This is a genomic window from Ruminococcus sp. AF17-12 (assembly GCF_003479245.1).
GTDB classification, from domain to species: Bacteria; Bacillota; Clostridia; order Lachnospirales; family Lachnospiraceae; genus Blautia_A; species Blautia_A fusiformis.
This window is the reverse complement of the sequence record NZ_QUGY01000019.1, coordinates 425-57991: the sequence shown is the minus strand read 5'-3', so window position 1 is coordinate 57991 and position 57567 is coordinate 425. Positions and strand designations below refer to the sequence as shown.

Annotated in this window: 54 protein-coding genes, 1 tRNA gene, 1 pseudogene and 1 riboswitch; of the genes and pseudogenes, 9 read left to right on the top strand and 47 right to left on the bottom strand. The window is 46.9% G+C overall.

All coding sequences use genetic code 11. The features are described 5' to 3' along the window. Together DWW77_RS16340 and DWW77_RS16335 are read left to right on the top strand one after the other, a co-directional pair. Positions 1-150 (top strand): helix-turn-helix domain-containing protein (locus DWW77_RS16340; RefSeq protein ID WP_118609142.1); only part of this gene is annotated, 150 nt, incomplete at its 5' end. A 259-nt stretch (positions 151-409) separates the two neighbouring features. Then, positions 410-766, top strand: a complete 357-nt coding sequence (locus tag DWW77_RS16335; RefSeq protein WP_116704857.1) for a helix-turn-helix domain-containing protein — start codon at positions 410-412, stop codon at positions 764-766. 288 nt (positions 767-1054) lie between these two features. Here DWW77_RS16335 and DWW77_RS16330 read toward each other — a convergent pair whose 3' ends face one another. The 24 genes from DWW77_RS16330 to DWW77_RS16210 all read right to left on the bottom strand — a co-directional run bounded on the left by DWW77_RS16330 (position 1055) and on the right by DWW77_RS16210 (position 26815). Beyond that, positions 1055-1591 carry a DUF2812 domain-containing protein gene (locus DWW77_RS16330; protein ID WP_118609141.1) on the bottom strand — a complete coding sequence of 179 codons (537 nt, stop codon included), beginning with the start codon at positions 1589-1591 and terminating at the stop codon, positions 1055-1057. After that, a complete protein-coding gene (locus tag DWW77_RS16325; RefSeq protein WP_117628469.1) occupies positions 1588-1905 on the bottom strand; it encodes a PadR family transcriptional regulator in 318 nt (105 codons plus the stop codon). Before DWW77_RS16325 ends, DWW77_RS16330 begins: the two co-directional genes overlap by 4 nt. Before the next feature lie 324 nt (positions 1906-2229). Beyond that, positions 2230-4206, bottom strand: coding sequence for a lysozyme family protein (locus tag DWW77_RS16315; RefSeq protein ID WP_118609140.1), 1977 nt, complete (start codon positions 4204-4206; stop codon positions 2230-2232). 31 nt (positions 4207-4237) lie between these two features. Beyond that, entirely contained in the window at positions 4238-6574 is a 2337-nt protein-coding gene (locus tag DWW77_RS16310; RefSeq protein WP_118609139.1) for a VirB4-like conjugal transfer ATPase, CD1110 family, read from the bottom strand. Further along, the gene (locus DWW77_RS16305) at positions 6561-6983 is read right to left on the bottom strand and encodes a PrgI family protein (protein WP_330380317.1); all 423 of its coding nucleotides are present in this window, start codon (positions 6981-6983) and stop codon (positions 6561-6563) included. Before DWW77_RS16305 ends, DWW77_RS16310 begins: the two co-directional genes overlap by 14 nt. A gap of 20 nt (positions 6984-7003) precedes the next feature. Continuing rightward, entirely contained in the window at positions 7004-7435 is a 432-nt protein-coding gene (locus DWW77_RS16300) for a DUF4313 domain-containing protein (RefSeq protein WP_055153545.1), read from the bottom strand. 13 nt (positions 7436-7448) lie between these two features. Continuing rightward, positions 7449-8288 (bottom strand): VirB6/TrbL-like conjugal transfer protein, CD1112 family, encoded by an 840-nt coding sequence (locus DWW77_RS16295; RefSeq protein WP_019162185.1) that lies wholly within the window; start codon positions 8286-8288, stop codon positions 7449-7451. A 75-nt stretch (positions 8289-8363) separates the two neighbouring features. After that, positions 8364-8723 (bottom strand): glutamyl-tRNA amidotransferase, encoded by a 360-nt coding sequence (locus tag DWW77_RS16290; protein ID WP_118609138.1) that lies wholly within the window; start codon positions 8721-8723, stop codon positions 8364-8366. A 14-nt stretch (positions 8724-8737) separates the two neighbouring features. Then, positions 8738-10504 carry a VirD4-like conjugal transfer protein, CD1115 family gene (locus DWW77_RS16285; protein ID WP_353616954.1) on the bottom strand — a complete coding sequence of 589 codons (1767 nt, stop codon included), beginning with the start codon at positions 10502-10504 and terminating at the stop codon, positions 8738-8740. Next, complete coding sequence (locus tag DWW77_RS16280) at positions 10495-10746, bottom strand: DUF4314 domain-containing protein (RefSeq protein ID WP_015513377.1); 252 nt, start codon at positions 10744-10746, stop codon at positions 10495-10497. The genes DWW77_RS16285 and DWW77_RS16280 overlap by 10 nt, the downstream gene beginning before the upstream one ends. A gap of 30 nt (positions 10747-10776) precedes the next feature. Then, complete coding sequence (locus DWW77_RS16275; protein WP_055149034.1) at positions 10777-11094, bottom strand: hypothetical protein; 318 nt, start codon at positions 11092-11094, stop codon at positions 10777-10779. Positions 11095-11189: 95 nt separating this feature from the next. Continuing rightward, positions 11190-12128 carry an ArdC-like ssDNA-binding domain-containing protein gene (locus DWW77_RS16270; RefSeq protein ID WP_055155776.1) on the bottom strand — a complete coding sequence of 313 codons (939 nt, stop codon included), beginning with the start codon at positions 12126-12128 and terminating at the stop codon, positions 11190-11192. Positions 12129-12131: 3 nt separating this feature from the next. Then, entirely contained in the window at positions 12132-12971 is an 840-nt protein-coding gene (locus DWW77_RS16265; RefSeq protein WP_118609136.1) for a PcfB family protein, read from the bottom strand. A 5-nt stretch (positions 12972-12976) separates the two neighbouring features. Beyond that, complete coding sequence (locus tag DWW77_RS16260) at positions 12977-14263, bottom strand: relaxase/mobilization nuclease domain-containing protein (protein WP_118609135.1); 1287 nt, start codon at positions 14261-14263, stop codon at positions 12977-12979. A gap of 3 nt (positions 14264-14266) precedes the next feature. Next, a complete protein-coding gene (locus DWW77_RS16255) occupies positions 14267-14575 on the bottom strand; it encodes a plasmid mobilization protein (protein WP_015533354.1) in 309 nt (102 codons plus the stop codon). 126 nt (positions 14576-14701) lie between these two features. Beyond that, entirely contained in the window at positions 14702-15079 is a 378-nt protein-coding gene (locus DWW77_RS16250; RefSeq protein WP_055155772.1) for a DUF3789 domain-containing protein, read from the bottom strand. A gap of 142 nt (positions 15080-15221) precedes the next feature. Beyond that, positions 15222-15545, bottom strand: a complete 324-nt coding sequence (locus DWW77_RS16245) for a DUF7768 domain-containing protein (RefSeq protein WP_019162195.1) — start codon at positions 15543-15545, stop codon at positions 15222-15224. A 149-nt stretch (positions 15546-15694) separates the two neighbouring features. Then, positions 15695-16516 (bottom strand): DNA-methyltransferase, encoded by an 822-nt coding sequence (locus DWW77_RS16240; RefSeq protein ID WP_117889129.1) that lies wholly within the window; start codon positions 16514-16516, stop codon positions 15695-15697. A 57-nt stretch (positions 16517-16573) separates the two neighbouring features. Then, positions 16574-17353 (bottom strand): hypothetical protein, encoded by a 780-nt coding sequence (locus DWW77_RS16235; protein ID WP_286188035.1) that lies wholly within the window; start codon positions 17351-17353, stop codon positions 16574-16576. Continuing rightward, a complete protein-coding gene (locus tag DWW77_RS16230) occupies positions 17353-18318 on the bottom strand; it encodes a DUF3991 domain-containing protein (protein WP_118609134.1) in 966 nt (321 codons plus the stop codon). The genes DWW77_RS16235 and DWW77_RS16230 overlap by 1 nt, the downstream gene beginning before the upstream one ends. Then, complete coding sequence (gene metK, locus DWW77_RS16225) at positions 18318-19478, bottom strand: methionine adenosyltransferase (RefSeq protein WP_055267995.1); 1161 nt, start codon at positions 19476-19478, stop codon at positions 18318-18320. Before metK ends, DWW77_RS16230 begins: the two co-directional genes overlap by 1 nt. 445 nt (positions 19479-19923) lie before the next feature. Next, a complete protein-coding gene (locus DWW77_RS16220; protein ID WP_118609133.1) occupies positions 19924-20721 on the bottom strand; it encodes a class B sortase in 798 nt (265 codons plus the stop codon). Next, positions 20718-21296, bottom strand: a complete 579-nt coding sequence (locus tag DWW77_RS16215) for a gamma-glutamylcyclotransferase family protein (protein ID WP_502696236.1) — start codon at positions 21294-21296, stop codon at positions 20718-20720. Before DWW77_RS16215 ends, DWW77_RS16220 begins: the two co-directional genes overlap by 4 nt. After that, positions 21212-26815 (bottom strand): SpaA isopeptide-forming pilin-related protein, encoded by a 5604-nt coding sequence (locus DWW77_RS16210; RefSeq protein WP_353616952.1) that lies wholly within the window; start codon positions 26813-26815, stop codon positions 21212-21214. The genes DWW77_RS16215 and DWW77_RS16210 overlap by 85 nt, the downstream gene beginning before the upstream one ends. Before the next feature lie 101 nt (positions 26816-26916). On the opposite strand from DWW77_RS16210, the gene DWW77_RS18400 reads away from it, so the two are divergent. The 4 genes from DWW77_RS18400 (at position 26917) to DWW77_RS16190 (ending at position 29888) form a co-directional block, all read left to right on the top strand. Then, the gene (locus tag DWW77_RS18400) at positions 26917-27471 is read left to right on the top strand and encodes a S24 family peptidase (protein ID WP_286188034.1); all 555 of its coding nucleotides are present in this window, start codon (positions 26917-26919) and stop codon (positions 27469-27471) included. Between the two features lie 40 nt (positions 27472-27511). Then, positions 27512-27712 (top strand): helix-turn-helix transcriptional regulator, encoded by a 201-nt coding sequence (locus tag DWW77_RS16200; RefSeq protein WP_118609131.1) that lies wholly within the window; start codon positions 27512-27514, stop codon positions 27710-27712. Positions 27713-27861: 149 nt separating this feature from the next. Further along, entirely contained in the window at positions 27862-28707 is an 846-nt protein-coding gene (locus DWW77_RS16195; protein WP_118609130.1) for a MerR family transcriptional regulator, read from the top strand. 542 nt (positions 28708-29249) lie between these two features. Next, entirely contained in the window at positions 29250-29888 is a 639-nt protein-coding gene (locus DWW77_RS16190) for a DUF1847 domain-containing protein (protein ID WP_118609129.1), read from the top strand. A gap of 124 nt (positions 29889-30012) precedes the next feature. Here the strand turns inward: DWW77_RS16190 and DWW77_RS18590 are convergent. From DWW77_RS18590 to DWW77_RS16065, 22 genes and pseudogenes are all read right to left on the bottom strand, one after another. After that, positions 30013-30957: pseudogene (locus tag DWW77_RS18590) on the bottom strand (tyrosine-type recombinase/integrase). Positions 30958-31249: 292 nt separating this feature from the next. Further along, entirely contained in the window at positions 31250-31702 is a 453-nt protein-coding gene (locus DWW77_RS16175) for a VOC family protein (RefSeq protein ID WP_015517515.1), read from the bottom strand. A 223-nt stretch (positions 31703-31925) separates the two neighbouring features. Next, entirely contained in the window at positions 31926-33965 is a 2040-nt protein-coding gene (gene lysS / locus DWW77_RS16165; RefSeq protein WP_118609127.1) for a lysine--tRNA ligase, read from the bottom strand. A gap of 64 nt (positions 33966-34029) precedes the next feature. After that, positions 34030-34515, bottom strand: coding sequence for a transcription elongation factor GreA (greA, locus tag DWW77_RS16160; RefSeq protein WP_015526720.1), 486 nt, complete (start codon positions 34513-34515; stop codon positions 34030-34032). A gap of 269 nt (positions 34516-34784) precedes the next feature. Then, positions 34785-35735 carry a glycosyltransferase family 2 protein gene (locus tag DWW77_RS16155; RefSeq protein ID WP_015526721.1) on the bottom strand — a complete coding sequence of 317 codons (951 nt, stop codon included), beginning with the start codon at positions 35733-35735 and terminating at the stop codon, positions 34785-34787. Positions 35736-35849: 114 nt separating this feature from the next. Continuing rightward, positions 35850-36824, bottom strand: a complete 975-nt coding sequence (gene dusB / locus DWW77_RS16150) for a tRNA dihydrouridine synthase DusB (protein ID WP_173776065.1) — start codon at positions 36822-36824, stop codon at positions 35850-35852. A 3-nt stretch (positions 36825-36827) separates the two neighbouring features. Beyond that, entirely contained in the window at positions 36828-37196 is a 369-nt protein-coding gene (locus tag DWW77_RS16145) for a DUF6145 family protein (RefSeq protein ID WP_015526724.1), read from the bottom strand. A gap of 131 nt (positions 37197-37327) precedes the next feature. Next, entirely contained in the window at positions 37328-38134 is an 807-nt protein-coding gene (locus DWW77_RS16140) for a biotin--[acetyl-CoA-carboxylase] ligase (RefSeq protein ID WP_118609126.1), read from the bottom strand. Beyond that, positions 38134-39132 (bottom strand): ornithine carbamoyltransferase, encoded by a 999-nt coding sequence (argF, locus tag DWW77_RS16135; RefSeq protein ID WP_015526726.1) that lies wholly within the window; start codon positions 39130-39132, stop codon positions 38134-38136. Before argF ends, DWW77_RS16140 begins: the two co-directional genes overlap by 1 nt. 26 nt (positions 39133-39158) lie before the next feature. Further along, complete coding sequence (locus tag DWW77_RS16130; RefSeq protein WP_015526727.1) at positions 39159-40100, bottom strand: SPFH domain-containing protein; 942 nt, start codon at positions 40098-40100, stop codon at positions 39159-39161. A gap of 3 nt (positions 40101-40103) precedes the next feature. Then, positions 40104-40544 (bottom strand): NfeD family protein, encoded by a 441-nt coding sequence (locus DWW77_RS16125; protein WP_021652591.1) that lies wholly within the window; start codon positions 40542-40544, stop codon positions 40104-40106. Positions 40545-40559: 15 nt separating this feature from the next. Then, positions 40560-41336, bottom strand: coding sequence for a TrmH family RNA methyltransferase (locus tag DWW77_RS16120; RefSeq protein WP_118609125.1), 777 nt, complete (start codon positions 41334-41336; stop codon positions 40560-40562). A 36-nt stretch (positions 41337-41372) separates the two neighbouring features. Further along, positions 41373-42032: a potassium channel family protein gene (locus DWW77_RS16115; protein WP_114002749.1), complete on the bottom strand. Its 660-nt coding sequence runs from the start codon at positions 42030-42032 to the stop codon at positions 41373-41375. A 13-nt stretch (positions 42033-42045) separates the two neighbouring features. Beyond that, positions 42046-43440, bottom strand: coding sequence for a TrkH family potassium uptake protein (locus tag DWW77_RS16110; RefSeq protein ID WP_243148714.1), 1395 nt, complete (start codon positions 43438-43440; stop codon positions 42046-42048). Between the two features lie 8 nt (positions 43441-43448). Beyond that, positions 43449-44438, bottom strand: coding sequence for a 6-phosphofructokinase (gene pfkA / locus DWW77_RS16105; RefSeq protein WP_059086454.1), 990 nt, complete (start codon positions 44436-44438; stop codon positions 43449-43451). Positions 44439-44506: 68 nt separating this feature from the next. After that, a complete protein-coding gene (locus DWW77_RS16100) occupies positions 44507-47974 on the bottom strand; it encodes a DNA polymerase III subunit alpha (protein WP_118609123.1) in 3468 nt (1155 codons plus the stop codon). A 105-nt stretch (positions 47975-48079) separates the two neighbouring features. Beyond that, positions 48080-48922, bottom strand: a complete 843-nt coding sequence (locus tag DWW77_RS16095) for a CvfB family protein (RefSeq protein ID WP_021652585.1) — start codon at positions 48920-48922, stop codon at positions 48080-48082. A gap of 178 nt (positions 48923-49100) precedes the next feature. Next, positions 49101-50735, bottom strand: coding sequence for a Na+/H+ antiporter NhaC family protein (locus tag DWW77_RS16090; RefSeq protein WP_118609122.1), 1635 nt, complete (start codon positions 50733-50735; stop codon positions 49101-49103). 137 nt (positions 50736-50872) lie between these two features. Then, positions 50873-51043, bottom strand: a riboswitch (Lysine riboswitch). A gap of 193 nt (positions 51044-51236) precedes the next feature. Then, positions 51237-51479: a helix-turn-helix domain-containing protein gene (locus DWW77_RS16080; RefSeq protein ID WP_015526736.1), complete on the bottom strand. Its 243-nt coding sequence runs from the start codon at positions 51477-51479 to the stop codon at positions 51237-51239. A gap of 204 nt (positions 51480-51683) precedes the next feature. Continuing rightward, complete coding sequence (locus DWW77_RS16075; RefSeq protein ID WP_059086456.1) at positions 51684-52385, bottom strand: L-ribulose-5-phosphate 4-epimerase; 702 nt, start codon at positions 52383-52385, stop codon at positions 51684-51686. Between the two features lie 64 nt (positions 52386-52449). Beyond that, positions 52450-53157 carry an acyl-[acyl-carrier-protein] thioesterase gene (locus DWW77_RS16070; protein WP_118609120.1) on the bottom strand — a complete coding sequence of 236 codons (708 nt, stop codon included), beginning with the start codon at positions 53155-53157 and terminating at the stop codon, positions 52450-52452. A 145-nt stretch (positions 53158-53302) separates the two neighbouring features. Beyond that, positions 53303-53374: transfer RNA gene (locus DWW77_RS16065), tRNA-Gln, on the bottom strand. Between the two features lie 275 nt (positions 53375-53649). Here DWW77_RS16065 and DWW77_RS16060 point away from each other — a divergent pair. Together DWW77_RS16060 and DWW77_RS16055 are read left to right on the top strand one after the other, a co-directional pair. After that, positions 53650-55110 (top strand): nicotinate phosphoribosyltransferase, encoded by a 1461-nt coding sequence (locus DWW77_RS16060; RefSeq protein WP_118609119.1) that lies wholly within the window; start codon positions 53650-53652, stop codon positions 55108-55110. A 72-nt stretch (positions 55111-55182) separates the two neighbouring features. Continuing rightward, entirely contained in the window at positions 55183-55746 is a 564-nt protein-coding gene (locus DWW77_RS16055; protein ID WP_092071858.1) for a M15 family metallopeptidase, read from the top strand. 75 nt (positions 55747-55821) lie between these two features. On the opposite strand, the gene DWW77_RS16050 is transcribed toward DWW77_RS16055, so the two are convergent. Continuing rightward, positions 55822-56370, bottom strand: a complete 549-nt coding sequence (locus DWW77_RS16050) for a stage V sporulation T C-terminal domain-containing protein (protein ID WP_044962160.1) — start codon at positions 56368-56370, stop codon at positions 55822-55824. A gap of 384 nt (positions 56371-56754) precedes the next feature. On the opposite strand from DWW77_RS16050, the gene trhA reads away from it, so the two are divergent. Then, positions 56755-57420: a PAQR family membrane homeostasis protein TrhA gene (gene trhA, locus DWW77_RS16045; RefSeq protein ID WP_015526742.1), complete on the top strand. Its 666-nt coding sequence runs from the start codon at positions 56755-56757 to the stop codon at positions 57418-57420. Positions 57421-57567: the final 147 nt, after the last annotated feature.

Below are 57567 nucleotides of genomic sequence, written 5' to 3'. Positions count from 1 at the left end.
GCAGAATATCTGCTGGCATATACAGAGCTGACAGTCGGGCAAGTTGCCCAAACAGTAGGCTATTCCACTTCAAGCCGATTTGCAGAATTATTCCGTAAAAGCACGGGATTGTTGCCATTAGAGTACAGAAAAAACGCACAACGAAAGTAAAATGAGCGCCAGAGGGAACTTTGGCGCTCGTAATTTTTTTCAGCCACATCTTCGCCACATTTGATTAGGTTGAAAACATCTACGGAATGCGCCATCAAATATCTCCCTGCACTTTGCGTTTGTCACTAAGATAGTGTAAGTTCATCTGAACAAGAGTTTTTTATCCACATAATCAGCATAATCGTACCTCTTAGCAAGCATAATAAGGTCATTCCTTTGTGCAAACCAGAACGATACAATATTATTGAGGTGAACGATTATGCCGATTGATGATTTAACTGCTTTAGGGCAGAAAATGCGGGAAGCCCGAAAGAATAAAGAACTGACACAACAAGAACTTTCTGATCTAAGCCATGTTTCTGTAAAGCAAATCGCCAATATCGAAAAGGGGAAAATGAATCCTTCCTATTTGATTTTGAGAGCATTGGCAAAGGTCCTACACATCTCTTTAGATACGCTTATAAATCCAGATATTTCTCTGGAGGATGAGGGTGTCAATCAGATGAAAATGCTTTATTCCAGCTGTCCGCCAGAAATGCGTGACACCCTGTTGCATCACACCCAGGAAACGGTGAAGGAACTGACAGAGTTGTCCGAGAAATTTGAAACGAATTGAGCCAGTGAGTGAAATTTAACGATTCTCTCACTGGTTCTTTTCATTTCATATAAATTTAATCAAATAAAAAAGTTAACTTATACATATCAAATTTAGGTTACAAAAGGGACAAAGCTGATTTTTTACATCTACTGTCCCTTTTACATTTCCGTTATTATCTATTCATACTATATATCGTAAATAATTCCAGGTGGTAACAAAAATTTAAAATTCTTTTAAAGTCAGAAAAGAAGTTCCCTACTCATTTAGACAATGAACTCTTTACGTTGATGAGTTGTCAACTGTATACTATTTTTTTACTTTTTTCCAAAATACAAAATATTTTACAGCAAACTGTAGAAAAGTAATAACATATACAACTAACATTACCCTAAAAAATACTGGTATCCAGCCTGGTTCACTGGGATCTGTTACAATAGTATCAATCAGGATACAAAGAATCATCAATATTAACGGAATTACTCTTCCACGAAAAATCCGATTCATCATATCCAGACGGGAGATGTCGTCACAGAATATTTCCTCTTTCTGTTGCATCTTGTCTGCTGGTTTCCTGAAATAATTGTATCCATCAAATTCTGTCAGGTATTCCCATCCGCAATCTTCAAACATTCGTATATATTCACTCTGATGTTTGATTCCTTCTTTATTGTAATCTAGCTGGTAAATTACCTTCTCAGGCTCACATCTCTCAAATGTATATAGTCCAGGAAATGTTACGCTCTTGAATTTCCAACCTTCCAAGTACCTTTTGCTCAGGTAATTTTCTTCTTTTTCGTACTCCATAATACTAAACCAGCGAATTTCTTTTTTGAGTTTCTTCATTGCGTTACCTCCTGTGCATTACGATACAATCTGCGGATTCTTTTTAGCTCAAGCTCCAGAACTTCCGTACCGAGTTCTGTGATCTCATAAATTTTCCTTTTATCTTCTTCCCTGATAAAATGGATTAGGCCATCTTTTTCCATTTTTGAAAGACTTCCATACATGGTTCCAGGACCAAGTACCACTTCATTTTCTGTCAGTTCTCTTACTTTTTGTACAATCCCGTATCCATGATTTGGAGTACGAAGACATAACAATATGTAAAAACTTGTCTCCGTCATGGGAACGTAAACCTTTTTTATATGTGCATCCATAAACCTTTCCTTTCAGTGCGATATATCGTACTTCGATACTTACGTTATATCGCACTGTGATATATTTGTCAATACAGTAATACAGTTATCATAAAAAAACCAGAAAATCAGTGTGTCCATTACTGATCTCTGGTTTTTTATTTACAGATAATATATCACATGCTCTCTAATAGTGTCCTACAGAAGCATAAACTGATACAGCGTATTTTTATGGTTCTTTAAATAATCTTTGCATAAGAATCCATACCTGCATCAACTTTCATTATCAACTTACACATATCAAATTTCTTTTCATAGGTTATAACTTATATTCTATTTTAATTTTCAAAGTATACCATATCCCATGATCGTTCCGTTATTGATATCATAGCTTCTCTGGTTCACGGCATTGCTGGAGTTTCCCTCTACGGTGTATACGGTACTGCCCTCGGTTTTCTCCACGATTCCTACATGGTCTGAGGTTCCATCACCGTTCCAGTCAAAAAAGATTAGGGTTCCAGGTGCTGGCGAGTATCCTCGGCTTTTCCATTTTCCTTTGCTCTGGAACCATGCGATCCCATCATCGCACAGGGAGAACTTCGGCATCTTTCCGCTCTCAATCAGACCTGCCTGGTCCCCACACCAGCTGGCAAAGCAGGCACACCATGCTACATGGCTGTCAAATCCATACCACGACCAGAACTTCTGGCCTCCCTGGTTTCCAAGCTGGGTAAGTGCCACCGATACGATCTGGCCGTTGCCTCCAAACAGGCCGGCAAACAATCCGCCGCTGGAATAATACCGCAGGACGTGAGGGACATATTCTGGATCCCCATAGGCACTCCAGCCATGTGAAGCCGCCTGTTCATTAGAAAACTGCAAAGCGTTTTCTGCACTGTAGCCCCCATATTTTCGTATTGCCCACGTTATGTATCCGTTGCCGTAGTTATACCCTTGCAGGGACAGCTTCAGCTTGTCCATATCCTGTGGGCTGGTGCATCCGGCTTCTCTTAGGCAGTCCGCATAATATTGAATTCCCACCTGTATGGAGTAGTCTACATCCTGGATGGCATTGGGGCTGTTGGAGTACCGGGTGTTGTATGGGCACTCACTGCTCTGCATGGGATCGGTTCCCCGGCCACCGGATTCCTGCATCATGATCGCCTGTATCACCGAGACGTATTCGGGGATTCCATATTGATTGGCGTATTTCTGGATGGTTGATGTGTAGGAAAGGACTTCCTGGCTGAGTGATTCATTACTCTCTGAGCTTCCAGAGAATGCCGCACCTCCTATGATTCCGACTATGATAACCAATAGAAGAACGATCACTGCTCCGGCGGCTCCCAGTGCAGCCATCATGGACTGCACCGTTTTCGCTGCCGCTTCTACAGCGGCCTTAGCTGCCTTGAAGGTATTCTCTCCTGCCCTTGCCGTTTTCTGTATCCGGCGGACTCCATCGGAAGTCTGCAAGGCGGCTTTCTTCGCCGCCTGCTTCGCTGCCCTTCGTTCCATCTGCTTCTGCATCCGGGCTGTCAAGGCGTTGGAACTGGCCACCCGGAGCTTCTGCTCTGGCTGGATGCTGATCTTCACAGATGGAGGGGCGGTCTTAATAGTACGCCGCTGTATGGTCTTCGGCTCCAACTGTTTCCGTGGCTTTTCCTTGATCCGGATGGTTTCCGGCTGTTTCTGGCGGATGGCATTCTGCCTTGCGGTATCTCCGGCCTTGCTTTTCTGGTTTTGTCTTTTGATGGAAAGCGATCCACCTTCCGACATTTCCTGTCCATTCTGGATTCTTGGTGTCTCCCTAGCTGCCCGGATCTTCTGTTCTTTCGTTTTGACGGCATCTGAAATCGCCTTTTGCCGCTTGGCTTTCTGAATCTGGACTTCCTGGTTTTCCCGTTCCTTGACCTTCACACGGGATGCCCCCTGTTCCCGGTTTTTTTGCTTCGGTGCTTCCCGACTGACCGGATCGGGAGCCTGTGTGTCCCCTGTTCCTCTGGCGGCTTCTTTCTGCGCTTCTTTTTTACCAGTGACTCTCAGTTTGATCTTCTCGTAGGAATTCTGTGTTGCTGTCTTTCCGGCGCTGGTTACAGTTCTGCCAGACTTTCTGGCAGCCCATTCCTCTGCGGATGCGACTTTTCCACTGGCATACTCGGATGGGGACTGTTCCTCCATGTCATTATCCCTGGCATTTGCGATGGTCTGGGACTTTTCCTTGCTCTCCAGTATGGCCGTCCGCATCAGCTCCTTCGGGATTCTGGAGGCAGGATTTTTAGTCTTTGGTTTTGTTGTGACTTCTTTGGTTTTGATATCCTTCATCTCTCACCTCCAGTCCCGGTCTGTACTGCTCTTACGCTTCGCCCGGCTTGGTCGTCATCAGACGGTACAGCTTTGTATTTCTTGGGAACGAATTTTCAAACGGCACCAGATTCCCGGAGCAGCGGATCAGGCCGTGGCCGGCACCCACATTGGTGATGTAGGATAACTGGTTGTCCGAGATATTCAGAAGTGCCGCAAGCTCGTCCCGGTCGGTACTTGCCTGATTCAAAAGGATCAGGAACTCACTATTTGCCAGCATCAGGCGGGCGGTATCGGATTTCAGAAGTTCCTCTACATTCTGGGTAAGCCCGGTCACAAATCCCGAATACTTACGGATACGCTTGTACAGGCGGTAGAAAAAGTCTGCACTGTATTCATAGCGGAACAGCAGATAAAACTCATCCGCAAAGATCCATGTCGTTTTTCCCTTCTTCCAGTTCTGGATCACACGGTTAAAAATGGAATCCAGTGTGACCAACATTCCAAGTGGCATCAGCTGTTCGCCCAGCTCCCGGATGTCATAATCGATGATACGGCTCTTCGTATTGACATTGGTTTCCTGGGCAAAGGTGTTCAGGCTTCCGTTAATAAACAGTTCCGAAGACAATGCCAGCCCTCTGGCTTCTTCCTCCGGCTGGAGCATGAGCTGTCGGTACAGATCCTTTAGGGTCGGCACCTGCCCTTGGTATCCGCCCCTCATATAACCCCGGTACACGTCTGCGGTGCAGCGGTCGAGAATGGATTTCTCCTTTGCCGAAAGGTTCCCGGCTCCTACGAGCTGCTCAAACAGGGACAGGATGAATTCGGACTTTTCAATCAGAGGGTTACGGTCATTGCCATAGGCGGAGTCCATGTCCAGTGCATTCAGATGGGTATCGGACGTTGCCGAGATCCGGATGACCTCGCCGTTTAAGGCTTCCACCAGTGAAGCAAACTCGGACTCCGGATCGAGGATAAGGATGTCATCTTCCGTGGAAAGGGCAAGGTCTACGATCTCTTCTTTTGCCGAGAAACTTTTTCCAGAACCGCTGACTCCCAGTCGGAAGGAATTTCCATTTAACAGCTTTCTTCGGTCTGCCACCAGCATATTTTTGCTGACTGCATTCTGCCCATAATAAATGCCGCCCGGCTGCATGATCTCCTGTGTATGGAACGGAATCAAGACGGCAGTGGACTCTGTGGTAAGGGTACGCACCGCATCGATCTTCCGCAGACCATACGGCAGGACGGTATTCAGTCCATCGACCTGTTGCCATTTCAGGGTTGCCATCTGGCAGAGGTGTTTTCTTGCAATGGAATACAGGGTTTCCGTATCAGAATCCAGTTGTTTCTTGCTTTCTGCCATATGTACCATTGTCAGGATACCGAACATCATCCTCTGGTCCCTGGTAGTCAAGTCGTCCAGCATCTCCTTGGTTTCTTTTCTCTGAAGCTCCATATCATAGGGAACCACGGCGGAAAAATTATTGTTTGCATTCTGGCGTCTCTGCCAGTTCGTTACGTTGGTCTCTACGCCCAGCAGTCGGTTCTGGATCTCACGCACTGCTTCATCTGTTGGTACCGGGATGATGTCAATAGACAGCATCAGATTCCTGCCAAGGCTGCACAGTTCGGAGATCATCTCGTCTTTCACATAGCTGGCGTAATCTTCCATAAAAAGGACTCTGCCGTACTGCTCGCCCAGCTTGAAATGGTCGTTGTGGAACTCCATCGTGTCCGGGCAGATCCAGTCCTTGAAGCTGTGTCCCTTTTTCGCAAAGGCTTTCATGTCAAACGGAAAGCTCTGCGGAACGTCTGCCTTGAAAAAGTCCCGGAAGATCTGGAGCCTCTGTTCTGCATCCAGCTCTTCCCCGATGGAGGACAGCTTGGCCAGATGGGTGATGATATCCGTTCCCACACGGGCGAAGTATGTCCTGGCTTCATCGATGTTCTTCTTGTGGACGCTGACGGTCAGATAGCGTTCCTGGTAAATGCTGTTGTTGGTACCAGAAATCTTGGAAAGGAGCATATCGTTATACTCTTTCCGGTACTCGTCCAGTCCATCTCCTTTCATTGGAATCAGCAGGGACTGCTCAAACTCTTCCTTGTTGATCTTACGGTTGTTCAGGGTAATCTTCACAGTACAGCCGGAATCCAGTGCATTTAAAAGTTCGGAGTAGTCCAGGAACATCTCTGTCTTATCCGCTTTGCTGGCAATGGAATAGTTGATATCCGTAAACCGGAATGTCCGGGAATACTTGCTTTCCACCTGAAAAATACCGTCCGGCCAGATCTTGCGGATCGGGATCGCCTGCTGGACAGACCTCGGTACTTTGAATTTTTCTTTGTCCTGTTTCAGTGTCTGACTCAGGGTTTTAATCAAAGGCATCACCCCTTCCTCCTGGCTTCTTTGGTTTCTTCTGTTTCGTCCGCTTCTTCTCCAGAAGCTCCGCTCCGTTTCCCATCATCTTTTCACCCAGCCGCAGGCTCTCTTCCATGCAGGAAAAGTACAGGTTCTCTGATTTGAATACCAGCCGTTTCGGGTACAGCAGTTCGGATTTGATGACTGCCCATGCGAACTGTTCTGCCGTCATGCCGTGGTAACGGAAAAAGCCGCAGGCTGCAAAGGGAGCCGCCCCAAGCACGCACAGCCATCCGGTTACCTGTTCCCCGGCATACTTCCGGGTGAGGAAATAAATACCAAGGGCTGCCAGAATCGCCAGTACCGAAAATAGGCACTGCCGGAAACTTAAGCCCCAGAACATTGACTCCTGATAGTCTCGGATTTCTTTATTCATTTTCACTTCCATGTTGTTTTCTACCTTTCTCTCTGTGATTTGTTCTTTGGTTTCTGTTTTGGTGCATCCGCAATCTGGATGCCGTGGCTTTCCATAAATTCTCTGGTTCCCTGCGGATCATATTCTGCCAGTTTCTTCAGGTCAAAGGCGACCTTCTGAAAGGTGCAGTAACCGGAAACTGCGGTCTCCGGAAGTACCCTGCCCAGCTTGTATTTCCGAATAAAACGCAGATGCTCTTTGCTGAAATTGTGGTCGATATAGGCTTCGTTCACACCGTTCAGCGGAGCATGGTGTAGGTTCACCGTAAGGTCGGAAAAAAGTTCCGGGTAGCCATATTCTATCTGGTAAATCCCGACATACAGGCGGTCTCTGTCCAAGTAGCCGCTGACCCGTAAGAATACTTCCTCTGGTTGCTCTCCACTGTCATAAATTAATTTCTTTGGTTCTTCCATTCCTTTCTGCCTCCTATAATCCCATGATTTCTTTTACGATCCGGTCAGATGCCTTCACTGCCCCGACCAGTACCAGTAAGTTAAAGACCAGCTCCCCGATGTAGTTCCAGACAATCGTCACAGCAGACAGACTGGTATCCCCGACGGCCGGCGGACTCGCCGCAAACACCGAAAAGATGATGCAGGCCAGTGCGATGATGGCACCTTCCAGACATACCCCGGCGTAGGAACGGATAAAGTTCTTCCCTACAGACTGGGTTGGTTCCCCAGCAAAGGTTGCCAGCGGGATCGGTGCGATGGCTGTGTACATATACAGCTTGAACATTCTTCCATATACAGTCAGGATCATCACAAAGGAAAGCACGGTAATTAACAAGCTGCCTAACAGGGTTACGATCCACAAAGGGATGGATTCCAGCATCCCGACTGCTTCGATCTTGTCCACAATCTCTGAGGGCAGTTCCGTCACCGTTCCACCTGCCATCCCGGAATGGGACATAATATTTGCCACGATTCCCTGCACAATGGAAAAAATTGCCGTCAGAAGCTCCATGCCGGACATGACGGCTCCCTGTGCCAGTGCGAAACGGATAAAGGCTTTCACTACGTGTTCCGGCTTCTTCATATCCGTGAAGCTCCCACAGGTTTTCACCAGCCCTGCCGCAAAAAATAAGACCAGCAGGCCGTACCCGATGGCTCGGAGCCCTCCGTTGATGTTCGTCATCACGCTCCAGATCGCACCGCCCTTGAAATTCTCCGGGCTTTGCGTCAGCAGTGTCCAGATCTCGGCCAGCTTGTCACTCCAGGTCTGCAAGGCAGAATTCAGATTCTGTACGATCCAGTTATCACTCAAACAGTTTCACCTCCCATCCTGCAAAAGTGAGCGGGGAACCCGCATTTCGCATGGCTCCCCTTCTGGTCTCTGATCCTAACCCATGATCAGATCCAGGATCTCTTTTGCAAAGGTAATGATGATACCGCCTGCCAGTGTCAGGAATCCGTTTGCCCTCTGGCTCGGATCGTGGCTCTTTAGGGACAGGCCGACCTGCACGATACCAAATCCAAGCAGGATCAGGCCAATGGCACGGATCAGGGAAAAGATAAACGTGGACAGGTTATTGACGACTGCCAGCGGATCGCCTGCAGCGTAAACGCAAGTTGTCCCAATGCAGAAAGTCAGCACCATCACCGCATACAGGGCAAACAGTTTCTTCTGCCCTCTCTTCATCTTCAGCGGTGTGGTCTCTTTTTTTGTTTCTGTGTGTTTCTTATTTTTCAGTAAATTCATCGGCATTCCTCCAATCAAAAAAGCTCCCCGATGATGTCCTCATCCAGAAGCAGTTCGTAGTCGTTATATCTTGTTTCGTCAAAGGTAAAATCGTCATGTGCCAGCGGTGCTTTCGCATAGTTGAACGGGCCGGCACCGCCGTCTTCGGTATACCGGATGTTGGGATGCTTCATCAGGTCATACTTGGCATCCAGTATGGGCCGTTCCCCGCGGATAAACAGAAGTGCATTCTGGTTATCCAGCATACGGACTTCATCCGGCTGTAACAGCTCCCTTCCGCTCTGCTGGAAGTTGGTGGAGTAGCTGCCGGATTTTCCTTTGGTCTGCCCGTAGGTGTTGGTGTCTATGGTTTCTTTCCCCAGTAATTCTGATACATATTTGTGTGTCTCTTTTTCATTGCCGCCCAGGTACAAAAACTCATCGCAGTTGCCCACCAGACTTTCCCAGGAGTCCTTGAACAGAGCCTTTAGCTGGCTCATGTTCTGGATGATGATGCTGCAGTAAATGGAACGGGAACGGCAGGTTGCCAGGATCTTCTCAAACTCATTTGGCAGGGATACGTTTGGAAACTCATCCATGATGCAGTTGACCGGAACCGGGAGGGCACCGCCATGCACACGGTCTGCCATATAATAAAGAGTCTGGAAAAGCTGGCTGTAGATCATACCTACCAGATAATTCAAAGAGGTGTCCGCATCCGGAATACAGCAGAAAAGGGCAACTTTTCTTTCGCCCATGCTGGAAAGATCCAGTTCATCGGTATTGGTCAGCTTGGCGATCTGCGGCAGGTTGAAGGCTGCCAGACGGACACCAACACTGATCAGGATGGACTTGGCGGTCTTTCCTGCCGCCTGCTTGTAAATGTGGTACTGCTTGACGGCAATGCTGTCCGGGTCCCGCATCTCCAGACGGTCAAACAAAATGTCCAGAGGGGACTCGTAGTCCTCATCCTCTTCTTTTACCTGTGCCGAGCCTAACATCTCCATGATCACGGCGAAGTTCTGTTCTTCCGGCGGAGCTTCATGGAGCAGATACAGCATCAGTGCCTGAAGCAGTGCTGTCTCGCTCTTCTCCCAGAACGGATCGGAGGACTGGGAACCTTTGGGTGTGGTGTTTTGTATCAGATTGGAAATGAGACGGAGTACGTCTTTGTCATCGTGGACGTACTCGAATGGATTGTAGCAAAAAGATGTGTCGGGATTGATGAGGTCAAAGACACGCACCTCATATCCTTTCTTTTCCAGCAGACCGCCTGTCTTTCGGAGCAGCTCGGCTTTGGGGTCTGTAATGACCATCGAGCAGCAGCACTGCATGATGTTCGGCAGGGCAAAGCCTCTGGATTTTCCTGCACCGGAGCCTCCCACCACGAGGATGTTGAGACATCTGCGGTGCTCGTGGGTGTCCAGGCTGATGCGGAAGTTCTGCGTCAGCAGGATGTTCTGGGAGTACGGCTTCTGGCTGTATTTCTTACAGATCTGCCGGGCATCACCCCATCTGGCGGAACCATGTTCTTCCCCTCTGCGGTAGTTCTTCTGGCTGGAATAAAAAATGCCGATCCCGGCTGCGTAAAGTAACGTGCAGACCAGCACCGACTTGATGGTATATTCCGTATAATGAAGCTGGAAGGGGTGGTTCAGTTTTTCCGTTAGAACCTCCATCAGCTCAAAAAGATTCCTGCCCGGCTGAATAGCATCCGCAATCAGGAGCGCTGCCCACCAGATGACAGGCAGTCCGGCAAGCCAGATCACCCAGTCTGACTTCCGGCTGTTTGTTACCGGGATGGCTGCTGTTTTGGCCTCTCTGCTCTCGGCAGATCCGTGATGTGGAAGCTGTCCACTCCAGGAACGAGGGCAAGGCTGCTTCCATTCTCCCAGTTTACGTGGATCTGCCCTGCATCGTCTACCATATCCACCTTACCTTTTAAGCCGGGTGGCATGTGGCTCTCCCCCTCCATGCTGTTAAGCGTGACCTCTGTTCCCGGCGGATATCTTCTCCTCATGGCTTCTATTCTTTCTTGTGTCATATTTCTGTATATTCGTACCACATCCTTTCTTTATCTTCCCCGTCCACGGTATGGGCGGCGGTATCTGGATTTCATGATCTTTAACAGGACACTGTCGATCCCATCGGAATAGCGTCCGTTTTTCAGGTATGTGTCCCGGAGCTTGTTTAAAGCTTCTACAGATTTGGTGTGTTCAGCTTCTGTCAGGTAGAGCTTTCCTTCTTCCTGCTCTGCCAGCTTCAGAACCAGATCCCGTGTGGTATCCACCGGAAGCCCCTGTTCTTTTTCCTGCCGGAACACTTCCCGGAGGGCATGGATCAGCATATGGTTCATGATCCGGTCCATCTTTACATATCGCATTCTTGTCATAGGCGAGCCTCCTTTTTTCCTCTTTTTTCTCAACCACAACATACCACACTTCCTCCCGGAAAGCTACTGCAAAAGAGCCGGAAAAACCCCTTTTATCAGCGTTCCGGGGACTTTTTGTTCTTGGCTGGTTTCTCTGATTTCTCCTCTGGGACGGCAAATTCATCGGGCATAAATTCCTGCTCACTTTTGCCGAGGTTGCGGTCTACCTGCTTGCCGATGGAATAGGCTGCGCTCTTTACATTCTGAATAAAGGAGCGGAGTTCTTTCGGATCTTTCTGTCCGAATGCCTGCATCTCGCATACCTTGTCAAAGGAAAAGCCGGAGACATCCACGCCATATTTCTGTGCTGTCACATACGCCGCACAATAAGCCTGTGCCGCTACCCCTGCCCGGCTGTAGCTTCCATCGTGATGGTCAAGAGATGCATACGCCAGTTCCCGGCTGATGGAATGGAATGTTGTATTTTCACTCATGCCGTTTCGGACATAGATCGTCCGCTGATTCGGGATATACTGTGCCTGTACCTTATCCGGCAGGTTGTCTGCGATCTGAATCCGTACCTCGCTGTCGGTCAGCAGTGCTTCCATCAACTGGTCCATCGGTTTTGGCTCCGCCTCTTCCGGCTGTTTGGTGCGAATCTGGCTGATGTCATAGGCTTTCTGGATGGAGTATCCCTGCTGGATGACACCATCCTTTTCGTATTCCTGTCCGACAATGAAGTTGTATCCCTTGCTTCCGGTCTTGACTACTTTGCCTTCTTCTTTCCATTTTTCAAAGGTCTTAATCTGCCGGATCTCCGGGTTCTGTGCATAGAGCAGGAACAGGTTGTCTGTCCTCTGTGGCTTACACTGTCCCATAAAATCAAGGAATCCTTTTAAGGAGTCCCCATTCTGGAAGATCTCCTGTGCCTTTCCATCGATCATGCCCCAGATTTCTTCCCTCTCCTGCTTTTTCTGTGCGGCATATTCCTCTTTCGATAGCCGCTGGGCGGACGGTTCCTGCGTGTCCTGCCCTAAAAATTTTGTCAGGTCCATCTTCTACCTCGCTTTCACCTTTCGTTTATTTCTCGCTTTCTTCTGCGTTTTCTTTGGTCCACGGTTCTTTTCCCGGCTCCGCTTCTGGGATTCCTCTGCTTTCTCCCGTTTGATGTTCTCCAGCTCCCGGCGGACACTGGGACGCTCCTGTTCCCTTGGCTTTGCTCCATCAGTCCCGTTTTCCTGCCCGGTAGAAATATTTCTGCTGTGCAAGGAAAAGCCGGACAGATTCTCTTCCCCCTCTTCCTGCACCGGGATAAAATTTTCCGGTTCGGAAGACTCCTTTTCAGGATGATTCTGATTCTTCTCTCCTTGAGAAAAATCCATGTCACCGACCTGGAATGCTTCGTCCAGATCGCTGATCTCAAACTGCACCTCGCCCTCCGGCATCTGCACAGTTTCCTGTACTGCTTCGGTTTCCGGTGCTTCCATTCCGGCGGTTACCTCATGGACAGCTTCCCCGACTTCGCTCCTTACAAAATCAAGGTTCATCTTATCCATAACCCGGTTGACCTTGGCTGCGTCATCCGCAAAGACCATGACCTCGCTCATCTCCGGGTTCTTTTTATCACGGATAATCACATAGAGCAACCCTCGCTTCCTGCCCTCACTGCAGAATTCACGCAAGCGGTCAGACGGCACAGTAAAGAACTTCAATGGCTTGTTCTCCTTTAACATCCGCACCATCCGGGTTCTGCCCCTCGTTTTCTTCTGGTCTTTTAATACGGCGGCAACAAATACCGCCAGATGCTTTGCCAGCGTACCCGAAAGTCTGAGCCCGTGGTCCACGCCGTCCAAGGAATACCGGACGATCTGATCCGCCGCATCGCCTCCATAATTCATACTGTTCACCTGCTTTCTGTTCTCGGTTGTCTGTTTTTCTCCGTCTGTTCTGCCTGTCTCTGGATCTGCTCTGCCAGACGCATCTTTTCTTCCATCTCTTTAGACTGCTGTTCGATCCGGATGCAAAGACGGATATCCTTCCGAAGCGGCCTCAGTTTTTCGGTGATCTGACCGATCCTAACACTGTCCGGTTCGCTCCGGTAGAGCCGCTTCCGTTCTTTTGTGAGTGCCTGCACCTGTTCTTCCAACGGGGTTCGGTATGCCATCAGTTCTTCACGGGTGGTAATCTGATACTTCTGAAGAAATTCCATCTGCTCGATCCTGGCATCCAGTTTTCGGATATCTGCCCGGAGCACTGGGGAGATTCTTTTCGGCTTCTGCTTTAGAACACCCATCTGATACAAATAGGAATAGTACAGGGCCTGTATCCCTTTTAACTTCTTTTTCGGGGGCTGGGAAGCTCCTTCTTTTCCAGCAGTTGTCCTGCTCTTGGGCTGTAAGATCCACTGCCGGATGCTCTCTTCTGAGTAATTCTTCCCAAGGCTCCGCAGACGGATATACCGTTCCATCCCCGGTGCTTTCAATGCGATGTACTTCCGATTCAGCTTCCACTGATATCCTCTCTGCTTCATCTGGTCCAGAAATTGTTTCCATGTGAAGCTTTCTGCCACCGCATCACGGATATCCAGACGGATCGAGGTTCTCCAGGTTGGCTTTCCGTCCTGTTCTGCCATCCACTGGGCATAAGATTTCCCTTTGCCATTTTTCGGTTCGATAACTGATAAGCCGTATTTCAGGCATAAGGCATCCGAAGTTTTCCGCACATCCTCGTAGTAGCTCCTGCTGTTACTATGGTACTTTTTCCCATCTTTCATGCTCACGGAATTAAACACGATATGGTTGTGGTAATGCTCCGTGTTCAAATGAGTGGTGATGACAGCTTCATATTTTCCCTGAAGGAGTCTTTCTGCCAGCTCCATGCCAATCTGGTGGGCAAGTTCCGGGGTGACTTCCCCTTTGGCAAAGCTCTGCACCAGATGGAAGCCCTGCACCCCGTCCATCTTGTTGTATCGTTTCTTTGTATCTACCATATCTTGATAAGCAGTCTCACAGACACAGCCAATGGCATCCTCAAAAATGGAACGCTCCGTCTTGTCCCGGTTCATTGCATATTGAATAGCTTCTTCCAGAGAGCCGGCACTTTGTCCTTTCTTTGTGGTCTTATCCTTGTTTCGAATGTAAGTAATGGAATTGTCCAGACGGCTGACCGGGATGATACTGGTGTATGCCATCGGCTACCATTCCTCTTTGACCAGCCTCCATGTCTCTTTCGTCATGCGGAGCATTTCCCGAATATTCTCTTCCCCTGCCATCCCACATCCATTGGCTACATGGGCAAGCTGATTGGCATTGTTGCACAGACCGGATACTTTCCTTAAAAGTTCGGTATGATGTTCACAGGGTCTTGCCCGGACTTCGCCGCCCATGACAATGGAACGGATGTATTCCTCACGGGACAGGCCGCTTTTTTCTACCTGCTCTTCCAGAAAACGCAGCTCCTTTGTATTGAGGCGGACTGGTATCACATGGTTTCTTTTTCTCATCTCTTCACCTGCTTTCCAACGGGTTATTGATCGTTTCCTTACATTTCACGGTTTTTCCAGATCAGGAATCCTGTCAGCACGCCAATGGCTACGGCTGCAGCAATAATCTTTTTCTTCATATAGGCCTCACCCCCTTTCCGGTACCCGGCACAGTTCCATCGGGGCAAGCATGATTCCTCTTTTCTCCATCTCTTTCGCAAATTCCAGAAGGTTCCATTTCTTCCCATCGATCATGGCAGATTCTGCATCCAGATAATGGCAGGTGGATACGTTCCGCTCTCCATTTGGGGCATTCTGCACAAGGCTCTCCCCGTCTGAAAGCCGGAACAGTTCCTGTCCCTGACTGTTTACAAAACAGATGCACACGCCGTGGTCAATGATCTCCTTTGGTTTCATCCGGCACCGCTCCAGTGCCTCATCCTCCCGTTTTCCTGAGATCAGTAAACACATTGCAAACACGCCCATTGCCCCTCCGGTCATTGTGCCAAGTATAAATCCTAACATTTCTTCGTTCTCCTTTCGTCTGTTTACGGCTCGATATGGGGGATTGGGGTTCTCCCCAAAGTGCGTTTGGATATCCAAACGCTATGCTTGCAAAACCAGTCGCATTTTGCTTCGTCCCCTCTGAACCTATCGTTTTTCGGAATTATTCGTTTTCTTTGATTTTGCTTAACCCATCCAGCGTGGTACAGATGATATGGAGTCTGTCAGCCATGCTGATCTCCGTGTTCATCGTCCCGGTGGTCTCTTTTCCGCAGACGACCACCATCCTGCACCGTCTTAAGATCTGATGGGACATTCTCCGCATAGCCTGCATATCCTCCGCATCCCCATCATCAAGGAATGGGGAAAAGCTGTACTGCGGACAGATCGGCACATATCCCAGTTCGTAGATCTTCCGGCAGTACCGCTGTACTTTGGTCTTTCCCTCTTCTGCAGAGCAGCAGACATAAGCAAGTGCCTGTTCCAATACGACCATCTCCTTTCCTGACCAGACAAGTTTCCTCTGCCCGGCGTTTTTCCAAAAAGAAACACCCACAAAGCATTCCGGCTCTGTGGATGTCTTGTGGACATCTGGATTCTTTTCTTCCTTTTTTCAGATGTCTGGCAGACATCCGGTTACTGTGGTTCTTTATTCTCTGCTTCTGCCCCGGCTTCCAGTGCGATACGGACACGGTCGCTTCCCAGCTTATAATATGCATCCGTCACTTCGATGCCGACTGCCTGATAGCCCGACTCTGTCGCCGCAAGGATGGTCGTGCCAGCTCCGGCAAACGGGTCTAAGATCAGGCCGCCCGGCTCGCAGATCTGGATGACATCCTTCATCAGCTGGAGCGGCTTTTCTGTCACATGGATGCGGTTCTGGGGATTCCCATAACGGAACACACCCGGAAGACAGGACACCGGGCGGTTGATTGGCATCGGACCGTTGCTTCCCCACACGATGTATTCTGCCTGCTGGCGAAACCTGCCTTTTTGCGGACGGGAATTTCCTTTGTCCCAGACTGCAGTTCCTCTCCAGATCCAGCCTGCCCACTGAAGGGCATCGGTGATAGACGGGTACTGTCTCCAGTCAATAAAAAGGCAGATCGGAGCCCCTCTCTTGCAGGCTTTCCGCACATCGTACAGCCATTCTGCCATCCAGTGGGTCCAGGAACGCTGATCCTTGTTATCCCCATCAAAGTCCGGAAGGGCATTCTCTGCTTTCATGCTGCTATACTTCTGGTTGGTGGTGCGGTTGCGTTCATTCTGCTTGGTTCCCCCGGACGCATAGGGCGGATCGGTCACGACTGCATCAAAAATCCCCGGCTGGAATCCTTTTACCAGCTTTAAGGTATCCCCATGCAAGATACGCCAGTTCTCCCCTCCGGCAGACTCATCCGGCAGACAGTCCGGTTTTAAAAGATCTTCAAGTTTCAGGGTATTTCCCATAGGCATCATCCTTCCTCTTGCTTATTTCCCAGATTTCTCTGGAAGTGCTTCTATCTATGGAACTGCTCATCGGCAGGTATCCTCTTTTTTTGGTACTTCTTTTCTCGGTGTTCTGCGCTGTTCACGGTGATCCGACAGTTCGGTTTCCACATATTCGCTGATGATTCCCAGTGCTTCATAATAATTGCCACTCTTGTGGACACGGTCTGCCATCTCGTTGGCCTGTTCGGACATCCCGGCACATCTGAGCAATCTTGAGGCATCCCCAAGGATTGAGAAAATATTTCCGTCATGCCCTAAGAGCTTCAGCTTCGGACGGGACGGATTTGGTTTCGGCTGCTGTTCCTGCATCTCGTTTTCTGGTGCTTTCACCTGTATCTGGAAATCCGAGCCGGCACCGACATAGAAATGTAAGTATAATTCACCGCCGTCTACCTTGATCTCCCGTTGTTCCAGACTTTCTCCCCAGCCATCGCTGTACTGGCCTCTCAGATACTGCCCCACCACACGGTATTCCTCTGGTGTCAGATTCTCCCGGAGTGTCAAGTTTGCACAGCCATATAAAACACCATCCTGTTCTTTTACCGCCATTGTAATGCGTTCCACTTTTTCCTTAATGTCCTTATTTCGGTCAAAATAATCAATCAGGTTGCATGGCTGGTTGTCAGGCATACCGAGCCGGTTGATCTCGTCAAGCTTTTCTGCTATAGATGGCTGATACTGCACCAGGTCAGGTCCTTCCAATGGTTCCGCATCATCCAGATCCACAATATCTGAATAGTCCGGGATAAACTCTGCCATCAGAGGGGACAGCATTTCCACTTCTATTTTTTCTTTGATAGGCATCACCTCACTTCCTTTCTCTGCCGTTTCTCCGGTGTTCGGGCAGCCATCTTTGCCATATCTGCCCAGTCTGCCCCTTCGATCTCCGGCAGGTTCTCGATGATCCGATAGCTTCCCTCGTAGGCTTTTCGGATATGTTCACACGCCCACCGTCCGGCAAAGTCATTGTCGGTACATACTTCAATCTCGGTAATCTCCGGGTGCTGGGACAGAAAATGTTCCAGTGCCTGCGGCTTTTTCATACTCCGCTGGCTCTGCCCTTCTTTTGGTGCACTGATCCCGCCAAGCTCCAGACGGTACTTATCCCGGCTTCCCTGTTCCAGTGTCATGTGCGCCAGCACATCCACACAGGCTTCATAAACGGCAACCCGTCTGCATCCTGTTTGTGCCGGAACACAAAAAGCGTATGCCTTTTCGCTTCCAGCCTGTTCCATCTTAAAAGCCTTTCCGCTGGCATCGTAAATCCCACGCAGGAAAGCATATCTTGCCACCTGATTTTCGTCCCGGCCTACGAACACAGCATTGTGATAGGGCAGGCTCTCATAGAGGATTCCCAGATGAACACACTGCTGTAAGACCTCTCCACTGATTCCGCGCTCTTTCAGATATCGGAACACCCTGCGGCAGTCCGGGCTGACTGGCGGCAGGACAAACAGCTTTTTGGGCTTTGTCTCCACAGGCGGAGGGATGTAGGTGGGATACTCATCTTTCAGCATTTGCACTGCCTCCAGAAAGGAACACCCATCTACATGGATCAGGAAATTTAAGGCACTGGTTCCCCCGATATCTCTGGATTTCCAGTGCCACTGGCTGGTGAGCTCGTTGATTTTAAAGCTATCGTGGTCTGTCAGCTCCCATTCATTTCTGGCTGAAGATTTTTTCAGGCGGTTCGGCTGGTATTTCTTCAGGTACTCAATGGCGGTGATTTCCCTTGCCCGTTTGATCTCTTCTTCCGGAATCCACGGCATTACATCACGGTATCCCGGAGCTGCTCTGCCTTATCCGTTTTCTCCCACGGGAATTCCTTTCTTCCAAAATGCCCGAACACGGCACTCTGTCGGTAGATCGGCCGCTTCAGGTGCAGGGTGTCACTAATCTGGCTTGGGGTAAGCCCAAACACCAGAGGAATCGCAGCGGCGAGGCAGTCATCCGCACAAATCTTTCCGGTTCCAAAGGTATCCACCTGCACCATGACTGGCTGGGCAACCCCGATGGCATAGGCAAGGGACACCTGACATCGGCTGGCAAGTCCGGCAGCCACCATGTTTTTGGCGATGTAACGAGCCATATACGCCCCGGATCGGTCAACTTTGGAACAGTCCTTCCCGGAAAATGCACCGCCGCCATGCGGTACCAGACCACCGTAGGTATCCACCATCAGCTTCCTTCCGGTCAGTCCGGTGTCTGCATCCAGACCTCCGCACACAAATCTGCCCGATGGATTAATCAGGATCTTGGTATCCTCATCCGGCGGCAGCATGCGGAGTGCCGGGCGCAGCACTTTCTCCCGGATCTCATGCTCCAGCTTCCGAAGGGATTTTTCCTTTTCATGCTGACAGGACACAACGACCGTATCCAGACGGACAGGTCTGTCATCTTCGTATTCCACGGTCACCTGTGCTTTTCCGTCCGGCAGGATTCCCATGATATATCCACTTCTACGGCTTGCAGACAGTTCTCTTACAATGCGGTTCGCCAGAACCACTGGCATCGGCATAAGCTGCGGCGTATCATCGCAGGCGTATCCCACCATGATTCCCTGATCCCCGGCTCCATTGGCAAGTCCGCTCTGAACAGAAACAGTTCCTGTCCTGCGTTCTCTGGAACGTTCCACTGCCCCGGCGATATCCGGACTCTGTTTGTGGATGAGGGCATCCATATGGATTCCATCTGCTTCATAGCCTGCACTCTCCAACACCTTTCTGACGATTTCAAACACCTGTGGCTCATATCGGCTGGTGATCTCTCCTGCCACAATGATGTTCCCTTTAGTAGCCAGCACTTCGCAGGCCACCTTGGAATTTTCGTCCTCTTTCAGACACGCATCCAGAATACTGTCTGCAATTAAGTCGCAGAGCTTATCCGGATGTCCTTCCGTTACGGATTCTGCTGTATAAAATCGTTTCATAATTATTACCATCCTTTCCAACGAGTCAAAACTCGCTGCTCGTTATAAACTAAATAGATCCAGCAGAAAGCACTCCTTTTTGGAACACTTCCTGCCGGATCTGGATTATGAGCTGTCTCACATTCTGCACTTTTCTAGTACGTTCAGACACTTTTTTCCACCTGAATACTACCAACACACACCCTTACATAATCCCCCTGTTTTGAACACTTCCCAGTCTGTGCGGTCATCATTTGTCTCATTTTCTACACTTTTTGGGGGCTTTCAGACACTTTTTGTTAGAGCATTCGCTGATATTCCGTAGAGTATTTACCAAAGTTTCCACTTTTGAACACATTTTCCATCTGAATACACCTGGCATACACCCTTTATATACTCCCCTGTTTTGAACACATCCCTGTCCATGCGGTCATTATTTGTCTCATTTTCTGCACTTTTCGGGTACTTACGAACACTTCTGACTCCACACTGCCCCGGAAACCGGCACCGCCAGGACGATATTCCTGGCACCGCTCCATTCATATGAACACGTGACGAGCGTCAAAACCTTATCGTATATACACTTCAGGTAATCATCTCCGGTTTCGAACACTTCCCTCCGCTTGGCTACTTTTAGGTACTCTTGCACGGCCACCACATCTGGAAGTTTCTGCTGGAACGGGAACAGATTCCGGTCTGCTTTCAGTACCGTGACAATCTTATACTCCTGAATGCCGTCCTCTGTCTGAAGATAAGCAAAACGATGGGCGTTATAATAATCTTCCCCTGCATATAAGTCCAGGTTTCCGAACATCGCCCCGCTGTTCATGTTGTGACCGTAAATGGTGAGATTCCTGCTTTCGGACACTTTACAGTCTGCCTGTAAAAACAGGCTTCCGTTGATGTCATATTCCTTTTTGTAATTCCGTTTCAGGTAAAACTCCCCATTCTCCTGTTCGGACTGAAGCACCGGGTAATCAATCCCGGTATCCGGTATGGTCAGCCATCCCTGCACATCCGGGTATTGTTCCTGGAGAGAAACAAGGTCTACCGCAGCCACTGGGCATTTTCTCCCAGCTGGTTGGTCTTTCTTTTCAGATCCTGAGGCTCCCGGAGCTTCCGGCTCCGGGAAATTCCCTTTCAGCTCTGCCACCAGCTTTTTGTTCTCCATTGGGAGATATACCATATGGTAAAGCAGGAACCCGGCACTTAAGGAAAGTGCTGCAAGGCATACCGTTTGAAAAAGTTTTTTCGCGATTTTCATCGTTCCTGTCCGGCTTTCCTCTGCTTCTTTGGCTGGCTTTTCTGCGTCTGTCCCGGCACAGGCGGTTTTCTGGCTGCTTTCAGGATCGGCTCTGTCGGAATCTGGTTCTGTCTGCAGCCCTTTAAGATTCCGGTCAGGTACGACCGTCCGGGCGGATTAAAGTTCTGCATGTAATCTTTTGTCATGATATAGACAATGGCTTTGATCTCTCTTCCGCCTTTATTCTTGACGGTGATTTCCTGTTTGTCGTAAAAATCAGGATAGCCTTCATAAAGATCCAGGCTCTTTTCGCAGTCCCCGGTCAGTGACCAGAGGACGCCGTCCACATGGCTTTCCTCTTCCGGGAAGATGGTGGCAAGACCGCTTCCTGCGGCTGCAAAGGTCAGCCGATACCCCTCCAGGCGGACGGTTTCTACCACCTCCGCCTTTGGGCACCGATATGCCATCTGGTCCAGATCCATGTTGCTTCCATACGCAAAATATAATTGTTTCAGCCTATCTGCCCCCCTTTTTTCTTCTTTCTTCTGGATGCCACACTCATGCCGATCAGACCGCCTGTGGAAAGGATCAGGCACAGGGCCGGAATCCAGAGGTTGGTGTCATCGCCTGTTTTCGGGTTACTTACAGACGGGGTGTCCTCCGGCAGCTTCTCGTTCGTCACTTTCTGGATGACTTCAATCACTGGGGTTTTGTCATCTACATAAGTAAATGTCACTTCATGCTTGGTCTCATCCAGCTGATATCCTTCCGGTGCTTTGGTCTCAACCAGATAATAAGTGGCTGCCTTATCAAATTTGCCATCCTTATAAGTTCCGATTGCAAGCAGTCCGCTGGTTGCATGACCGTTTTCATCAGTGGTCAGGGTTTCTACCACTTTTCCATCGGCATCCCTCAATTCAAATTCCGCACCTTTCAGTGCAGCTCCGGTATCCTTGTCCGTTTTCTCAATGATCAAACGTCCCTTTGCGGTATCATCTTTCATGGCTACCTTCTGGATCTCTGCGATGTCTGCCACCTCGAAGGTGATCTCTTCCGAAACGACATAACCGTTTGGAGCCTGCTCTTCTTTCAGGGTGTATTTACCGATTGGAAGTTTTTCGATATAATGCGGCTCTTTACCGGAAGTCCAGGTTTCTACGATATTGCCATTTTCATCTGTGATGGTCAGTTTGGCTCCTTCGATCTCATTATCTCCGGTAATATCCGTTTTGCTGATCTCCACTTTGGTCACATCATCTTCCATTACCTGTTTCTGGATCTCTGCAGTATTCTCTACGGTGAATGTGATGCTTTCCGCAGTGGCATATCCATCGGCCGGCTTGGTTTCTGTCAGGGTGTAAGATTTTCCTACGACCAGTTCTTTGATGATGTGCGGCTCCTTGGTGGATGTCCATTCCTCAACAACAGCCCCGTTTTCATCCGTCAGCTGTAATCTAGCTCCCGGCAGTTCCTCGCCCGTGGTCAGATCGGTTTTGGAAAGCTCCACGGTTGTCGGCTCATCTTCAAATACAAATTCATAGGATGCTTCTGCTTCTTTATCCCCCTGGTACTCGAAAACAAATTCCTGTTCTTCTCCGGTGGTAACAAATCCATCCGGTGCATACAGCTCCTTCACATAATAGGTTCCGTCAATCGGCAGGTCTGCAATAAAGGAAATCTTTCCATCTACATCTGTTGTTTTTAACTCGATCAGGGTATCTGCTTCCATCAGCACCTTTCCAGATGCGGACAGGATGTCGTTCCTAGTGTACAATCCAAAGATGCCGCCTTTTAATACACGGTCGGTATCCTTTTCTTTCTTCAGGACGTTCACTTTCACCTTCTGGCGGTTGTTCTGCCAGTCCTCATCGTATACGACAACCGGGGTATCCTGATCGCGGTAGGAAAGATCTACATATCGTGGTTCTTCATCCAGGATATAACCATATGCTGTGCCTACCTCTTTGACATAATATTTTCCAACCGGAAGGTCAGATACTTCTGCAACACCGTTTGCATCGGTAGTTACAGTTGCTACCAGTTCGTCCTTGGAATAATAGTCCGGGCTTACGCCATCAGCTGCTTTGATATCTTCGGCAGCACGGATTTCGAAGGTAACGTCTGTCAGGCTTCCTGTAATGTACTCAAAGAAATGTTCCACAACACCTTTGACGTTATCCAGCAGGGTGATCTTATCGAGAAATTCGCCCTTCTTGTTTACGATCAGCAGTGCTTTCGGTACATGGTCCTGCATTTCCACTTTCTGTATTTCTGCGGTATCCTCGATGGTGAATTTCACATCCGTAGTCTTTAAATAACCAAGCGGTGCAAGGGATTCACGGAGGATATAGGTTTTTCCAACAGTCAGATATTTGATCACATGAGGCTCATCCTTTACGGAAGTCCAGCTGTCGATCACGTTTCCATCCTCATCCAGAACAGAAAGGGATGCTCCGTTCAACTCCACGCCTGTTGTCAGATCGGATTTTGTCACCTCGATGGTCGTCGGCTGGTTCTTCTTAATCGATTTCAGTTTAATGGTCTGGATGTCTTGTCCCTGATAGGTGGCATCAAATTCCAGTACCTCATCAGAGGATACAAAACCGTCCGGTGCAGAAATTTCTTTTACATAATAAGTTCCAAGCGGCAGGTCCAGGGTGAAGTGTGCCTGTCCCTTTTCATCGCTTGTAATCTCCTGTAATAAGGTGTCCGCTTTCACGATTACATTGTCACCGGATTTGATCTCATTCTTATTATAAAGACCAAAGACGGCTCCAGCTACCACGCTTCCGGTTTCTGCATCCTGTTTTTCCACGGTGATGCTTACCTTCTGGCGTTCATTGGTAAATGTCACTTCTTCGTCTACAACCGGGGTATCCTGTCCGGCATAGGTAAAGGTTACCTTTTCTCCTTTGGCATTCCAGGTGTATCCTTCCGGTGCTTTTTTCTCTTCTACACGGTATTTTCCGAGCGGAAGATTCTCGATTACGGCACTTCCGGTTTCATCGGTCGTTACCGTTGCCACCAGTGTGTCCTTGGCATATTCCAGATAACGGTTGCCGTTCTCATCTGTCTGATGGTCTGCGGTATAGATATCCTCGGAGGCGTAAACTTCAAACACGGCTCCTGCAAGGCTGGCTTCCTCATAAGTAAAGTCTTTATCAAAACCTTTGACTACTTCGCCTTCTTTGCGGATGGTCAGTCTGCCCTTAGCTGGGTGGTTCTCAAAATCCACCTCGATGATTAGGTCACCGCTGACCGGATCTTCCTGGTATGCGGTATCACTGTCTACCTTGATTTCCACGGTATTGGTGCTGTGGGTATATCCATCTGGTGCAGTCACTTCTTCGATGCGGTAATTTCCACAAGCCAGATTCTGTGGCAGGATCAGGTATCCGTTTTCATCCGTAAAATAGGATTTATGTACCGTAGTGGATGGATAAGTAGTCACTTGTTCTACATATTTCTTGTTATCCAGATCGTATACTTTAAATTCAGTATTCGGAACCAGAACAGATTTCTTTGTCTCGTCATCTTTTTTGACGATTTTTAATTTTGCTTCAAACTCTTCGTCCAGAAGCACACGCCATACCTGCGGTTTCTCTGGATTGTTCTCTGAAATCACAACTTTGAAATCATCAACTGGTTTGAAGTTGTGCGGTGTGGTGGTTTCTCTTACAATGTAAGTCCCGTATGCAAGCGGAATGGAGCATGCATATCCACGCTCATCCGTGAACATTTCTGTCTGTCCGTCTGCAGTCAGCACGACCGGAGTAGCGGATGTAAAATCATAGGAACCGTCCTTATTTTTCTTCAGGCTGCTCTCCAGATATGCACTGAATCCCACACCTTTTAACAGATCGGCATCGGTCTTTCCGTTGTTGGCGGCTTTGATGATCTGAAACGGCTGTTTGATCACATCTTCCAGAGAAGTTACGGTACGTTCTACCGTCTGAACCAGATCTCCCTCGTCATTACACTCCAGATCATGTTCTCCCGGGTCTGCCAGATATCCGACAGGCGGAGTCAGTTCTTTAACGTAATACTTTCCGAGATAGAGGTCTGCGACTTCTGCATTTCCCTCTGTATCCGTAGTCAGGGTTGCAATCTGTGTTCCTGCCGGGTAAAGAACACCTGTCTGTCCATCTGGATGTACGATATCTTCACGGGCATACAATCCGTAAACAGCACCCTCAAGGGTTGCATCTCCCTGTGCGGTCTTTCCGGTTTCGGAATCCTCTTTTACCAGTTTGATCTTCGCATTGATCCGCTCATTCTGGAACGTATGGTTGAAAGAAACCGTTGCCTCTTTGTCTGTTGTGTACTGGAAGGTAAAGGAGTACACATCCTCGCCGTTTCTCACATATCCAGCTGGTGCACCCAGCTCTTTCATGTAGTAGCTGTTGGCTATCGGCAGGTCTGCCTGATATATGGCTTTTCCGTCTATTCCGGTCACTGCTTTCTCAATGAGAGTATCTTTCTTGACCACAATGGTTCCGTCCGCTGCTTTGATGTCATTTCCGGCATACAGACCATAAGTGCCGCCCGGAAGGTATTTCCTGGTTTCCTTATCCTGCTTGTATACACTTACGCTTGCTTTCTGGCGGTCATTTTTGAATGTCACGCTTCCCATGACCTTTTCTACGTTGCTTCCAGCATAGGAAAGGGTGATCTCCTGGCTTTCGCCTGTGCATACCAGATTTTGTGGTGCCTGCATTTCTTTTACTACATATTTTCCCAGATATAGATTATCCAGTGTGGCACTTCCGTCATCTCCGGTGGTAAGTCCGGCTTTGACTAATGCGTCTTTTTTGTAGACTACTGTTCCGTCTGCGGATACAATGTCCGACGCGGCATAAACGTTATAAACCGCACCTTTCTGTTTCTGCTCGGTATAAACAAAGGAAACACCATCATCAGTTACCTTTGCCCCAGTCAGAACTTCCCCTAATTTATAAACAGTCAGGCTTGCCATCTGTTCAGCATCAGTAACGGTCTGTTTTACAGTGCCGCCGATGACCAGGTTCACATCGTAAGCCTTAGTGTCCAGCAGGTATCCGTTTGGTACGGAGATCTCTTTCAGGTATACGGTATCCTGTGTTTTTGTGATCGTAACGCTGGAAGCTCCGTTGTCATCTGTGGCCGGCATCTTCGTGATCAGGTTCTTTCCGTCCTTGTCACTGTAAACGCCATAGACTGCACCTGCGATGGCTTTGTTGCTCTTGCGGTCCTTTTTTACGATTTCTAGAGTTGCCTGTTTTACCCATGAAACTTTAAAATCCACATATTTCTCATCGGTCACGCCCTCGCCAAATACCAGGGCAAGGTCCTGTGTCTCGCTTCCGGTGGTGATCTTATAAGCGGAGTAGTCTTTGATGATGCTTCCTTTCATGGTGGAAGACCATTCCCCTTTGACATCCACAGCCTGTGTCAGCGGTGCGGATAAATAAAATTTGGTACCGCCGCAGATTTCCACGGATGCACCTACACTGCTGGTCTTTCCGGTTGTCACATTATGCAGTCTGACACCGGACGGCAGTTTCATGGTGATGGTCTGCAGTTCGGATGCCTTGAAGGTGATCTCTTCTGTTCTCTGGCTGTTGCCACTGATATATGCGGTAACATCTGCATTGGAGAAACTCATGTCCACTTCCGGGATCTCCGGCTGGCTCATGCAGTAATTGTAGAGTTCCATTGCCAGAGCCTGTCCGGTTGCATTCGTACCAGAAAAAGCGTCACCGCTGTTATTTGCATAGGATGCTGCCAGATGGACAATGATAAACTGTTTTCCGGCTGAAAAATCAGGATGTTTCTCAGAAAAAAATCCATTTTCACCGGATGCTTTGGTACCGTAGTAGCACACTTTTGCCAGTGCTTTGCTGTCACCCAGTTTGGTGATCTTGTAAACACCATCCCCAGGTCCCGCTTTGGATGGCTGCACACAGTAGGCAGTTGCAGACACATTTCCAAATTTAACGGTATATTTATAGGTTACATAGGAGCCCAAACCGTAGTCTGCATAATAGTATGCAGTCCCTCTTGTCACATTCACGTCCTGGGTTGCTCTTGTACTGGTATTGACTGCGGTGAATGAAACGGTTTCCCCATCTTCCATTGCTATCAGGTCAATATCCTGTTCCCCTGCCTGCTCCAGAACATCGCTGAGTGTCAGCCCGGATTCTGCATCGGTTGTATTTTCCGTTTCGGATTCCTCTAATGCGGCATCAAACTCGGATTCAGAAAGTCCATCCTGAAATTCGGATTCTGTTTCTTCCGGTTCTTCTGTCTCCGCTTCCTCTGTTTCAGATTCAGCTGTCTCCGGCTCAACAATTACAACAGGAATCTGTTGCTAATGGAGAAATCGGCATCTTCGCTCTTAACGGAGAAGCCTATATTAAGAAATTACAAAACGATAAAGACGGAATTTTCCTTATCTCTCTTAATGAAAAGTATGCACCTATCAAGGTTAGTGAAAATGACCGCTTAGACATATTTGGAAAAGTTCTTGGAAAATCTGATGCTTCTGCTATTACAGGACATTGCGAGAAGTCAGACCGGATAAGATCTTATAAGATCCTGTGCAAAACAGAGAAAATAAAAAAACATCTTCCAATCATCATAAGTCCCGAAAAAGAGTTATCCACTTTTCATAATTCCGCTGCCTTCATTTATTCAGGAGTACTTTCAGGCCCCTTTGCAGGGCTTGCCGATAAAGCATTGCCGATAAAATTGCAAGTCCTTTTTATTGGACACATTATTTTGCATAATTGACAATAAGAAAATATCTATAGAACTGAAAGAAGGGATTTTTATGGCAGTTACCAATAATATCAGAGAAATCCGGGAACAGCGTGGCATTTACCAGGATGACCTTGCCGCTGCTATCGGATACAGCACCAAAACTGTTGGCAGGATAAAACGTGGGGACAGCACCCCATCTGCCGAATTTATGCTGCGGATATCAAAATACTTTAATATGCTGGTGGAAGATGTATTCCACGTGGAAGATTGAGTCGGAGCAGCAATCCGGTTCACCTTCTATTTTGGACAGCTTTTCATGTCCTTATCAACAACTATAGTTTTTTGATAAATGCTTGACTGTAAACCTTGTTTATAGCTTATTATTAAGTAAAATAGAGTTGCTCGAAAGGAGGGCATAATATGACTATAAAAGACGTAGAAGAGCGAACAGGTTTATCCCGTTCTAATATCCGTTTTTATGAAAAGGAAAAACTTATTGAGCCTTCGAGAAATGAAAGTAATGGTTATAGAGATTATTCTGAAAATGATGTGGAAAATATAAAGAAGATTGCATATCTACGTACATTGGGAATTTCTATTGAAGATATACGAAGTATTATATCCGAAAAAGTAACATTGCAGGAAATGCTTGAGAAGCAAAAGGAAGTATTAAAAAATCAGATTACTGATTTGAATAAGGCGAAACTCATGTGCGAAAAAATGCTGGATGAAGAAAGTATTAGTTATGAAAAATTACAGGTAGAACAATATGTAACAGATTTGCGTGACTATTGGAAAGATAATCGAACTGTTTTCAAACTGGATTCCGTCAGCTTTTTGTATATATGGGGAAGTATGCTTACCTGGACTATGATTACCGCACTATGCTTGATTATTGGGGCTTTGTCTTATTCTAAGTTGCCGACAGAAATTCCAGTACAATGGAGTAAAGGAGTGGCAACATCCCTAGTTAATAAAAACTGGATTTTTATTTGTCCTGTTATATGTATCATAATCCGTTATTTATTAAAACCTTTTATCTATGCGAAATTGCAGATGAACAATTATTATGGAGAAATTATAACAGAGTATTTGACAAATTATATGTGTTTTATTGTGTTGTCAGTGGAAATCTTCTCCATACTTTTTACTTTCGGAGTGGTAAAAAGTGTTGTTGTACTGTTATTTGTGGACACGGCAATTTTTATTGGATTGTTAGTAGTTGGTTTGGTAAAAATGGATTTGAGAGGGAAAGAAGTTTTATGATTCAAATTTTATATTTCAGAAATAACAATAAGATACTATTTTTCCCACGCCTACTATGAGAACGGCGGCTATGAGATAGAAATTGCATATACTGGCGAATAAAAGAACCGCCGTTGCATGGTTTATTGGCTTCCATGTAGCTAGTATTCGGCTGAGGTATTGAAAGAGCTAGGATTGAAATGAGGGAAGTGGATAAATGTTTTGATTGACGAAATAACCTATACATGATAGTATAAATCCAAAGATGATGGTCTATCAGAGAGACTGTTATATATCTTCAAGTTTAAAAAGATAATTTTCAATAATTTTTCAAAAATCAGAATCAACAATTCATGACAAATCAACCCTGAATCGGGGAACGTTTCTCATAGAAAAGAACTACAAAAAATAAGAAAATAAAAACGGAAAACCATTGTCTGTAGTATAAGTATTTGTTATTATGAAGTAAATAGAGGATATTTTACAAAGTAAAGCTTAATCTAGAGAATCTGCCAGTGGCAGGCCTCTGTAGATACCAAGGTATACAAAAGGAGAGTGAAAAAATGAAAAAAGAAGCCATATCCTGTATCGACTGCGCAGTAAAAAACTGCAACAAAATGGATAAAATCTATCCGGATTTCTGTCTGACAACACACATGGATGAAGAAGTTCTAAATGAAGCTATGGAATGCTACAATGAAGACGAGAACCGCAAAGTAACAATCGCTGCAGCTGAAGTAGAGTATGAGAATTACTGCAAACATACCCGTGTCGAAGAAATCATGGATTTTGCAAAGAAGATTAATGCGAAAAAGATCGGGATCGCAACCTGTGTCGGATTGTTGAAAGAAAGCCGTATCCTGGCAGATATCCTGCGCAGACATGGCTTTGAGGTGTATGGTGTCGGCTGTAAAGCCGGAACACAGAAGAAGACATCGGTCGGCATCCCGGAATGCTGCGAAGGTGTCGGTGTGAATATGTGTAATCCGATCCTGCAGGCAAAGCTTCTGAACAAGGCGAAGACGGACCTGAATGTTGTGGTCGGACTTTGTGTGGGGCATGACAGTCTGTTTTACAAATATTCCGAGGCACTGACTACGACAGCAGTGACGAAAGACCGTGTATTGGGGCATAATCCGGTGGCGGCGCTTTATACTGCGGATAGTTATTATTCGAAGTTGAAGAAGAGTGAAGAAGAGTAATATTTCTAATTTGGGCGTTTAAAGATACATAAAGATATCCCATTCAAGCATTTCTCTTTTTATCCAACGAAAAAAAGAACACACAACACTCTGTATGTTCTCTTTCTGTATGTGAAGTCCAATATTATACTTTGAAGTAGCTATCCAATCCTTTGAACTCTTCCGCTTTCATTTCTTTTGTAACATCAGCATAGATGTTCAGTGTAGTTGAAATATCTGAATGTCCGAGTGCGTCTTGAATGACCTTTATATTTACTCCAGCTTCACACATTCTTGTTGTAAATGTATGTCTAAGCGAGTGGCAGCTAAAATGAGGAAGTAACACATCAGGTTCATCACTGTACAAAAACTGCTCATCATTGCAATCACGGATAATTCTTCGGATTGCTTTGTTGAGTGTGGCTTGGTGCTGTGCCTGACCAAAACGATTGATGAAAATAAAATCTGTATATCCGTCAATCGTGACCTCGCAATGAAGTCCTAAATCTTCCTGCTTCTGTTTCTCATGTTCCAATGCTTCTTTCACAAAACCGAGCATTGGAACCTACCTCATACTCGCCGGAGTCTTCGTTGTATTTACATTGAAATAACAGCCACTTTTACTTCCCTCGGTTCTGTGGTCATAATATACAAGAGTATGATTAACATCAATCATTCCACTTTCCATATCAATATCACACCATCTCAATCCAGTTACTTCCCCCACACGAAGTCCAGTTCCTATCATTACTGCAAAGACCGGATACCAGTGTTCATATACAGGGTGGGTTTTCAGGAAATTCAGAAATAGCTCCTGCTCCGGTTTCGTCAACGCTCTACGCTTTTCCGACTGAAAACAATGTGCTTTTTTCAATTCTCTCAACACATTATCTGACGGGTTATTTCTGATAAAGTCATCATCGACAGCAATCTGTAAAACCTGATGAAGAACCGTATGTATATTATCAATCGTTGAAGGCTTCAAATTTCTTTCATCAACAAGATAATTGTAGTATTTCTTAATATCCGATTTCTTCAGCGTTGATATTCTTTTACTTCCAATCACTGGTCGCACAAAAGTATTGTACATATATTTGTAATTTTCAAAGGTATTATTCTTCAGCCTCTTTTCATATTTGCCCAAGCGGTAAGTTTTTCTCCGACCACTCCGAAACAAGTTCCGGATGTACTTCTGCTAAACTGTTATTCATAGCCAAACCGGGGCCTCCTTGTGCTTAGAATATATGAAGTTTTAGCTTTGTCTTGTAGTTTGCGAATATCCGTATAAATAGAAAAAGCCCTTTGAGAAAAGGATTTCTCCCCTCTCAAAGGACAACCAGACAAACTGAAAGTTGCCACTTTCCTGTACTTACCATTTTTCATTAAAGCGGCTGCATCATCTCAAGAATGATTCCATCCGGGTCTCTAAAATAAAAAGCTCTACTTTCCCCAAATCCATCTGCTCTAAAATCGAAATACTGCGGTTCAGACAAGCACTCCACATTATTATCTACGAGATGTTTGTAAGCAGAATCAATATCATCTGTGTAGAAACATACTTCCGAGATAGATGTTGTAAACAAATCAGAGGGAACTTTCTTTACTTCGTTGTTTACAAACTGAATCAGCTCAACTGGCGGTGCTTCAACAGCCTTGGAGCCATTCAAATAAGCGACCCTTGCTTTGCAATTTACTCTACGAAACATTTTATCTGTTTCTTCGCCTTCCATAAAAATCTCTCCTTGAAACTCAAGCCCAAGGACATCTCTGTAGAATGCAATTGAGCGTTCCAAATCAGAAACCGTTAGTCCTACATGATAAATTCTTCCAACCATATATATTTCTCCTGTAAATTTCGATATGTATTTTTGTTTGTTTAAAAAATGGGCAATCCCGATTGGAATTGCCCACTCATTGTACTAATTATGCGATTTTTTCTTGCTTGCACCGATTTCTGCATCAAATGATGTAAGTTTGATGTAAATCGCTGTTTTTTATTTTTTTATCAAATGAAGTACGTCCCGTCTATTCGGTAAAACGGTACATCTTTACATCATCTTAATAGAGCTTTGCACCTGCTGGAATATGGTCATCAACCATCAGAAGATGGAGCTTTTCTTCGCCTTCTTCTTCGTGGATAGCACTGAGGAGCATACCGCAAGAGTCAATGCCCATCATAGCTCTCGGTGGAAGATTTGTGATAGCGATAAGCGTCTTTCCAACCAGTTCTTCAGGCTCATAAAAGCTATGAATACCGCTTAAAATGGTTCTGTCTGTGCCTGTTCCGTCATCAAGCGTAAACTGTAACAGTTTCTTTGACTTCGGTACTGCAACACACTCTTTAACCTTTACTGCACGGAAATCTGACTTGCTGAATGTGTCAAAATCAACTGCTTCCTCAAACAAAGGCTCAATCTTTACCTTAGAAAAATCAATCTTTTCAGGCTCAGCTTTCACTTCTGCAGCTGCCGGAGCTGCTTCGGAAGTCTTGGAAGCTTTCTTATCAGCGTCCAGGGACTTCATTGTCGGGAACAGAAGTACGTCACGAATTGCCTGGCTGTCTGTCAGGAGCATAACGAGACGGTCGATTCCGTATCCGATACCACCTGTTGGCGGCATACCGATCTCCAGTGCATTCAGGAAGTCTTCATCTGTGTGGTTGGCTTCCTCATCACCTGCGTCTGCAAGAGCATCCTGTGCTTTGAAACGCTCTCTCTGATCGATCGGGTCGTTGAGCTCGGAATATGCATTACACATTTCCCATGTATTGATAAAGAGCTCAAAACGCTCTACCTTGTTCGGATCGGAAGGTTTCTTCTTGGTCAGCGGAGAGATCTCGATCGGATGATCCATGATAAATGTCGGCTGGATCAGCTCTTTCTCACAGTACTCCTCGAAGAAGAGGTTGATGATATCACCCTTCTTATGACGATCCTCATACTCGATATGATGCTCGTCAGCAAGCTTCTTGGCTGCCTCATCATCTGCTACTTCGTCAAAGTCGATTCCTGCATATTTCTTGATGGCATCGTTCATGGTCAGACGTGCGAAAGGCTTTCCAAGATCGATCTCGATACCATTGTAGGAAATCTTTGTGGAACCGCAGACCTTCTCTGCAAGGTAACGGAACATGGACTCTGTCAGCTCCATCATTCCCTCATAATCAGTATATGCCTGATAAAGCTCCATCAGAGTGAACTCCGGATTGTGACGGGTATCAACACCCTCATTACGGAATACACGGCCGATCTCGTAAACTCTCTCAAGTCCGCCTACGATCAGTCTCTTAAGATAAAGCTCCAGGGAAATACGAAGCTTAACGTCTTCGTTCAGTGCGTTGTAATGTGTCTCGAATGGTCTTGCAGCTGCACCGCCTGCGTTGGAAACCAGCATTGGTGTCTCAACTTCCATGAAGTCACGTCCTGCAAGGAAGTTACGGATCTCCTTAAGGATCTGGGAACGTTTGATAAATACATTCTTGCTGTCTTGGTTCATGATAAGATCCACATATCTCTGACGATAACGGGTATCTGTATCTGTCAGTCCGTGGAATTTCTCAGGAAGGATCTGTAAGCTCTTGGAAAGAAGAGTCATCTTCTCTGCATGAATGGAGATCTCACCTGTTCTTGTTCTGAAAGCAAATCCCTCCAGACCAAAAATATCACCGATATCAGATTTCTTGAAATCTGCATAGGAATCGGTTCCAATGGCATCTCTTGCCACATAAACCTGAATGTTACCCTGTAAATCCTGGATATTGCAGAAAGAAGCTTTTCCCATTACACGCTTGAACATCATACGTCCTGCGATCGATACATGGATCGGGCTTGCGTCCATGATGCTTCTTCTTTCTTCATAATCCTTCTTCTGAGCCTCTTTTGCCTGCTCTTCATCAAGACCTGTTACATCAAGCTCCTTGCGATCTTTGAGAAGCTCTGCCTCATGTGCTTCATAGAGATTCTTTACCTCAAGGGAATGATGTGTCTGATCAAATTTTGTGATCTGAAACGGGTCCCTGCCATTTGCCTGAAGGTCTGCCAGTTTGTCACGACGTACCTTAAGCAGCTGGTTTACATCCTGCTTCTTCTGCTCTGCCACTTGTTGGCCTCCTTAATCTATCTGTCGTTCAAGCGGATCTGTGCGATCCGCTCCGTTGTCTGCTTTATACGTTTCTCTGGATCTCAAGAACCTTGTATTTCATGATTCCGGACGGCATCTCAACCTCAACGATATCGTTGGTGTGTGCACCGATCAGTGCTTTACCTACCGGAGACTCATTGGAGATCTTTCCCTCAAGGCTGTTAGCCTCTGTGGAACCTACGATCTTCAGCTCCATATCTTCCTCAAATTCATAATCATGAACCTTAACCTTGCAGCCTACGCTGATTCTGTCAAGATCGACTTCGTCCTCTACTACAACCTCAGCGTTCTTGAGGATCTTCTCGATCTCCTCGATACGTGCCTCGATATCTCTCTGCTCATCCTTTGCTGCATCGTACTCTGCGTTCTCAGAAAGGTCTCCCTGCTCTCTAGCCTCTTTGATCTTTCCTGCTACTTCTTTTCTCTTAACAACTTTCAGATCGTGCAGCTCGTCTTCCAGTTTTCTAAGTCCTGCGTATGTGAGTAAGTTCTTCTTTGCTTCTTCCATTTTGCCTTACTTCCTTTCAAAACCGTGCTGTTTTTTCTGAAAAAAATACAGCTTCGGATATTTCTGTTGCTACCATTCCCAAGAGCTCTTTTTTCTAAAAAAGAGCGTAAAAATCTCAGGATATTCACAATTCCTGTATTATACCGAAAAGCCCCAGTATTGTCAAGCATTCCACGTCGAAAAAGGGTCCCTGAAATATGCAAAAAAAGCCGCGCGAAATCTCAGATTTCAACACGGCTTTTCTGTATTATCCTACCCGGTCTGATTCCTTATTTCTTCTCCGGAAAAAGATCTTTATAACGATTAGTCACCATCTGTGTCTGATACTCAAAATCCTGTTTATGCTGATTGACCAGTGTAGAAAGGATGATCCCGGAAAACCAGCAGATGATAGCTGTCAGGATCACAAACCCGCTGACGATCAGTGTCGGGATCTTTTCCACTGTCCCAACCTCCAGAAAATGTACCAGCACCGGAATAAAGAATACCATTCCCACCACAAACAGCACTGCTGCGATAAGGGAGAAGAACTCCAGCGGCTTGTAATTCTTGAACATTTTCACAATAGTCTTCAGGACCTTAAATCCATCTGCATAAGTATTCAGCTTGGACTCACTTCCCTCCGGCCTGTCACGATATTCAATGACTACATTCTCAACCTGCATGTTCTTATCGATGGCGTGGATCGTCATCTCTGTCTCGATCTCAAAATTCCTGGAAAGTACCGGGAATGTTTTTACAAAGCGGTAACTCATGGCACGGTAACCTGTCATGATATCCTTGATGTTGCTTTTGAAAAGACGGTTAATGGAACCTCTTACGATGCTGTTTCCAAAGTTGTGGAAAGGTCTCTTGTTCTCTGTAAAATATGTAGAAGAAAGGCGGTCACCAACTACCATGTCTGTGCCTTTCTCCAGAACCTTGCTGCACATTTCAGCTGCAAACTCTGCCGGATAAGTATCGTCACCATCTACCATAAGATAACACTGCGCATCGATATCCCGAAACATACTGCGGATCACGTTTCCTTTTCCCTGCTGATACTCATAACGGACAACTGCCCCTTCTTTTCTGGCGATCTCGTCTGTTCCATCTGTAGAGTTATTATCATATACGTAGATCACAGCTTCCGGAAGTGCTTTTTTCATATCGCGGATAACCTTTGCTACCGTCTTGCTTTCGTTGTAGCAAGGAATTAAAACTGCTATTTTATCTGCCATTATTTTTCTCCTGTAAAACAAAAAACTTTCTGCGGATTCCCGCTAACTGACTGTAGCACGCGCCCCGTTCCTTGTCAATAGAACGTTTCGTTTTCTCCGACATACTTTTCTCTTTTATCGCTCCAGTACCATGTCTGTAAGCTTTTTCAATTCTTCATAGCTTGAAATATTATTAGATTCTCTCCGGATTCCCGCACTGTGCCGCATACCGGCTGTATACCAGGCTACATGCTTCCGCATTTCGCGGATCCCGATATACTCACCCTTTATCGCGATCTGATCTTCGGCATGGCGCAGGATCATCTCGCAGACTTCCTCTGCGGTTGGTCTGGAAAGCTTTTCCCCGGTGTGGAAATAGTGGTTCAGCTCCCGGAAGATCCACGGGTTCCCACGTACTGCACGGCCGATCATCACCGCATCGCAGCCAGTCTCTTTAAACATGGCTTCTGCAGTTTCCGGTGAAACGATATCTCCGTTTCCTATCACCGGAATAGTCACCGCTTCCTTCACCCTGCGGATAGCATCCCAGTCCGCCTGACCGGAATAATACTGCTGTCTGGTCCTTCCATGAACTGCGATGGCTGCTGCACCGGCATCCTCCACCCGTTTTGCGATCTCCACCACATCCACCGGCGTATTTTCATCAAAGCCAATGCGGACCTTCACCGTTACCGGCTTGGAAACTGCTCCGGAAACACTGCGGACGATCTCTTCGATCAGCTGAGGATCCTTCAGAAGAGCTGAGCCCTCGCCATTATTTACCACCTTGGGAACCGGACATCCCATATTGATATCGAGAATGTCAAAGGGACGCTCCTCAATGCTTTTTGCCACCTCTGCCATAAGGTCCGGCTCGCTGCCGAAAAGCTGCATGGATACCGGATGCTCCCCGGGATCGATCTCCATCAGCGCCTCTGTATTCTTATTATGAAAAGAAATCGCCTTGGCACTGACCATTTCCATACAGATCAGGCCTGCACCCTGCTCCTTGCAAAGTCTTCGAAATGCCAGATCCGTAACCCCTGCCATCGGTGCAAGCACAAAGGGGTTCGGTATCTCCACATTTCCGATCTTCCACTGCATCTTCATGGATCATTCCTCAACGGCATCTGCTTTTTTCTGCAGTTCCTCATCCGGGATATCTCCCAGGAAAAATACCTTGTAATACATTTCCAGAGATTCCAGAAGCTCTCTTTTGTCCCGCTGGAGTTCCTTGATCTTCAGTGCACTTCCGATCTCGTCAAAACGGGCATCTGCCTCCAGGGCCTCAGTCTTAAACTGCAGACTGCCGTCCTCATCAAATTCCAGTGTCAGGATCCCGCCTACATCCTCTGTGAAAAGCACACACATGATCTGCAGCTCCTGCTTTACCGTCTCAGGAAGAGACGCAAAATCCTGGTTAAAATAATATTTCTGCTCATAAGAGCTTGCTCCGCAGAGCACAATGTTATCCTGATACATAAAATCTCCTTTATTTATAACTTGACACTCCCCACAGCTAAAGCAGGGAGATTCTTGTTTTTTCCACTACTGCAATAAAACATCAACGGAAAATCGCTGCCGGAAATTTTATCCGATCTGTGCTGCATGTTTTACACATAGCTGTATAAACCACGTACAGAAACCTCTCCGGAATTTACTTCCTCGACTGTACCGTCTGCACGCTCTACCAGAAGCTCTCCGCCGGCATTGATCCCTCTTGCGATCCCCTCATATGGATCATTCTGATCCAGTACACGTACCGGCTGGTTCAGATTGGCCAGCATTTTCTCATAATCCGGTTTCAGGCCGCTGAGATCCTCTGTCTGTACAAATCTCTCATAATTTTCCTCAAAATGCTTCATCACAAGTCCGACTACCTGTGCCCGGTCAAAGGGATGTCCGCTTTCCAGATACAGAGAGGTAGCCTTATCTGCCATTTCTTCCGGAAAGCTTTCCATATTTACGTTAATCCCGACTCCGATAACTGCACAGCCGATCTTATCCTGCTTCATGGTCATTTCGGTTAAGATACCGCAGATCTTTTTGCGGGAAACAACTACATCGTTAGGCCATTTGATCCCTACCTCAAGACCGAGCTCTGCTACTGCCTGTGCAACTGAAAGTCCCATAACAAGTGTCAGCATCGGCGCCTTCTGCGGAGAAAATTCCGGGCAGATAAGGATACTCATAGTAATGGCACTGTCCGGCGGCGCACTCCATCGTCTTGTAAAACGTCCGCGTCCTGCGGACTGATATTCTGCCACAAACAGCTCTCCGTGTCCTGCGCCTTCTTCCTTCCAGGCACGTTTTCCCCAGAGGTTGGTGGAATCTGTTTCTCTTGCAAAATGGACGGTTTTGCCCGCCCATTTTGTATGTGTTGCCTGTGAAATTATTTCTTCATTAAATAAATCTGACATTATTTCTCCGGCTCTCCTAATGTTGCAACGATCACAGCCTTAATGGTGTGCATACGGTTCTCAGCTTCGTCGAATACCTTGGACTGCGGAGACTCGAATACCTCATCTGTAACCTCCATATCTGTAAGGTTGAAACGCTCGCCCATCTCTTTTCCGATCTTTGTCTTAAGATCATGGAATGCCGGCAGACAGTGAAGGAAGATCGCCTTTTCACCGGCGTTCTCCATTACATGTCTGGTAACCTTGTATGGTGTCAGGTCGTGGATACGCTCTGTCCATACTTCGTCAGGCTCGCCCATGGATACCCATACATCTGTGTAGATGATGTCCGCATCTTTTGTTCCTGCCTCCACATCCTCTGTGAGAGTGATGGTGGAACCTGCCTCTTCTGCCCACTGCTGACACTGTGCTACAAGCTCATCATTCGGGAAATATTTCTTATTGGTGCAGGCTACGAAATCAAGACCAAGCTTGGAGCATACAACCATCAGGGAGTTACCCATGTTGTAACGGGCATCGCCCATGTATACAAGCTTCAGGCCTTTCAGTTTGCCGAAATGTTCACGTACTGTCAGCATATCTGCAAGCATCTGTGTCGGATGATACTCATTTGTCAGGCCATTCCATACCGGTACACCTGCATGCTTCGCAAGCTCCTCAACAATATCCTGACCGAAGCCACGGTACTCGATTCCCTCATACATTCTTCCGAGAACTCTTGCAGTATCTGCGATGCTCTCCTTCTTTCCGATCTGGGAGCCTGTGGGATCCAGATAGGTAGAACCCATTCCCAGATCATGAGCTGCCACTTCAAAGGAACAGCGTGTTCTTGTGCTTGTTTTTTCAAAAATCAGGGCAATATTCTTACCTCTGTAATACTCATGAAGCTCTCCTGCTTTTTTCTTTGCCTTCAGATCTGCTGCAAGGTCGATCATGTAAGTGATCTCTTCCGGTGTAAAGTCTTTCAGTGTCAGGAAATTTCTTCCTTTAAGATTCATAATATGTCCTCCTCACGGCTACAGATTTATTTCTGCTCTGCCGGTTTATCTGTCATGATTTCCTTCAGGGATGTTGCCAGCCCTGCGATGCCCTGTATCTCGGACGGAATGATGATCTTCGTTGCCTTACCGTCAGCAACCTTTGTAAGAGCCTCCAGGCTCTTCAGAGTAAGAACAGATTCATCTGCTCCTGCTTCCTTGATCATACGAAGTCCTTCTGCAGTTGCCTGCTGTACTTTAAGGACTGCCTGTGCCTGTCCTTCAGCCTCTTTGATCATACGCTCCTTCTGAGCCTCCGCATGAAGGATCGCCGCCTGCTTCTCAGCCTCAGCATCCAGGATAGCGGACTGTTTTTTACCCTCTGCAACAAGGATGGTGGAACGTTTCTCTCCTTCTGCTTTCAGAATGGCTTCTCGTCTCTCACGCTCAGCCTTCATCTGTTTCTCCATGGCATCCTGGATGGCTGCCGGAGGAATGATGTTCTTAAGCTCCACACGGTTAACCTTGATTCCCCATGGATCTGTAGCCACATCAAGGGAAGCACGCATCTTGGTATTGATAACCTCTCGGGATGTCAGTGTCTCATCCAGCTCCATATCACCGATGATGTTACGAAGTGTTGTAGCAGAAAGATTCTCGATCGCCATGATCGGATTCTCAACGCCATATGCGTAAAGCTTCGGATCTGTGATCTGGAAAAATACAACCGTATCGATCTGCATGGTTACATTATCTTTGGTAATTACCGGCTGCGGTGGAAAATCCACAACCTGTTCTTTCAGGTTTACTCTTCTTGCAACACGCTCAATGAACGGAACCTTGAAATGGATTCCTGTACTCCAGGTAGCCTTGTAAGCGCCAAGACGTTCCAGTACCACTGCATAGGCCTGCGGTACAATGCGGATACAGGATGCAAGTACCCACAGCACAAGAACGATGACTACAAGCAAAACAACAACTCCACCCATAATTTAGCCCTCCTTGCTAATTTCTTTTACGATCAGCTTCACTCCGCGGATCTCTTCGATCTCAACCACTGCACCTGTTGGAATTTCTTCCCCGTCATCTGCGGTCCGTGCAGTCCACTCGATGTCATTGATCCTCACCTGCCCGGTCTGGGCCAGGTTGTTGACCGGCTGTATCACTACGGCTCTTTTTCCCAGAAGGCTCTCTGCATTGGTCTTTTCCACGCCCTTGTTCATGTAGCGGACCGCCAGAGGTCTGGTAAAGATCAGAAGCACCACGGAAACTCCGAAAAATAAAAGGAGCTGTACAACAATTCCCCCACCAAGCCACGAGGCAATGCACGCCACAAGCGCACCGCCTGCAAACCAGACAGTGGTAAGTCCTACCGTGATTGCTTCAATTACCAGTAAAATTGCCAGTATTCCAAGCCAGGCCAAAGGTGTCATAAAACCCCTCCTCTCTTATTCTCTTCTCTGTCTTGCAGCTTCGTACATCAGAATTCCCGATGCCATGGCAGCATTCAGCGATTCTACCTTTCCGCACATGGGAATGCGGATCAGACAGTCTGCTGCCTCCGCCGCCTGATCAGTCAGGCCCTTTCCCTCGTTTCCGATGAAAAATGCGGTACCGCCCTTATAGGATTCCTGATCATAGGAATTCTCGCCCTTCAGATGAGCTGCAAAACTGCGGATTCCCTTTTCTTTCAGCTTCTTTTCTAATGATACCACATCTTCCACGTATAGAAAAGGCATTCTGTAAATGGAGCCCATGGTAGAACGGATCACCTTGGGATTTGTGATATCCACGCAGGTTTTTGTGAGGAAAACTCCGCTTACGCCGGCGCCCTCACCGGTCCTGAGAATGGTTCCCGCATTTCCCGGATCCTGAAGATCCTCCAGAACCATGACCAGAGGATTTTTTCCCGCCAGTACCTCTTCCTCGCTCCAGGAAGGCAGCTTCAGAACTGTCAGGATCCCCTGGGGAGTCTTGGTATCACACATCTGACGGAATACGGAATCCTTCACGATCTCACAGGGATATTTTTCTGCCTGAGACATCAGCTCTTCATCCCGGGAAAAGGTCTCGGAGACAAACACCTGGGAAACCCAGCTTTCCGGTGCTTCCAGAAACATTTTCCGGCCCTCTGCCACAAAAAGTCCCTGCTCTCTTCTGGCTTTTGCCTTCTGGTTCAGCTGCATGACATTTTTTATTTTTGCATTTGATACACTGGTTATCATACTTTTATTTCTCTCCTTCCGGCAATCCGTATTCGGTTAACGTAATTCCTCACGACTTGCATTCAGATCCTTGTTTTTTCCGATGGCGATTATGGAACAGTTGTCCGGAAGCGGTTCGGAAGGATCCAGATCTACCGTGACATTTTCACCCTGCTTGATGCCAATGATATTAATGTGAAAACGCTCCCGTACATTCAGATCTACCAGATTTTTTCCGATCCAGGATACCGGCATGGAAAACTCCGCCATACTGAACTCCGCTGAAAGCTCAAACACATCCAGATACCCGCCGGACATAAGATTTCTGGCAACCCGCAGTCCCATGGACTGTTCCGGATAAATGATCTTATCTGCACCGATTTTGTCGAGTATACGTCCATGAAGAGAATTCATACTTTTTGCAACTACAAAGGGCACTCCCAGATCCTTGGCCTGCATGGTCGCGGAAATACTGGCTTCCAGATTTTCGGCAACTGCGATAATGGCTACATCCACATTCTGAACTCCTAGAGCCTTCAGGATTCCCGGTTCACGGACATCTGCTTTTACCGCATAGGTTACTTTTTCGGAAATCTCTTCGATATTTTCTTCTTTGTCATCAATGGCAAGGACATCACAGTCTGACTCTGCCAGCGTCACCGCCAGAGTCATTCCAAACTGTCCAAGCCCGATCACGGCAAAAGATTTATTTTTCATTCTGTTCTCCTGTTTAACCGATCATGATATCTTCTTCACCGAGATGCGTGGTGCTTCCCGGCCTGTTACGTACATGCATCACAACTGCTGTTCCAAGTGTCAGCGGTCCGATACGTCCCAGATACATGGTAAGGATCACGATCCACTTGCCTGCCACATTCAGCTGAGGTGTCAGTCCTCTGGAAAGTCCTACTGTAGCCCCCGCAGAAGTGATCTCATATAAAACATCTGCCAGATCCACTCCCGGCATTACTGCGGACAAAAGCACCGTCATGGTAAAAAGGATCAGCACACTAGTTCCTGCAACAACCATGGCAGAACGGAGATAGCTCTCACGGATCCTGCGGCCGTATACCTCTACATCCTTTTTTCCCTGAAGATATGCTGCAATGGAAAGGATCAGAACCGCAATGGTAGTAGTCTTCACACCACCGGCAGTGCCCATGGGTGATCCTCCGATAAACATCCACAGCAGGGAAATGATCACGGTAGGTGTGGACAAAAGCGACTGATCCATGGTATAAAATCCCGCCGTACGTGTTGTCACTGACTGGAAAAAGGATGCCATGAGTTTTGTTCCCAGTGGTGCCCCCTTCAGCGTGGAAGGGTTTCCGGATTCAAAGATAAATACCAGAAATGCTCCTGAAAATACCAGGATCCCGGTCATCGTAAGGACCAGCTTGCTCTGAAGCCGCAGTACACGAAAAACTCTGGATGGGGAGAGCTCTTTTCTCAGAACCTTGCGGAATTTATCCCACAGATCCCACCAGACGATAAATCCAAGACCTGACACAATGATCAGGCCAATCGTAGTGATATTGACCAGCGGATTGCTCACATATACCGAAAGGCTTGTTTCCCCGAAAAGATCGATCCCAGCGTTGCAGAATGCAGATACCGCCAGAAATATGGCATGCACCAGACCTTTTTTTATTCCAAATTCCGGTACAAAGCAAAACGCATACAGGACCGCACCGATTCCTTCTGCAAGAAACACGCATTTCACCACACTGCGGACTACAGCCACGACTCCACCCATTTCATCCAGGTTATAGGATTCCTTGATGATCCGCCGGTTTTTCAGGGAAATTTTCCGCCGGAGGCTGATAAATATCATATTCGCCAGTGCGATCAGTCCGATTCCGCCGATCTGTATCAGGCACAGGATAACCGCTTTTCCAATGGGGCTCCACTGGACTGCCATAACAACTGTGGAAAGTCCTGTCACACATACGCTGGTCGCCGCTGTAAAAACAGCATCCGGGAAGGTAACAGCCTGCCCGGGTGCACTGCAGAACGGCATCCACAAAATAAGTCCACCTACAAAAATCACCCCCGCAAAGCCGAGGGCAATTATTTGTGACGTATTCAGTTTATGCAATCCGTCTGAAACTTTTTTTAAGTTCATAAATATCTTTATTTTCTGTAATTATGAGAAAGAGAATTGCAGACCTCCCACATGTAGGAATCTACATTCTTCTGCATTGCAAGAGCCTCATTGATGTCGAAATCAACAAACTCACCATGACGGTATCCAACCACACGGCTGCGTTTTCCGGCAACAAGAAGATCTACTGCAAGAGCACCCATCATGGACGCATATACACGGTCCTTACATGTAGGGCTTCCACCACGCTGCATGTGACCAAGGATCGTTGCACGTGTCTCGATACCTGTTGCAGCCTCGATACGCTTCGCCATAGCCTCTGAATGGCCGATACCCTCAGCATTTACGATGATATGGTGTTTCTTGCCTTTCTTACGGCTCTCTACGATATTGTCAATAAGCTTCTGCTCATCGTAATCATATTTCTCCGGGATCAGGATATCCTCAGCACCGTTTGCGATACCGCACCATACTGCAAGGTATCCGGCGTTACGTCCCATAACCTCGATGATACTGCATCTCTCATGGGATGTGGATGTATCACGTACCTTGTCAATAGCTTCCATAGCTGTATTTACAGCAGTATCGAAACCGATGGTGTACTCGGTACATGCGATATCAAGGTCAATAGTTCCCGGCAGGCCAATGGTATTGATTCCAAGGTTCGCAAGCTTCTGAGCACCTGCGAAGGATCCGTCTCCACCGATAACAACAAGACCGTCGATTCCATGCTTTCTGCAGATCTCTGCAGCCTGCTGCTGTCCTTCCTCTGTTCTCATCTCTGCACATCTGGCAGTATAAAGAATTGTTCCGCCTCGCTCAATCGTATCGGAAACGTCCTTTGCTGTCATATCTCTGATCTCTTCATTTAAGAGACCGCTGTATCCTTTATAGATTCCCTTTACGTTCAGTCCGCTGCTTAATCCTCTTCTGACAACAGCACGGATTGCAGCATTCATTCCAGGTGCGTCACCGCCACTGGTCAAAACGCCGATCGTTTTGATTTTGTTCTCTGCCATATTGTTATCCTCCATCTTATGAAACAACCTATTGTAATACACATATTCGGGTATAGTTTATAGCATTTTTATAAGTTTTTCAATACTCTCTCCACAATTTTAACATTGGAACTTCCATATTTTTTACACATGCGCTCCAGCCAGGAATCCTCGATATGGACCTGATAAGCAGGGGGAAGCTTCTTCATTGCCTTGACATCTTTGAGATAAATAACCACCGTGCTGTTTCCTCTGGATTCCATCAGATCATCTACCAGACCGGTCTCGGCTTTTGTGTACTCTTCCCGGCTTTCAAACTGGAGCCACAGTTCTCTTGGCATATCATCAAAAAGACGGACCTTTTCCAGGATCAGCTTGCTGGCTTTGTCGTCTTCTGCGGATACTCTTCCCTGAATAAAGAGCCGGGCATCTTCATTCAGGAACATCTGGCATTTTTCGTAATCACGTGGAAATACCACAACCTCCACGGTGCCTACCAGATCTTCCACTGTAAGGAACGCCATTACCTTATTATTCTTTGTATATTTTATGTTTTTATCCGTGATCATTCCACCCACGATCACTTTCTGATTATCGTAAACCTCCGGTATCCCTGTTTCATCATCCGGCTGAAAATCAGAAGTTTTTGCAGAGATCATTTTTTCCATCATATTCCGGTAACGCTCCAGCGGATGACCGCTGAGATAGATGCCGAGAACTTCCTTCTCAAAGGTCAGTATCGTCTCCTTCGGATATTCTGCTGCCTGCGGCATACGGATCTCAAATTCCTTTTTATCTTCTTCAGGCGCAATATCAAAAAGACTCAGCTGTCCCGCCATGGTATGCTTCTTATCCTGGTTGATACTGTCTATGATCTGCGTATAAACCGTCATTTTCTGATTCCGGTTTCCCTCCAGGCAGTCCAGCGCTCCGGCCTTGATCAGATTTTCCACAACTCTCTTGTTGATCTGGTCGATATTTCGCTCAATAAATGTTTTCAGGGAGGTATATTCTCCGTGCTCCTCACGCTCCCGCACAATCCCCTCGATTACCGGACGGCCGATACTCTTGATGGCAGAAAGTGCATAACGAATGGAACCATTGTCAACAGAAAAGCCATAAACACCATGATTGATATCCGGCGGAAGGATCCGGATCCCCATCTGGCGGCATACAGAAATATACTCGGCAACCTTGTTCGGCATTTCCACAACGGATGTCATCAGTGCAGCCATAAATTCTACCGGATAGTAATATTTGAGATATGCCGTCTGGTAGGAAACCACTGCATAAGCGGCAGCGTGAGACTTATTGAAGGCATACTTTGCAAAATCTGTCATCTCATCGTAGATCTTGTTTGCGATCTCCTCGGAAATACCGTTGGCGATACATCCCGGTACTCCCTCTTCCACGTTTCCGTAAACGAAATTCTGGCGTTCTTTTGCCATAACAGAAGCTTTTTTCTTGGACATGGCACGGCGCACCAGGTCACTTCGTCCAAGGGTGTAGCCTGCAAGCTCACGGACGATCTGCATAACCTGCTCCTGGTATACGATACAGCCATAGGTTGGCTTCAGGATCGGCTCCATCTGCAGACAGTCATAACGGATGGTATCCGGACGGTTTTTTCCACGGATGTACTGCGGAATGAAATCCATGGGACCCGGACGATAAAGCGAAATTCCCGCGATCACGTCCTCAAGGCTCTGAGGCTTCAGCTCCTTCATGAAGCTTTTCATTCCGGCACTCTCCAGCTGGAACACACCGTCAGTACGTCCTGTTCCGAGAGAATCCAGTACCTTTTTGTCGTTGTAGTCGATCTTTTGCATATCCAGAAGCATACCGGTACTTTTTTCCACCATTTTCACAGCATTCTGGATAACCGTCAGGGTACGGAGACCCAGGAAATCCATTTTCAGAAGTCCCAGCTCTTCCAGTGTTGTCATGGTAAACTGCGTGACAATGGAACCATCCTGTGCTCTGGAAAGGGGTACGTATTCCGATACATCCTTCTGGCTGATCACAACACCTGCCGCATGCATGGAGGTATGCCTCGGAAGCCCCTCCAGACGTTTTGCCAGATCGATCAGACGATGGATATCGTCCTGTTCCTCGTAAGCCTTGCGAAACTCCGGATTCATTCCCAGTGCCTTGTCAATGGTGATATTCAGCTCCTGTGGGATCATCTTGGCGATGGTGTCCACCTGGGCATAAGGCATATCCAGAACACGGCCTACATCACGAATGACACCGCGGGCTGCCAGTGTACCGAAGGTAACGATCTGAACCACGCAGTCATCACCATATTTTCTTCTTACATAATCAATAACCTCCTGTCTCCGTTCGAAGCAAAAATCCACATCGATATCCGGCATGGATACTCGCTCCGGATTCAGGAAACGTTCAAAGAGCAGATCATACCGGATCGGGTCCAGCTGGGTGATCCCAAGTGTATAGGCAACCAGGCTTCCTGCGGCAGAGCCTCGTCCCGGACCGACCATGATATCGTTGTCCCTGGCATATTTGATAAAATCCCATACAATGAGAAAGTAATCTACATATCCCATGTTTTTGATCGTAGACAGCTCATAATCCAAGCGCTTTTTCAGCTCCTCTGTTACCGGATGATAACGCTGCTCAAGTCCCTCATGGCAAAGCTTGTTCAGATATTCCCAGGAGGTAAATCCGTCCGGCACATCATATTTCGGCAGCTTGGTCACACCAAATTCAATCTCCACATGACATCTCTCCGCGATCCTGTGCGTATTTTCCAGCGCTTCCAGCGCATATGGAAAAAGCCTCGCCATCTCCTCCGGCGATTTCACATAATACTGGCCACCCTCATAGCGCATTCTGTTCTCATCGCTGAGCTTTTTCTGAGTCTGCAGACAAAGAAGAACATCATGTGGTTCCGCATCCTCTGCCATAGTGTAATGCACATCATTGGTGGCAACCAAATCGATCCCCGTCTCTCTGTGCATACGGAGAAGCTGCTGGTTTACGGTCTGCTGCTCCGGGATCCCATGGTCCTGAAGCTCCAGAAAGAAATTTCCTTTTCCGAAAATATCCTGGTAACGTAATGCCGCGATCTTGGCATCCTCATACATTCCACGTGCAAGATATCTGGCGACCTCTCCTGCCAGGCAGGCGCTTAAGGCAATGATCCCCTCGTGATATTTTTCCAGAAGCTCCAGATCCACACGTGGCTTGTAATAAAATCCTTCCACAAATGCCTTGGATACAATTTTCATCAGGTTGCTGTATCCCTGATTATTCTCAGCCAGCAGGACTAGATGATAATAACGGTCATCCCCACTTCCCACTTCTCTGTCAAAACGGGAGCCCGGAGCCACATAAACCTCACATCCGAGGATCGGATTGATCCCGGCTTCTCTTGCAGCCCTGTAAAAATCGATCACACCATACATAACGCCATGATCGGTGATCGCCGCACTGTCCATACCCAGCTCTTTTACTCTGGCTACATATTCTTTGATCTTATTGGAGCCATCCAGAAGGCTGTATTCTGTATGGACATGTAAATGTGTAAACTCCAAATTTATTCTCCTTATCGTAAAAAACAGGGCTCCGGATCCTCCCCGCTCTGCACTTTTCTCTGAACGTGCCGGAGCGTGTCTGATCCGGAGCCGGTCAACACCTTGTTATTTTTTAATGTAGATCCTCTTGTCACGGATCTCTACTTTTCCTTCCTTCATCAGATGACCGACTGCACGCTTGAATGCGTTCTTACTGAGGCCAAACTCTCTCTTGATGACTTCCGGTGAGGCATGATCATCAAATGGCAGCACCCCTGCAAATTCCTCGATCACGCTGAATACGCTCTCTGCATCCTCATTGATCTGGATGTAAGCCTTCTGGCGGTCACTGACGTTCATCTTGCCATCCTCTTTCACCTCTGTGACACGAAGATCAAGAATAGCTCCCGGTCTGTACTTGCCTGTTGCCTCCCGTGCCGGGATCAGAGCGGAATATTTATCATCTACCGCAACAAAAACGCCGAAATTCCCACTGATCTCATAGACACGCCCCTTTACCGAATCTCCCGGTACATAAGGAGTTCTGGTGGAAAGATAATGATACACCTTCATGGTTGCACAGAGTCTGCTGCTCTTATCTACATAAAGAGCTACCAGACACTCCTCACCTTCACGGACCCGGTTGGTCTGCTCATGATACGGAAGAAGAAGATCCTTCTCCAGTCCCCAGTCAAGAAAAGCACCGATCCTGGTGACCTGTTTTACCTTAAGGACTGCTGTCTGTCCTACCTGAAGCATCGGCTCACGGGTAGTTGCGATCAGTCTGTCCTGGGAATCCTTATAGATGAATACTTCGATCTCATCACCTGCTTTGGTTCCTTCCGGTACCTGTTTGGACGGAAGAAGCACCCGCTCATTCTGAGGTGCGTTTCGGTCCTCTCCAAGATATATTCCGAAATCCACGGTTTTTACAACCAGTAATTTCTGTTTTTTACCTAATTCTATCATTCTTACTCCTGTTCCTTAAAACTATATATGATCATTTACTATTTGCTGTCTGTCCTGCATTATAACATAAGAGAATTATTATAGAAAGCACAAAAAAGGCAGCTTCGGAAATTTCTTTCCGTCACTGCCTTTTATTTGCCATTCATGGGGGAATCTGCCCCCACATTGGGTCAGTCTGTTATTCTGTTGGTTTCTCAACCGGCATCGGATTCATCATTTTAATGACAAAAAGTACGATCAGCATCAGCACGATTCCCACCGGAAGAGCGATCCATGCTGTTTTTACAAAGCCTGCAACAATATAAGTTACAAAGGATACTGCCGCAGCCAGGATCGCATACGGAAGCTGTGTGGAAACGTGAGTCACATGATCACACTGTGCTCCTGCGGAAGCCATGATCGTTGTATCGGAGATCGGTGAGCAGTGGTCTCCGCAAACTGCACCTGCCATGCAGGCGGACATGGAAATGATCATCATCTCAGGACTGGATTTCTCAAATACCGCAACAACGATCGGGATCAGGATACCAAAGGTTCCCCAGGAAGTACCGGTAGCAAATGCAAGTCCACATCCAACCAGGAAAATAATGGCCGGAAGGATAACTTCAATACCACCGGCAACAGAACGCATTGCTTCTTCTACGAATACCGCTGCACCAAGTGAGTCTGTCATAGCCTTCAGTGTCCATGCAAAGGTCAGGATCATGATCGCCGGTACCATAGCCTTGAAGCCTTCCGGGATGCATCCCATACAGTCTCTGAAATTGACCACACGGCGGATCATATAGAAAATAATGGCAAACACCAGACCAAAAGCACTTCCCATTGCAAGGCCTGTAGAGGCATCACTCTGTGAAAATGCGGTAACAAAATCTGTTCCGCTGAAAAATCCTCCTGTGTAGATCATACTGATGACACAGCAGATAACAAGCACAACGATCGGGATCACAAGATCGATCACCTTTCCTCTCGGATTCGGTGTCTCATCATCCGTTGCATTCTCATACGGTCTTGCAGATGTTGTATAAAGATCTCCGTTCAGAGCATTGATCTCATGTGTTCTCATGGCACCAAACTCGGTTTTCATCAGTACCATGCCAACCATCATTACAATAGTAAGGATCGCGTAAAAGTTATACGGGATGGTTCTTACAAAAATCGCAAGTCCATCCTGTCCCTTTACGAATCCGCTGACTGCTGCTGCCCAGGATGAGATCGGTGCGATGATACATACCGGAGCAGCTGTTGCATCGATCAGGTATGCAAATTTCGCTCTGGATACGTGATGTCTGTCAGTTACCGGACGCATAACGCTTCCTACTGTCAGGCAGTTAAAATAATCGTCAATGAAGATCAGGATTCCAAGGATGATCGCTGCAAGCTCTGCACCCACACGCGTGTGGATCTTTTTGCTGGCCCATCGTCCGAATGCGGCGGAGCCGCCGGCCTTGTTCATCATACATACCACAGATCCCAGGATTACCAGGAAGATCAGGATACCTACGTTATAGCTGTCAGAAAGAACCTTGATGATTCCTCCCTCAAAAATCTGTGTTACCGTTCCTTCAAATTTAAATCCGGAATAGATCAGTGCTCCTACTACAATTCCCACAAACAGAGAACTGTATACTTCTTTTGTGATCAGTGCAAGGACGATCGCAACAAGAGGTGGAAGCAATGCCCAGATCGTTGCATACAGAGCAGGCTGGTAAGTCTCCTCCGCATCCGCAGCCAGCACAGTCAGGGGACTTGCCAGTGCGCCCATGAATACCATTGCCATAACAGACAATGCTGTTCCTGCTTTTTTACTCATTTTTCTCCTCCCTTTTCGGGGACAAAAAAACGGAGGCTGTCTCTTCTTAAGAACACCTCCGGTTAAATAATCCTTATTTAACTAATAGCCCGTCAGAAAATCTCCATTCAGCATATTAAATGCAGATCTCCCGAAGTGCTACCGATAGCGCTCCACATCCGTGACAGTACAACGCATATTCTGCGTTATCCCAGCGCCCTGTCATCTGGCCTTCCAGAGCACTTCGGCAGATTTTCCTTTCTTTATGAACAGCCTGCCAGGGCCTTCCGTCCATAAATACTGATAAAATCCGCGCCTCTATCTTCTTATCCGTGACCGTTTGCCCTCCGCAGGACTTCCCGGCCATCTTTTTTTCTTTATACTGTAGCAGTTTCCGACATAAATATCAAGTAGTTTACACAGATTCCTGCCATTCAGACCAATATTGTTACTTTTCACTCCGTTTTCAGTAACACGCTTCGCGGAATATTACCAGCGAACTGTAATCCAATATTGCCTTATTTACTGCTCATTCAGCAGCCACTTCACATCCACTCCCAGCACCTTTGCAAACACCCGCAGTTCATAATCTGCCACAAAACGTTCTCCTCCTTCGATCCGGCTGATACTGTCACGCTCCAGCATCACTCCTTCCACCTGCATTTTTGCTGCCAGCGCAGATTGCGACATCCGTTTCATATTCCTCATCTGGCGTATTTTTTCTCCGGAAACGTTCTTTTTTCCCTGATAAGTGTATATTTTCATCCTGCCACCTATTTTAATAAATGTGTTAATGTTCTGCATTTTTCTTGACATTAGCATATATTTCGGCGGCACCTGTGTTAAAGGTCAGCAAATCTGACATTTTCTGCATTTTTCGACAAAAAATGCCGCGGTACTGTTCCGCGGCATTTCCACTCAAGCGGATATTGACGATCCACCATCGGGTCAAACTGTTTTTTCTTCTGATCAGTCTTCCTGTCCTACCTGACCATAATATGCATTTGCACCATGTTTTCTGTAGTAATGCTTATCCTGAAGCTCCTGCGGTGCCGGTTTTACATCCGGATTGATCAGCTCGCAGCGAGATGCCATCTTGGCAACCTCCTCAAGAACAACTGCGTTATGAACTGCCTCATGAGCATCCTTACCCCAGGTAAAAGGTCCGTGGTTCTTGCACAGCACGGCCGGTACTGCTTCATAATCTTTGTTTTTGAAATAATCAGCAATAAGAACTCCCGTGTTCTTCTCATATGCCTCTTCGATCTCTCTTTTGGTCAGATTACGCACACATGGTACTTCTCCGTAAATGTAATCTGCATGTGTGGTTCCATAACACGGGATCGATCTGCCTGCCTGCGCCCAGCTTGTTGCCCAGGATGAGTGGGTATGTACGATGCCGCCGATATTCGAAAACGCTCTGTAAAGAACTGCATGTGTCGGTGTATCAGAGGATGGATTGTATCTTCCTTCTACTTTATTTCCATCAAGATCTACCACTACCATGTCTTCCGGTGTCAGCTTGTCATAATCCACACCACTTGGCTTGATCACAAAAAGTCCCTGCTCCCTGTCGATCCCGCTGACATTTCCCCATGTAAAGGTAACAAGACCATATTTTGGCAGATCCATATTTGCTCTGTAAACTTCTTCTTTTAATTTTTCAAGCATAGCGCGCCCTCCTTTTACGGTATAGTTGTTTCAAAAACGATGTACTAATCTCTACCGCCTATATTTATTTTGTAAACTCAACTACTGCGTAAGGTTCTTTATCCTCCGCGTTGAGAACTACAGCTTCTTTATTTTCTGTCATATATACTTCCGGAATGATAACATTATCCAGTACTGCCTGACGTTTATATTCAGCACGAAGCTGACCAACTTTAAAATCCTCAGGCAGATGATCCGCTGCCATCCGGATATACTGACAGTTGTTCACATGATGATTGGTGTCCAGATGATGCTTCTGTACGGAAAAAGCATTCTGCACTTCCCGTTCCTTCGGAAGCGCGATCTTTCTTGGTGCATAATCCATCTCTATTTTTTCGCCCAGATCATAGGGATCTGTATCTGCCGGTGTCAGCTTTTCCGGAAGACCGGTTTCTGTATTGAGAAAGGACCAGTAGGAATTGGCCCATGCCAGCTTCTCACCATCCATTGTCTCAAGAATAAAATTACGCATTCCGATAAATCCACGGAATCCATAAGGAATTGTTGTTACTTTTATATTTTCACCAAGCTTTGGATATCGCTTCACGATCACCTGCCATGCAGAAAGTACCCAGGCTCTTTTCTGTTCCTTTAATACTTCCATGCCGACTCCTGTCTGCTCGGATTCAAAGGTACAGCAATCCTGAAAATAATCCAGAACTCCCGGCAGCGTCAGACATCCATCTTCTCCGATCTCACTGAATCTTACTCGACTCTCAAAACTGTAACTCATTCATGCCTCCTGTCATACTGTCTATACTTTATTGTAACACTTGGCAGGAAGAAACGCACTTGTTTTTTTTGGGCGCAGCGGATTGCGAATATCTTCTTATTTTTGAGTACAAAAAAAGTACCTCGCAACTGAGGTACTTAAGAAGCAGGGCTACAAGGATTCGAACCTTGAACTGACGGAGTCAGAGTCCGTTGCCTTACCGTTTGGCGATAGCCCTATGTGTTTTGTTTTTCGCTTGCCTTATCGCTTGCGACGGATGTTATTATATAACAGCTTTTTTGAAATTGCAACCCCTTTTTTTAATTTTTTTTATTTTTTTTCAAAATTTCTTAAACTGCTGTTAAAACTCCTTATTATATGCGGGTTTACGCAGTAAAAAAAATTTTACAATCCACTCCTTTGTGTTATAATAAGCCGTATAATAAAAAGAACGGAAACAACCGTGTATTTCCCTCCGGTCACAATATCCGGAGGCATCCAAAGGAGAACGCTATGCGAGCAAATAACCTTACTCTGCTCACGGACCTCTATGAGCTTACCATGATGCAGGGATATTTCAAAAACCCTACCAACCAGACCGTTGTCTTTGACATGTTCTACCGCAACAATCCGTGCGATGGCGGTTTTGCCATCTGTGCAGGACTGGAGCAGATGATCGAATACATCGAAAATCTCCGTTTCTCAGAAGAAGACATTACCTATCTGAGAAGTCTTGGCATCTTTGAGGATGATTTCCTTGAGTATTTGAGCAACTTCAGATTCACCGGTGATATCTACGCAATTCCGGAGGGAACCGTGATCTTCCCGAGAGAGCCGATGGTCAAGGTTATCGCACCGATCATGGAAGCTCAGCTTGTAGAGACGGCCATCCTGAACATTATGAACCATCAGAGTCTTATTGCCACTAAGGCAGCACGTGTATGCCACGCAGCCAAGGGCGATCCCATCATGGAATTCGGTCTTCGCCGTGCCCAGGGTCCGGACGCCGGAATCTTCGGTGCCAGAGCTGCAGTGATCGGCGGATGTGCCGGTACTTCCAACGTACTGACCGGCCAGATGTTTAACGTTCCGGTTCTCGGAACACATGCTCATTCCTGGATCATGAGTTTCCCGGATGAGTACACTGCCTTTAAGACCTATGCGAGACTTTACCCGAATTCCTGTACTCTTCTGGTTGACACCTACGATGTCCTGAAATCCGGTGTTCCCAATGCGATCCGTGTATTTGAGGAGATGCGTGAGGAAGGTATCCAGCTGAAGAACTATGGAATTCGTATCGACAGCGGTGATCTTGCATATCTTTCCAAAAAAGCTTACAAGATGCTGGCTGCTGCCGGTTTCGATGATGCTACCATTTCCGCGTCCAGCGATCTTGATGAATATCTTATCGAAAGCCTGAAGGCACAGGATGCCAAGATCAATTCCTGGGGCGTCGGAACCAAGCTGATCACAGCCGATAACAATCCGGCATTCGGCGGCGTATACAAGCTTGCCGCTGTAAAGGACGCTGACAGCGATGCCTTCCAGCCGAAGATCAAGCTTTCCGAAAACACAGAAAAGGTTACCAACCCGGGCAACAAGACTGTATACCGTATCTACAGCAAGAAGACCGGCAAGATCAAGGCCGATCTGATCTGCCTTGCAGATGAGAAATTCGATCCGGAAGAAACTATGGTGATCTTCGACCCGGTTGACACCTGGAAAAAGACCAAGGTTCTTAGCGGAACCTACGAACTCCGTGAGCTCCTTGTTCCGGTAATTAAAGATGGTAAGAGCGTTTACAAGTCTCCATCTGTCATGGAACTCCGCGACTACTGCAAACAGGAGCAGAACACACTGTGGGATGAATCCAGACGTTTCGTTAATCCGCAGAAGGTTTATGTAGATCTCTCCCAGTCACTCTATGACATGAAGAAGGCTCTCCTGGAAGAAATGAGTGAAAAAGAGCTCTGATAAACAGAAATAAGCATTCATAAACCCTCCTTTCTTATCATAAGCTTATGGATAAGGAAAGGAGGGTTTTTATTGCACAGAGAATTTTATACCCGGCTGATCAGTAGGGAGCATCCTCTGCCGGAAGCCTTTGTGCCGGAACATCTTATCGATATCGGACTTCCATTTGAAGCAGCACCGGGAGATCCGAAGCGGCTTCTGGAGTATCAGGCTGCAAAAGCCGCTTCCCAGCTTTTCCATGCCTGTCACAGATGCGGTCTGAACCTGTGGGCAGTTTCCGGATATCGTTCCTACCAGCGACAGAAGGAGCTTTTTACAGGAAGTCCTTTCGTTGCAGAGCCAGGAACAAGTGAGCACCAGAGCGGACTTGCTCTGGATGTATCCTGCCCTTCCATCCATATGGAGCTCTCCGAAAGGTTTTCCGCAACAGGAGAAGGCCGCTGGCTGAAAAAGAACGCTCCGCTCTATGGTTTTATCCTCCGGTACCCCAAAAGCAAAGAGGAGATCACCGGCATCCCTTACGAGCCATGGCACATCCGCTATGTGACAAAACCTCTTGCTTCCTGGCTCACTATCACAAATCTGACTCTGGAAGAATACCACTGCTTTCCTTCCCGATGTCCGCATCCTCCCTGATCTGCAGCTCCTGGCATCTACATCTGATGTTTATATCTTGATCTGCACACATTTTTCTGTACATCTGATGCACTTTTACTGCTCCATCTGTCTGCCAAGAAAACCGGCTGCTGTGCGGACAAGGGCACGTTCTGTGTCTCCCAGTGCTGTTTTTTCACTTTTAGTCAGAAGAATCACTGCTCCAATGGCGTCACTCGCACACAGGATCGGCTGTATCATTTTCTGGCAAAATGAATCCATAGCGTCGGAAATGACTGATATATTTTCCCTGCTGTCCTGACTGACCATTCTGCCTTTCCTGCCGGCAATGACTGCATCCAGATCAGAACTGATCTCTTTTCCTTCCAGTTCCCGGCTTCCGCTGCCGCATGCCGCCACGACCTGATCACGATCTGTAATACAGGCAGTCAGTCCGGTGGTCTGTACCAGCGCTTCTGCATATTCCGCAGCAAACGTATTCAGCTCTCCAATGGGCGAATATTTTTTCAGGATGATCTGTCCTTCCCTGTCTGTAAAAATCTCCAGTGGCGTTCCTTCCTTGATCCGCAGTGTCTTTCGTATCTCTTTTGGAATCACAACCCTGCCCAGATCATCGATCCTGCGAACAATTCCCGTTGCTTTCATCTTCCTGAATTCCTCCTGTATTTTCTGTTCATTGTACGTCAATGTTATGTTAACTATTTGTTTTTCATATGGTTATTATGCGAAAAACTGGGAGAAATATGCATAAAAATCTCTTATTTATCTGTCGTAGGAGCCGCATTGTCGTATGCCTGCTGCAGAAATAAATCCTGATAAAATTTTTTTCGAAAATAGGGGTTGCATTTTTGAATAATAGTGGTATAGTATTCGTATACTTGATATGTAGTTTTAAATACTACATGTTATTTTATCAGTTTCTACATTACTACATCGTAAACTGTCGCAATGATCCGTCATTGATGAACCGATCTTGAAGTTGTCCACATGATATAAACAGCAGATTTTTTTTGCAGGAGGTGTTTTTATATGAAATTTAAATTAAAAGATCCGGGAAGCGCCATAACCCACGGAATCGGCATGCTTCTTGCCGTGGTCGGAGCCACTCCGCTGATCGTGAAAGCGGCCAGAAGTGCAGATGTTCTCCATGTTTTTGCAGTAAGTGTTTTTATCCTTACCATGATCCTTCTTTACCTGGCAAGCACACTTTACCATTCCGTAAACTCCACAGCCAAGGTAAACCGCCGTCTGAAAAAAATGGATCACATGATGATCTTCGTGATGATCGCCGGCAGCTACACTCCTGTATGCCTGATCGTTCTCCACGGACGCACCGGCTATATCCTCTGTGCCCTCGTATGGACCGTTGCCATCATCGGAATGATCCTCAAGGGCTGCTGGATCAACTGCCCAAAATGGCTTTCCTCTGTGATCTACATTGGAATGGGCTGGCTGTGTGTACTTGCTTTTGTTCCGATCTTCCACAATCTGCCCCGTGCAGGCTTCGGATGGCTCCTTGCCGGCGGCATCATCTATACCATCGGCGGTGTGATCTATGCGCTGAAGCTTCCGATCTTCAATGCGAAGCATAAGAATTTCGGCTCCCACGAAGTATTTCATGTCTTTGTGATGCTGGGAAGTGTGTGCCATTTTGTTGTAATGTATTTCTTTGTAGCCGGTATGGCGATCCACTGAGTTACTCTGTGATCAGCTAGATAACAATCTCACCTTTCGGATACCGTGACATGCTCCCCCCACTTAAATCTTACGATTTTGAAGTGGGGGCTTCCTGCTCGATTACCCTTTAGGGCAAAGCTAAAACAGGCTATCCCCGCGTGTCCC

Excerpts from the sequence above, each read along its gene's own strand:
- DWW77_RS16335 (WP_116704857.1), top strand. The coding sequence starts at position 410 with ATGCCGATTGATGATTTAACTGCTTTAGGGCAGAAAATGCGGGAAGCC.
- DWW77_RS16330 (WP_118609141.1), bottom strand. The coding sequence starts at position 1,591 with ATGAAGAAACTCAAAAAAGAAATTCGCTGGTTTAGTATTATGGAGTAC.
- DWW77_RS16325 (WP_117628469.1), bottom strand. The coding sequence starts at position 1,905 with ATGGATGCACATATAAAAAAGGTTTACGTTCCCATGACGGAGACAAGT.
- DWW77_RS16315 (WP_118609140.1), bottom strand. The coding sequence starts at position 4,206 with ATGAAGGATATCAAAACCAAAGAAGTCACAACAAAACCAAAGACTAAA.
- DWW77_RS16310 (WP_118609139.1), bottom strand. The coding sequence starts at position 6,574 with ATGCCTTTGATTAAAACCCTGAGTCAGACACTGAAACAGGACAAAGAA.
- DWW77_RS16305 (WP_330380317.1), bottom strand. The coding sequence starts at position 6,983 with ATGAATAAAGAAATCCGAGACTATCAGGAGTCAATGTTCTGGGGCTTA.
- DWW77_RS16300 (WP_055153545.1), bottom strand. The coding sequence starts at position 7,435 with ATGGAAGAACCAAAGAAATTAATTTATGACAGTGGAGAGCAACCAGAG.
- DWW77_RS16290 (WP_118609138.1), bottom strand. The coding sequence starts at position 8,723 with ATGAATTTACTGAAAAATAAGAAACACACAGAAACAAAAAAAGAGACC.
- DWW77_RS16280 (WP_015513377.1), bottom strand. The coding sequence starts at position 10,746 with ATGACACAAGAAAGAATAGAAGCCATGAGGAGAAGATATCCGCCGGGA.
- DWW77_RS16275 (WP_055149034.1), bottom strand. The coding sequence starts at position 11,094 with ATGACAAGAATGCGATATGTAAAGATGGACCGGATCATGAACCATATG.
- DWW77_RS16270 (WP_055155776.1), bottom strand. The coding sequence starts at position 12,128 with ATGGACCTGACAAAATTTTTAGGGCAGGACACGCAGGAACCGTCCGCC.
- DWW77_RS16265 (WP_118609136.1), bottom strand. The coding sequence starts at position 12,971 with ATGAATTATGGAGGCGATGCGGCGGATCAGATCGTCCGGTATTCCTTG.
- DWW77_RS16260 (WP_118609135.1), bottom strand. The coding sequence starts at position 14,263 with ATGGCATACACCAGTATCATCCCGGTCAGCCGTCTGGACAATTCCATT.
- DWW77_RS16255 (WP_015533354.1), bottom strand. The coding sequence starts at position 14,575 with ATGAGAAAAAGAAACCATGTGATACCAGTCCGCCTCAATACAAAGGAG.
- DWW77_RS16250 (WP_055155772.1), bottom strand. The coding sequence starts at position 15,079 with ATGTTAGGATTTATACTTGGCACAATGACCGGAGGGGCAATGGGCGTG.
- DWW77_RS16240 (WP_117889129.1), bottom strand. The coding sequence starts at position 16,516 with ATGATGCCTATGGGAAATACCCTGAAACTTGAAGATCTTTTAAAACCG.
- DWW77_RS16235 (WP_286188035.1), bottom strand. The coding sequence starts at position 17,353 with ATGCCTATCAAAGAAAAAATAGAAGTGGAAATGCTGTCCCCTCTGATG.
- DWW77_RS16230 (WP_118609134.1), bottom strand. The coding sequence starts at position 18,318 with ATGCCGTGGATTCCGGAAGAAGAGATCAAACGGGCAAGGGAAATCACC.
- metK (WP_055267995.1), bottom strand. The coding sequence starts at position 19,478 with ATGAAACGATTTTATACAGCAGAATCCGTAACGGAAGGACATCCGGAT.
- DWW77_RS16220 (WP_118609133.1), bottom strand. The coding sequence starts at position 20,721 with ATGAAAATCGCGAAAAAACTTTTTCAAACGGTATGCCTTGCAGCACTT.
- DWW77_RS16210 (WP_353616952.1), bottom strand. The coding sequence starts at position 26,815 with ATGGAAGATGGGGAAACCGTTTCATTCACCGCAGTCAATACCAGTACA.
- DWW77_RS18400 (WP_286188034.1), top strand. The coding sequence starts at position 26,917 with ATGCGGCATCAAACTCGGATTCAGAAAGTCCATCCTGAAATTCGGATT.
- DWW77_RS16200 (WP_118609131.1), top strand. The coding sequence starts at position 27,512 with ATGGCAGTTACCAATAATATCAGAGAAATCCGGGAACAGCGTGGCATT.
- DWW77_RS16195 (WP_118609130.1), top strand. The coding sequence starts at position 27,862 with ATGACTATAAAAGACGTAGAAGAGCGAACAGGTTTATCCCGTTCTAAT.
- DWW77_RS16190 (WP_118609129.1), top strand. The coding sequence starts at position 29,250 with ATGAAAAAAGAAGCCATATCCTGTATCGACTGCGCAGTAAAAAACTGC.
- DWW77_RS16175 (WP_015517515.1), bottom strand. The coding sequence starts at position 31,702 with ATGGTTGGAAGAATTTATCATGTAGGACTAACGGTTTCTGATTTGGAA.
- greA (WP_015526720.1), bottom strand. The coding sequence starts at position 34,515 with ATGGAAGAAGCAAAGAAGAACTTACTCACATACGCAGGACTTAGAAAA.
- DWW77_RS16155 (WP_015526721.1), bottom strand. The coding sequence starts at position 35,735 with ATGGCAGATAAAATAGCAGTTTTAATTCCTTGCTACAACGAAAGCAAG.
- dusB (WP_173776065.1), bottom strand. The coding sequence starts at position 36,824 with ATGAAGATGCAGTGGAAGATCGGAAATGTGGAGATACCGAACCCCTTT.
- DWW77_RS16145 (WP_015526724.1), bottom strand. The coding sequence starts at position 37,196 with ATGTATCAGGATAACATTGTGCTCTGCGGAGCAAGCTCTTATGAGCAG.
- DWW77_RS16140 (WP_118609126.1), bottom strand. The coding sequence starts at position 38,134 with ATGTCAGATTTATTTAATGAAGAAATAATTTCACAGGCAACACATACA.
- argF (WP_015526726.1), bottom strand. The coding sequence starts at position 39,132 with ATGAATCTTAAAGGAAGAAATTTCCTGACACTGAAAGACTTTACACCG.
- DWW77_RS16130 (WP_015526727.1), bottom strand. The coding sequence starts at position 40,100 with ATGGGTGGAGTTGTTGTTTTGCTTGTAGTCATCGTTCTTGTGCTGTGG.
- DWW77_RS16125 (WP_021652591.1), bottom strand. The coding sequence starts at position 40,544 with ATGACACCTTTGGCCTGGCTTGGAATACTGGCAATTTTACTGGTAATT.
- DWW77_RS16120 (WP_118609125.1), bottom strand. The coding sequence starts at position 41,336 with ATGATAACCAGTGTATCAAATGCAAAAATAAAAAATGTCATGCAGCTG.
- DWW77_RS16115 (WP_114002749.1), bottom strand. The coding sequence starts at position 42,032 with ATGAAAAATAAATCTTTTGCCGTGATCGGGCTTGGACAGTTTGGAATG.
- DWW77_RS16110 (WP_243148714.1), bottom strand. The coding sequence starts at position 43,440 with ATGAACTTAAAAAAAGTTTCAGACGGATTGCATAAACTGAATACGTCA.
- pfkA (WP_059086454.1), bottom strand. The coding sequence starts at position 44,438 with ATGGCAGAGAACAAAATCAAAACGATCGGCGTTTTGACCAGTGGCGGT.
- DWW77_RS16095 (WP_021652585.1), bottom strand. The coding sequence starts at position 48,922 with ATGATAGAATTAGGTAAAAAACAGAAATTACTGGTTGTAAAAACCGTG.
- DWW77_RS16090 (WP_118609122.1), bottom strand. The coding sequence starts at position 50,735 with ATGAGTAAAAAAGCAGGAACAGCATTGTCTGTTATGGCAATGGTATTC.
- DWW77_RS16080 (WP_015526736.1), bottom strand. The coding sequence starts at position 51,479 with ATGAAAATATACACTTATCAGGGAAAAAAGAACGTTTCCGGAGAAAAA.
- DWW77_RS16075 (WP_059086456.1), bottom strand. The coding sequence starts at position 52,385 with ATGCTTGAAAAATTAAAAGAAGAAGTTTACAGAGCAAATATGGATCTG.
- DWW77_RS16070 (WP_118609120.1), bottom strand. The coding sequence starts at position 53,157 with ATGAGTTACAGTTTTGAGAGTCGAGTAAGATTCAGTGAGATCGGAGAA.
- DWW77_RS16060 (WP_118609119.1), top strand. The coding sequence starts at position 53,650 with ATGCGAGCAAATAACCTTACTCTGCTCACGGACCTCTATGAGCTTACC.
- DWW77_RS16050 (WP_044962160.1), bottom strand. The coding sequence starts at position 56,370 with ATGAAAGCAACGGGAATTGTTCGCAGGATCGATGATCTGGGCAGGGTT.
- trhA (WP_015526742.1), top strand. The coding sequence starts at position 56,755 with ATGAAATTTAAATTAAAAGATCCGGGAAGCGCCATAACCCACGGAATC.